43 protein-coding genes, 1 tRNA gene and 2 pseudogenes are annotated in these 43593 nt (G+C 61.0%); 28 read left to right on the top strand and 18 right to left on the bottom strand.

The window, feature by feature from the left end; genetic code table 11:
• Positions 1-1069, bottom strand: a 1069-nt coding sequence (locus VEJ16_14120; protein HYB10798.1) for a hypothetical protein, incomplete at its 3' end; no start/stop codon positions are given.
• Positions 1070-1718: 649 nt separating this feature from the next.
• On the opposite strand from VEJ16_14120, the gene VEJ16_14115 reads away from it, so the two are divergent.
• From VEJ16_14115 to VEJ16_14095, 5 genes are all read left to right on the top strand, one after another.
• Positions 1719-2192 carry a PaaI family thioesterase gene (locus tag VEJ16_14115; GenBank protein HYB10797.1) on the top strand — a complete coding sequence of 158 codons (474 nt, stop codon included), beginning with the start codon at positions 1719-1721 and terminating at the stop codon, positions 2190-2192.
• Positions 2193-2345: 153 nt separating this feature from the next.
• Entirely contained in the window at positions 2346-2810 is a 465-nt protein-coding gene (gene rplM, locus VEJ16_14110) for a 50S ribosomal protein L13 (protein HYB10796.1), read from the top strand.
• A gap of 2 nt (positions 2811-2812) precedes the next feature.
• Positions 2813-3253: a 30S ribosomal protein S9 gene (rpsI, locus tag VEJ16_14105; GenBank protein ID HYB10795.1), complete on the top strand. Its 441-nt coding sequence runs from the start codon at positions 2813-2815 to the stop codon at positions 3251-3253.
• Between the two features lie 110 nt (positions 3254-3363).
• Entirely contained in the window at positions 3364-4416 is a 1053-nt protein-coding gene (gene argC / locus VEJ16_14100; protein HYB10794.1) for an N-acetyl-gamma-glutamyl-phosphate reductase, read from the top strand.
• Between the two features lie 13 nt (positions 4417-4429).
• Complete coding sequence (locus VEJ16_14095; protein ID HYB10793.1) at positions 4430-4984, top strand: gamma carbonic anhydrase family protein; 555 nt, start codon at positions 4430-4432, stop codon at positions 4982-4984.
• On the opposite strand, the gene phaC is transcribed toward VEJ16_14095, so the two are convergent.
• On the bottom strand, positions 4957-6771 hold the full coding sequence (gene phaC / locus VEJ16_14090) for a class I poly(R)-hydroxyalkanoic acid synthase (protein ID HYB10792.1): 1815 nt from the start codon (positions 6769-6771) through the stop codon (positions 4957-4959). The two genes, VEJ16_14095 and phaC, sit on opposite strands and share 28 nt — an antisense overlap.
• 189 nt (positions 6772-6960) lie before the next feature.
• Between phaC and VEJ16_14085 the strand changes: the two genes are divergently transcribed.
• From VEJ16_14085 to VEJ16_14050, 8 genes are all read left to right on the top strand, one after another.
• Positions 6961-7734, top strand: coding sequence for an OmpA family protein (locus tag VEJ16_14085; protein ID HYB10791.1), 774 nt, complete (start codon positions 6961-6963; stop codon positions 7732-7734).
• Positions 7735-7853: 119 nt separating this feature from the next.
• Positions 7854-8495 carry a nitrile hydratase subunit alpha gene (gene nthA, locus VEJ16_14080; protein HYB10790.1) on the top strand — a complete coding sequence of 214 codons (642 nt, stop codon included), beginning with the start codon at positions 7854-7856 and terminating at the stop codon, positions 8493-8495.
• 11 nt (positions 8496-8506) lie between these two features.
• The gene (nthB, locus tag VEJ16_14075) at positions 8507-9166 is read left to right on the top strand and encodes a nitrile hydratase subunit beta (protein HYB10789.1); all 660 of its coding nucleotides are present in this window, start codon (positions 8507-8509) and stop codon (positions 9164-9166) included.
• The gene (locus VEJ16_14070; protein HYB10788.1) at positions 9153-9539 is read left to right on the top strand and encodes a nitrile hydratase accessory protein; all 387 of its coding nucleotides are present in this window, start codon (positions 9153-9155) and stop codon (positions 9537-9539) included. The genes nthB and VEJ16_14070 overlap by 14 nt, the downstream gene beginning before the upstream one ends.
• Before the next feature lie 280 nt (positions 9540-9819).
• Positions 9820-11133: a homoserine dehydrogenase gene (locus VEJ16_14065; protein HYB10787.1), complete on the top strand. Its 1314-nt coding sequence runs from the start codon at positions 9820-9822 to the stop codon at positions 11131-11133.
• 85 nt (positions 11134-11218) lie between these two features.
• Positions 11219-12184, top strand: a complete 966-nt coding sequence (gene glpX / locus VEJ16_14060; GenBank protein ID HYB10786.1) for a class II fructose-bisphosphatase — start codon at positions 11219-11221, stop codon at positions 12182-12184.
• Positions 12185-12297: 113 nt separating this feature from the next.
• A complete protein-coding gene (gene recJ / locus VEJ16_14055; protein ID HYB10785.1) occupies positions 12298-14073 on the top strand; it encodes a single-stranded-DNA-specific exonuclease RecJ in 1776 nt (591 codons plus the stop codon).
• 88 nt (positions 14074-14161) lie between these two features.
• A tRNA-Glu gene (locus VEJ16_14050) sits at positions 14162-14237 on the top strand.
• A 44-nt stretch (positions 14238-14281) separates the two neighbouring features.
• Here the strand turns inward: VEJ16_14050 and VEJ16_14045 are convergent.
• Both VEJ16_14045 and VEJ16_14040 read right to left on the bottom strand, forming a co-directional pair.
• A pseudogene (locus tag VEJ16_14045) lies at positions 14282-14474 on the bottom strand (SDR family NAD(P)-dependent oxidoreductase).
• Positions 14475-14485: 11 nt separating this feature from the next.
• Positions 14486-14605 (bottom strand): annotated as a pseudogene (locus VEJ16_14040) (SDR family oxidoreductase).
• A gap of 181 nt (positions 14606-14786) precedes the next feature.
• On the opposite strand from VEJ16_14040, the gene VEJ16_14035 reads away from it, so the two are divergent.
• From VEJ16_14035 to VEJ16_14020, 4 genes are all read left to right on the top strand, one after another.
• A complete protein-coding gene (locus tag VEJ16_14035) occupies positions 14787-15866 on the top strand; it encodes an Ldh family oxidoreductase (GenBank protein HYB10784.1) in 1080 nt (359 codons plus the stop codon).
• Positions 15867-16025: 159 nt separating this feature from the next.
• A complete protein-coding gene (locus VEJ16_14030) occupies positions 16026-17249 on the top strand; it encodes an MFS transporter (GenBank protein HYB10783.1) in 1224 nt (407 codons plus the stop codon).
• Positions 17250-17348: 99 nt separating this feature from the next.
• A complete protein-coding gene (locus VEJ16_14025) occupies positions 17349-18107 on the top strand; it encodes an SDR family oxidoreductase (GenBank protein ID HYB10782.1) in 759 nt (252 codons plus the stop codon).
• Positions 18108-18146: 39 nt separating this feature from the next.
• A complete protein-coding gene (locus VEJ16_14020) occupies positions 18147-19181 on the top strand; it encodes a radical SAM protein (GenBank protein HYB10781.1) in 1035 nt (344 codons plus the stop codon).
• A 40-nt stretch (positions 19182-19221) separates the two neighbouring features.
• Here VEJ16_14020 and VEJ16_14015 read toward each other — a convergent pair whose 3' ends face one another.
• Positions 19222-20082, bottom strand: a complete 861-nt coding sequence (locus tag VEJ16_14015; protein ID HYB10780.1) for a PhnD/SsuA/transferrin family substrate-binding protein — start codon at positions 20080-20082, stop codon at positions 19222-19224.
• Between the two features lie 98 nt (positions 20083-20180).
• Entirely contained in the window at positions 20181-21326 is a 1146-nt protein-coding gene (locus tag VEJ16_14010) for an acyl-CoA dehydrogenase family protein (GenBank protein ID HYB10779.1), read from the bottom strand.
• Positions 21327-21632: 306 nt separating this feature from the next.
• On the opposite strand from VEJ16_14010, the gene VEJ16_14005 reads away from it, so the two are divergent.
• The 4 genes from VEJ16_14005 (at position 21633) to VEJ16_13990 (ending at position 25093) form a co-directional block, all read left to right on the top strand.
• Positions 21633-22265: a DUF1326 domain-containing protein gene (locus VEJ16_14005; protein HYB10778.1), complete on the top strand. Its 633-nt coding sequence runs from the start codon at positions 21633-21635 to the stop codon at positions 22263-22265.
• A gap of 19 nt (positions 22266-22284) precedes the next feature.
• Positions 22285-23124 carry a DUF2182 domain-containing protein gene (locus tag VEJ16_14000; protein ID HYB10777.1) on the top strand — a complete coding sequence of 280 codons (840 nt, stop codon included), beginning with the start codon at positions 22285-22287 and terminating at the stop codon, positions 23122-23124.
• A gap of 291 nt (positions 23125-23415) precedes the next feature.
• Positions 23416-23625, top strand: coding sequence for a hypothetical protein (locus VEJ16_13995; GenBank protein ID HYB10776.1), 210 nt, complete (start codon positions 23416-23418; stop codon positions 23623-23625).
• Between the two features lie 43 nt (positions 23626-23668).
• Entirely contained in the window at positions 23669-25093 is a 1425-nt protein-coding gene (locus tag VEJ16_13990; GenBank protein ID HYB10775.1) for a patatin-like phospholipase family protein, read from the top strand.
• Positions 25094-25131: 38 nt separating this feature from the next.
• Here the strand turns inward: VEJ16_13990 and VEJ16_13985 are convergent, their stop codons facing one another.
• The 4 genes from VEJ16_13985 to VEJ16_13970 all read right to left on the bottom strand — a co-directional run bounded on the left by VEJ16_13985 (position 25132) and on the right by VEJ16_13970 (position 30409).
• Complete coding sequence (locus VEJ16_13985; GenBank protein HYB10774.1) at positions 25132-26634, bottom strand: GMC family oxidoreductase; 1503 nt, start codon at positions 26632-26634, stop codon at positions 25132-25134.
• Positions 26635-27093, bottom strand: a complete 459-nt coding sequence (locus VEJ16_13980; GenBank protein ID HYB10773.1) for a hypothetical protein — start codon at positions 27091-27093, stop codon at positions 26635-26637.
• A gap of 1 nt (position 27094) precedes the next feature.
• Positions 27095-28405 (bottom strand): hypothetical protein, encoded by a 1311-nt coding sequence (locus VEJ16_13975; protein ID HYB10772.1) that lies wholly within the window; start codon positions 28403-28405, stop codon positions 27095-27097.
• Positions 28406-28696: 291 nt separating this feature from the next.
• Positions 28697-30409, bottom strand: a complete 1713-nt coding sequence (locus VEJ16_13970; protein HYB10771.1) for a thiamine pyrophosphate-binding protein — start codon at positions 30407-30409, stop codon at positions 28697-28699.
• A 623-nt stretch (positions 30410-31032) separates the two neighbouring features.
• On the opposite strand from VEJ16_13970, the gene VEJ16_13965 reads away from it, so the two are divergent.
• Positions 31033-31392 (top strand): plastocyanin/azurin family copper-binding protein, encoded by a 360-nt coding sequence (locus VEJ16_13965; GenBank protein ID HYB10770.1) that lies wholly within the window; start codon positions 31033-31035, stop codon positions 31390-31392.
• A 3-nt stretch (positions 31393-31395) separates the two neighbouring features.
• Here the strand turns inward: VEJ16_13965 and VEJ16_13960 are convergent, their stop codons facing one another.
• Complete coding sequence (locus VEJ16_13960; protein ID HYB10769.1) at positions 31396-32349, bottom strand: cytochrome c peroxidase; 954 nt, start codon at positions 32347-32349, stop codon at positions 31396-31398.
• Between the two features lie 257 nt (positions 32350-32606).
• Positions 32607-34436, bottom strand: a complete 1830-nt coding sequence (locus tag VEJ16_13955) for an ATP-binding protein (protein ID HYB10768.1) — start codon at positions 34434-34436, stop codon at positions 32607-32609.
• Between the two features lie 571 nt (positions 34437-35007).
• Between VEJ16_13955 and VEJ16_13950 the strand changes: the two genes are divergently transcribed.
• Positions 35008-35358, top strand: a complete 351-nt coding sequence (locus VEJ16_13950) for a Rap1a/Tai family immunity protein (GenBank protein HYB10767.1) — start codon at positions 35008-35010, stop codon at positions 35356-35358.
• A 52-nt stretch (positions 35359-35410) separates the two neighbouring features.
• Here the strand turns inward: VEJ16_13950 and VEJ16_13945 are convergent, their stop codons facing one another.
• On the bottom strand, positions 35411-35650 hold the full coding sequence (locus VEJ16_13945; protein HYB10766.1) for a hypothetical protein: 240 nt from the start codon (positions 35648-35650) through the stop codon (positions 35411-35413).
• Positions 35651-35872: 222 nt separating this feature from the next.
• Between VEJ16_13945 and VEJ16_13940 the strand changes: the two genes are divergently transcribed.
• The 3 genes from VEJ16_13940 (at position 35873) to VEJ16_13930 (ending at position 38168) form a co-directional block, all read left to right on the top strand.
• The gene (locus VEJ16_13940) at positions 35873-36490 is read left to right on the top strand and encodes a glutathione S-transferase (protein ID HYB10765.1); all 618 of its coding nucleotides are present in this window, start codon (positions 35873-35875) and stop codon (positions 36488-36490) included.
• A gap of 679 nt (positions 36491-37169) precedes the next feature.
• The gene (locus tag VEJ16_13935) at positions 37170-37448 is read left to right on the top strand and encodes a hypothetical protein (GenBank protein HYB10764.1); all 279 of its coding nucleotides are present in this window, start codon (positions 37170-37172) and stop codon (positions 37446-37448) included.
• A 51-nt stretch (positions 37449-37499) separates the two neighbouring features.
• Entirely contained in the window at positions 37500-38168 is a 669-nt protein-coding gene (locus VEJ16_13930) for an SOS response-associated peptidase (GenBank protein HYB10763.1), read from the top strand.
• Between the two features lie 83 nt (positions 38169-38251).
• Here the strand turns inward: VEJ16_13930 and VEJ16_13925 are convergent, their stop codons facing one another.
• A complete protein-coding gene (locus tag VEJ16_13925) occupies positions 38252-39289 on the bottom strand; it encodes a hypothetical protein (protein ID HYB10762.1) in 1038 nt (345 codons plus the stop codon).
• Positions 39290-39620: 331 nt separating this feature from the next.
• On the opposite strand from VEJ16_13925, the gene VEJ16_13920 reads away from it, so the two are divergent.
• On the top strand, positions 39621-39779 hold the full coding sequence (locus VEJ16_13920) for a hypothetical protein (protein ID HYB10761.1): 159 nt from the start codon (positions 39621-39623) through the stop codon (positions 39777-39779).
• 35 nt (positions 39780-39814) lie between these two features.
• Here VEJ16_13920 and VEJ16_13915 read toward each other — a convergent pair whose 3' ends face one another.
• The 3 genes from VEJ16_13915 to VEJ16_13905 all read right to left on the bottom strand — a co-directional run bounded on the left by VEJ16_13915 (position 39815) and on the right by VEJ16_13905 (position 42293).
• Positions 39815-40861, bottom strand: a complete 1047-nt coding sequence (locus VEJ16_13915; protein ID HYB10760.1) for a peptidyl-alpha-hydroxyglycine alpha-amidating lyase family protein — start codon at positions 40859-40861, stop codon at positions 39815-39817.
• Positions 40862-41222: 361 nt separating this feature from the next.
• Entirely contained in the window at positions 41223-41822 is a 600-nt protein-coding gene (locus VEJ16_13910; protein ID HYB10759.1) for a DUF899 family protein, read from the bottom strand.
• A 33-nt stretch (positions 41823-41855) separates the two neighbouring features.
• On the bottom strand, positions 41856-42293 hold the full coding sequence (locus VEJ16_13905; protein HYB10758.1) for a metalloregulator ArsR/SmtB family transcription factor: 438 nt from the start codon (positions 42291-42293) through the stop codon (positions 41856-41858).
• A gap of 324 nt (positions 42294-42617) precedes the next feature.
• On the opposite strand from VEJ16_13905, the gene VEJ16_13900 reads away from it, so the two are divergent.
• Entirely contained in the window at positions 42618-43154 is a 537-nt protein-coding gene (locus tag VEJ16_13900) for a hypothetical protein (protein HYB10757.1), read from the top strand.
• A gap of 133 nt (positions 43155-43287) precedes the next feature.
• Here VEJ16_13900 and VEJ16_13895 read toward each other — a convergent pair.
• Positions 43288-43593: hypothetical protein (locus tag VEJ16_13895; GenBank protein ID HYB10756.1), on the bottom strand; the 306-nt coding region annotated here is incomplete at its 5' end.

The following is a 43593-nucleotide window of genomic DNA, read 5'->3' as shown; positions in this document are numbered from 1 at the left end:
CCGTCAATTGCTTTGAGCCAAGAAAATAGTTGCCCGCGCCCTCGATCGAGCCGGCGGTCATCCCCGTCGCTGTAAGGGGTGATATGTCAAATACGCCACCGCTGTTCGTAATGAAGCGAGCCTGACCTCCGGTGCTTGCATCGAAAAACTTTGTGAGACCGCCATTATTGGTGGTTATGATCGCCGAGCCCGCCGTGCTATTGCCCGAAAAATTCAGCGTGCCGGAATTATTGACGGTTGCCAGATCTGCCGAGCTACTGTCCTCGAAATTCACGACGCCCCCGGCGCTATTGGTGATTAAGGCGCTACCAGCGTCGCTGGAACCCAGGAAGTTGATTGTCCCGCCGCCTCCCGTGTTATTGATACTTGCGGTCCCAGCGTTGCTTGAACTCTCAAAAGTGATGACGCCGCTCGCGGCGAAGTTCGTGATGACGGAATTGCCGGCGTTGCTTGTGTCGGTAAAAACGACGGTACCGCCGCCCGAGGATGTGTTGTTGATCGTCGCGTTCGCAGCACTGCTCGCGCCCTGGAACGTGACAGTGCCGGCGCCCACGTCGTTGCTGATAACAGCACTGCCTGCATTGCTGTTGATGAAATCGATGTTGCCGGAGTTTTGATTTTCAAAAATTGCGCCGCCAGCGGTGCTGTTATCAAAGGTTATCGTCCCACCTCTATTGCCGTAGCCAATTGTATTGTTACCAGCAGTGCTGTTCTCGAATAACAACGTCCCCCCGGACAGTATGACGATATTTTGACGGTTACTGGATTCGTTGGTAATGCCGCCGGCACCTGTTATTTCGAGAGTAGCTCCGCCAAGAACACCGATGCTGTACTCCGGCGCCAACGAGGTGAAAGTGATTTGATCGACGCTTGTGTTGGAAAAAATTAATGGGGCTGCCCCGTTCGTCGAGGTGGCTCCAAAGAACGCCGTGCCGGTCGGCACCACGGTCGGCGTCCAGTTGTTGGGGTCATTGAAACTGCTTGGTGGGGCAGGGTTGGCCGACCACGTCGCATTCTCTTGCGCGTCGGCAATGCCGGTAACGCAACATGCGACCGTCAGCGCGAGCATCGCGAGCGGGATTCGCGAGCAAGGCGGACACATGCAATCCCCCGTCGAGGTCTCTGGCAGCGCTTGCCGGCGATTCGACTTTTGCAAGAGTCGCCTAAAACGACACTACTCTTCAGTGTGCCAAAGTGTGCTCGTAATGTCCATAAGGCGCACGTAAGATTCATTGGTATGAGCGGAGTCTAAGCAAGCCGAAGGCGCTGAGCTGGTGCAATACGCTGCAAATGTCGAGTTAAATCGCTTCCGACCTCCGCAGTGGGTCACAGGCACATTGTCGCCAGTCTGCGCAATCGGTGCTATTTATCCATCGCGGACCATCCATTGATTTATGGGACAGCCCCCTAGTGTGGTGGATTTGAAGTTCCAAGCATCTTGATGGCATCCGCGTTCAGGAACCTCAAATCCGAAGATCACACGAGATACAACATATTACTAGTGCGGCTTTGAATCCGAAATTCGCTCACGGTCCCGCCCCCTAATGTGGCGAATTTCGGATTCGCCACACGAGCATCCCCTATTGCCGCCACCGCATGGGAAGCCTATCATTACCTTTACGTAAACGTCAAAAAAGACCGCTTTTCAACGCCCCTGGTGGCTGCGTGTCGTGGCCGCCCATCGAGTGCGGCTTGGCGACTTCTTGGGGAGTGTCGAGATGGACAAGATGCCGGTTCACGAGATGACAGCGGATAAGATGACCGTTCGGGAATTCAATGCCCTCGTCGAACGGGATCTGCCGCTCGCGCGCTGGTTGGGCTTTTCGGCCGAAGCGATCGGCGAGGGGAAGGCGACGATCCGTTTGCCCTTTCGGAAGGATTTTGTACGGCCCGGCGGAACCATCGCCGGACCGGCGATGATGGCGCTTGCCGATTGCGCCATGTATGCCGCAGTCCTCGGCGCGCGTGGCGACGCAATCATGGCGGTCACGAGCAACCTTTCCATCCACTTCCTGCGCGCCCCCAAGCCGGTCGACATGGTGGCCGAGGCGGAATTGTTGCGAATGGGCCGCCGCCTCGCGGTCGTCGAAGTGACACTCTATTCCGCAGGCGATGAAAAACCCGTCGCGCACATCGCCGGCACCTACGCCCTGCCAAGCCAGGCAAGCGGCGAAGGTTTTGCGGTACCATGATACCGCGTCGGAAATCCGCGCAAATCCGGGCAGTTTACCGTTGACTTCGACGAAATTCGTGGCATATTCCGCCGCCTGTTGCGGCTCCCACGGGATTGATCCCGTGGGGCCTTTTCTTTCGGATCGGGCTCAGCGATGGCTTTAATGGATTCGATGAAGACCTATGCCGCCAAGCCGGCTGAGGTCGAGAAGAAGTGGGTGCTGTTCGATGCCGAAGGTGTGGTGCTCGGCCGGCTTGCGGCCGAGATTGCACGGCGTCTGCGCGGCAAGCACCGCACGATCTACACGCCGCACGTCGACACGGGCGAGCATGTAGTCGTGATCAATGCCGAAAAGGTGCACGTCACGGGCCACAAACTCGCGGATCACAAATTCTATTGGCATACGGGTTATCCCGGCGGGATCAAGGAGCGGCCGATCGGCAAGATCCTGGCCGGCAAGCATCCCGAGCGCGTGATCGAGAAAGCGGTCGAGCGCATGGTTCCGCGCGGGCCGCTCGGGCGGCGCCAGATGAGCCACTTGCGCGTCTATGCCGGCCCAAGCCATCCCCATGAGGCGCAGAATCCTGAGAAGGTCGATTTCTCGGCCGCCAATCCGAAAAACAAGAGGAGCGCTTAGCCATGTCCGAGCAGATGGACGTCCAGGCTCAGCCGGCTCAACCCCGCATCGACGCGCTCAAGCGCTCCTACGCGACGGGCAAGCGCAAGAACGCGATTGCCCGCGTCTGGATCAAGCCGGGCAACGGCAAGATCACCGTCAACGGCCGTGAAAGCCAGGTCTATTTCGCGCGCCCCGTGCTGCGCATGCTGCTCAACCAGCCCTTCTCCGTCACAAATCGGGTCGGCCAATACGACGTGATCTGCACGGTGATCGGCGGCGGGCTTTCGGGCCAAGCGGGTGCGGTCCGCCACGGCATCAGCCGCGCTCTCGTCTATTATGAGCCGGATTTGCGGCCGAGCCTCAAGCAAGCCGGCTTTCTCACCCGCGACGCCCGCGTGGTCGAGCGTAAGAAGTACGGCAAGGCCAAGGCGCGACGTAGCTTCCAGTTCTCGAAGCGGTAACCCTCGAGGAACCTGCTCACCTCATGCGAAGGGGCGTCCTCCAGGGACGCCCCTTTTCGTATGCGCAAAGAGACCTTAGTCTTTCACGCAAGCTCGAAAGGTAACGTGCGATGGCAAGCAAGACGAACCGGATCAAGATCGGGATTTTGGGCGCAAGCGGTTACACGGGTGCTGAACTGCTGCGTTTGCTCGCACGCCACCCCGAGGCGGAAATTACGCTCCTCACCGCCGACCGCCATGCGGGCAAACCGCTGGCCAGCGTCTTTCCCCATCTTGCTGCTGCGGGATTTCCGGACCTTATCAAGATCGAGGACGGCAACTGGGACAAGACGGACGTGGTCTTCTGCGCGCTCCCCCACGGGACCACGCAGGAGGTGATCGCGGCCCTTCCGCAGCGGCTGAAGGTTATCGATCTCTCGGCCGATTTTCGCCTCCACGACGTCGAGACTTATGCCGAATGGTACGGTCACGAGCATCGCGCCCCCGATCTCCAGAAGGTGGCGGTCTACGGCCTCACCGAGATCAAGCGCGACGCGATCAGGAAGGCGCGGCTCGTCGCCAACCCGGGCTGCTATCCGACGACGGCGGAATTGCCGCTCATCCCGCTTATCCAATCGGGCGAGATCGACGCGGACGACATCGTCATCGATGCGAAGTCGGGTGTTACCGGTGCTGGTCGCGCAGCGCGTGAGGAAATGCTGTTCGCCGAGGTGTCCGAAGGCATTCACGCCTACGGCATTGCCAAGCATCGCCACGCGCCCGAAATCGAACAGGGTCTCTCGGAGGCCGCGGGGCGGCCGATCACCGTCAATTTCACGCCGCACCTCATGCCCATGAACCGGGGCATCCTCGGGACGATCTATGTCCGGCTCGCGAATGGGGCCAAGGCGGACGATCTTCGGGCAACCCTCGAAAAACGCTATGCCGACGAGCCCTTCGTGCAAATCCTTCCCAAGGGTGTTGCACCGGCGACCCGGCATGTGCGCGGCTCGAACCATTGCCTCATCGCCGTCTTTGCCGATCGTCTGCCCGGCCGGGCGATCGTGGTTTCGGTGATCGACAATCTGGTGAAGGGCGCCTCGGGGCAGGCGGTGCAGAACATGAATGTGATGCAGGGCCTTGCCGAGGTAATCGGCCTCGAGCAGCAGCCTCTCTTCCCATAGGGTGGGGTTGGAGATGGCCGGCCTCATCCTCCCGTTCAATGGCAAGCTGCCGCGAATTGCCGCCGATGCGTTCGTGGCGCCGAACGCAACCGTCATCGGCGACGTCGAGATCGGTGCTGGCGCTTCGATCTGGTTCGGATGCGTTCTACGCGGCGATGTGAACGCGATCCGCGTGGGCGCCAAAACGAACCTTCAGGACGGCACGGTCGTCCATGTCAACAGCGACCGCCACGGCGAGGGCGGCATGCCCACGCATATCGGCGACGGGGTCGTCGTTGGGCACTGCGCGCTTATCCATGCCTGCACGATTCGGAATGGTGCATTTATCGGAATGCGCGCCACGGTAATGGACGGGGCGGTCGTCGAAGAAGGGGCCATGGTCGCCGGCGGTGCTGTCGTAACACCCGGCAAGGTCGTGAAATCGCGCCAGCTTTGGGCGGGATATCCCGCGAAGTTCATGCGCGAGCTGAGCGATGCGGAGCTCGCCGATATCCCCTATCTCGCCGAGCACTATCGGGCGCTCGGCGCGCAATATCGCGATCAGCTCCCCGCCTTCACGCGCACGTAAGAGCCCGGTGCATCCTCGACCGCCTTGAGCGCACCTTCGCCGGGTACGCGCGCCTTCACCATTGGGCCGCCATGCTTGGCGATCCACTTGCCCCACTCGGTCCACCAGGAACCCGGGTGTTGCTCGGCTCCCGCGAGCCACTCATCGGGAGACGACGCCTTCTTGCCGTTCGTCCAGTAACAGTATTTCTGCGCGTTCGGCGGGTTGACGACGCCAGCGATGTGGCCGGAGGCGGAGAGACAGAACTTGACCGGACCGCTGTAAAGCCTGGTCGCGGAGAAGGTCGACTTCCAGGGTGCAATATGGTCCTCCCGTGTCGAGAGGATGAAAGTGGGCAGAGCGATCTTGCCGAGGTCGATAGGAACGCCGCCAAGCTCGATCCCGCCGGGGACCGCGAGCAGGTTCTCCTGATACATCTTGCGAAGATAAAAGGTGTGCATCGCCGCCGGCATGCGCGTCGAATCCGCATTCCAGTAGAGGAGATCGAAGGGGAACGGATCCTTTCCCAAGAGGTAATTGTTCACGACGAACGACCAGATGAGGTCGTTGGCGCGCAGCATGTTGAAGGTCGTCGCCATGGCCGAGCCTTCGAGATAGCCCTTCTCGCGCATCATGGCTTCGAGGGAGGCGAGCTGCTCCTCGTCGATGAAGACGCCGAGTTCGCCCGCTTCTTCGAAATCGACCATCGTCGTGAAGAATGTCGCACTCTTGAATCGTGCATCGCCTTTGGCGGCCATATAGGCGAGGGTCGAGGCGAGGAGAGTCCCCCCGAGGCAATAGCCGATCACATTGACGTCCTCGGCTCCGGTCGCCTTTTGGACGGCGCCGAGGGCGGCGAGGATGCCCTCGAACATGTAGTCCTCGAAGGTCTTCGCCGCCAAATGCTCATCGGGATTGACCCACGAGACAACGAATACCGTATGGCCTTCCCCGACCGCCCATTTGATGAACGAGTTCTTCTCGCGGAGATCGAGAATGTAGAACTTGTTGATCCACGGCGGCACGATGAGGAGTGGGCGCTTATAGACCTCGGTTGTGGTCGGCGCGTATTGGAGAAGCTGTATGAGGTCGTTCTGGAAAACGACCTTCCCCGGCGTCACCGCGATGTTATCGCCGAGCTTGAAAACCTCCATGTCGGTCATCTTGATGTGGAGCTTGCCCTTGCCGCGCTCGAGATCGCCGAGCAGGTTCGAAAGCCCCTTCACGAGGTTCTCGCCGCTCGATTCCACTGTGGCGCGGATGACCTCGGGGTTGGTCAGCACGAAATTCGATGGCGCCATCGCGTCGACGAATTGGCGTGTGTAGAAATCGACCTTCTTGGCGGTCTTTTCATCGAGGCCGTCCACGTCGCGCACAGTGTCGGTGATCCAGCGCGAGGTGAGCAGATAGGATTGCTTGATGAAGTCGAAGAGCTGATTTTCCTCCCACGAGGGGTCCTTGAAACGGCGATCCTCGGGTGCGGGCTGAGCAACCGGATCCGCCTCGGCGCCGAGCCAGCGCCGCGTCGTCGTCTGCCACAGCGTCATATAGTCGCGCCAGAGATTGACTTGCGCGCCCATGAGCTTGGCTGGGTTCGATATCATGCGTGCGGTCATTTCGAGGAAGGCGTTGCCGACATTGAGGGGGTCCGCCATGCCAACGTGACGGCCGGCTGCTTGGCGGGTAAGGAAATCGGTCACCAATGTCTGGCTGCGCTCCGCGATCTTGGCCATCGCGCGCGAAAGCTCGACCGGGTCAGGCAGCTTGATATCGGGACCCTTGCGCTCCCCCTCGGTTTCCGTCGCCATTGGGCTTTCCTTCTTCGCACTTGCTAACGCAACCCTCGGGCCCGCTCGCTGTCAAAGGCCCGCCCCGCCTCGAATCTTGCGCTCTATATATCGTTCGACTACACGATATTAGCAACCGGCATTCAGCCGGCAGAGGTGCGGCGGGCGGCGTTGGCCCCGGCCGGACCAGCGGATCGATGTTGAGGTTTCGTGGGCGCACACAGGATTTCGGTCATCGCGGCTATAGCGACGCTTCTACTGGCGGCATGCACCGACCAGACCAACCTGGATCTTCGGGAAGGGCTCGTTCAGCACGTCAAGCAACCGCTGCCGGGGGTCGATCAACCGTTTCCCAACCTCTCGAGCGTTCCCGACACCCCACCGCCGATCCCGTCGAAGGCGGCTCGTAGCGAGCTGGCAAAGTCGCTCGAGGCCGACAACAAGAGCGCCACTTACAACCCCGACTTATCGCAGGCGCCGAAACTTCCGCCCGAGCCGCAGGAATTGCCGCCCAATTTTCTGACCGCACTCTCGCCCGTCAAGGTGCCCGATGCGCCGGGGCAGCAAATAGTCCCCGAGGCTCAATCGGCAGCCCTCGTGACCGAAATGCCGCCCTTCGCTGGCGCGGCCCACTCGAGTCGAATTGCTATTGTCTTGTTTTCGTCCGGCTCGGCCGAGATCGATCGGACGCAAGTCGCAAAGCTCGAGCCGATTGCGACTTTGCTGCGCCGCCAGGGTGGCGGCGTGCAGGTTGTGGGTTATGCCGCTTCCGAGGGTGGTGGGAGCGGTGCGCAGGGCAGGATCGCCGATTTCCACCTCTCACTCGAACGGGCGAACGGTGTGGGGCGCGCACTCGTTGGCCTCGGCGTCAAGCCCAGCGAGCTTGTCGTCAGTGCGGCCGGAGTGGGGGCGCCGACGATTTCTCTTGTGGGGGTTTCGGGAAGCGACGCCGAGGAGCGCGCCGACGTTTACTACTGGCACTGATATTGCCATCGGCCGGCAGAGAGGATCGCGCGACTTGACAAATCGGCAGAAAACGGGGGGTTGGGATTCATGACTTCGCGCGCCGATGCCGGTAAGATGCGCTCGAATACGAGGTAACGATGGGTAAGCACGAACATGGCACGGATAGCCTCGACCGGCGCCATCACCATGCCGGACAGGACGCCCCGTCCGATTTGACGCTGCGGGTCAAGGCGCTCGAGTCCCTCCTGGTCGAGAAGGGGCTCGTCGATCCCGCCGCACTCGACGTGCTGATCGATGCCTACGAGCACAAGATCGGTCCGCGCAACGGCGCACGCGTGGTCGCCAAGGCGTGGATCGACCCGGCCTACCGGAAGCGGCTCTTCAATGATGCGACGGCGGCGATCGCCGAGCTCGGCTATACGGGTCGCCAGGGCGAGCACATGGTCGCCCTCGAAAACACCGCGAAGGTCCACAACCTCGTCGTCTGCACGTTATGTTCCTGCTATCCCCTGCCGGTGCTCGGCCTGCCGCCGGTCTGGTACAAATCGTCGCCGTATCGCTCGCGCGCCGTGATCGACCCGCGCGGCGTACTGCACGAGTTGGGGCTCGAACTTCCGGACGACGTCGAGGTGCGCGTATGGGACTCGACCTCCGAAGTGCGTTACCTCGTCGTACCCGAACGGCCGGCAGGGACGGAACAGCTGAGCGAGGAGCAGCTCGCCGCCCTCGTCACCCGCGACGCCATGATCGGCGTCGCCAAAGTCGCCCCACCCGCCTAGGAGTCCCGCCGATGAACAGTGTCCACGACATGGGTGGGATGCATGGCCTCGGCCCGATTGAATACGAGAAGGACGAGCCGGTGTTTCACGCGCAGTGGGAAGCGCGCGCGTTTGCGCTGACGGTTGTTATGGGCGCTTGGGGCAAATGGAACATCGACGCGGGGCGCCATGCACGCGAGAGTATTCCAGGCCCCGAATATCTCCGCATGAGCTACTACGAGAAGTGGCTCACGGGCCTTGAAAGCCTCGCGGTGCGCCAGGGCCTTATCACCGAGACGGAGCTGGCAAGCGGGCGACCCGCGCCCGGATCGGAGAAAAGGACACCACCGGTGAACGCGGACACCGTGGCCCGGAACCTCAGGAAGGGAGTGCCGGTGACGCGCGATTTACCGGTGACGCCGCGCTTCAAGGCCGGTCAGCGCGTGCGGGCGAAGAATCTCCATCCGACTGGGCACACGCGCTTGCCCCGCTATGCGCGCGGGAAGCTCGGCGTGATTGAGCGAGATCACGGCGTTCACGTCTTCCCCGACAGCAACGCGCATTTTCGCGGCGAGAATCCGCAGCATCTCTATTCGGTGCGCTTCACCGCGACCGAGCTATGGGGCGATGAGGCGAAGGGAAGCGACTCCGTCGCCCTCGACCTCTGGGACGATCATCTTGAGCCCGCCTGAGCGGAATAGCGTCGCCGAACAGTTCGGGGCGCTTTCCGGTTTGCCACGGGACGATGACGGCCCGGTCTTCGCCGAGCTTTGGCAGGCCCAAGCCTTCGCGATCGTCGTCAAACTCTTCGATGCCGGTTGCTTCACCTGGAAGGAGTGGGCGGCAACCCTCGCCGCCGAAATCGCGGCCGCCGATGCGCGCGGAGAGGGCGAGGACGGCACGCTATATTACGATTATTGGCTTGCCGCCCTCGAACGCATCGTCGCGGAGAAGGGGATCGTCGATCCTGCGTCACTCCTTGCACGCAAGGCGGCCTGGGCTGAGGCCTATCGGATGACACCCCACGGCAAGCCGGTCGAGCTCGAGCCGCACGGACCGGAATAATCCACATTTTTCGAGGCGTTGCCGCCGGTCCGCCGGCGGCGCGCACGAGGCTGGGTCGACGCTGGATTTTCCTCGAAATTTCGCCGTTCGAACGATAAATAGGCGCGCAGGGAGCGATGGTGTTGCCCTATGATCGCGTGAGCATCGGGATTGAGCGAGCAATCGAAATTTCCAAGAGTCGAGGTGACGCTTTGAGAATTCGGATGGGCATCGGCCATCGCCGCGCGATGCTTCAAATCGCCATCGGTTGGACGATGTGCAGGCAGCGCTCGAAAGCCCTATGGCACTCGATCGCTCGGTTTCGATGAAATCGCTTCGCATCGCCATCGCCGGTCTCGGTACGGTCGGCGGCGGAACGCTCGCGCTCCTCACCAGGAACGCGGTCCTGCTGACCGAGCGCTGCGGGTCATCGCTCGACGTCGTCGCCGTCAGTGCCAGGGATCGCAAGCGCGAACGCGCCGCACCGCTTGCGAACATCGAATGGTACGACGACGCGGTCGAGATGGCGCGCGAATCCGACGCCGACGTCGTGGTCGAATTGATCGGCGGTTCGGACGGTGTCGCCAAATCGGTCATCGAGACGGCACTCGATCGGCGCAAGCATGTGGTGACCGCGAACAAGGCGCTGCTTGCCCATCATGGTGCCGTTTTGGCGGAGAAAGCCGAGCGTGCGGGGGTATCGCTCAACTACGAGGCGGCCGTCGCGGGCGGCATTCCGATCGTCAAGGCGTTGCGCGAAAGCCTCGCCGGCAACCGGATCGAGCGCGTCTACGGCATCCTCAACGGCACCTGCAACTATATTTTGACCGACATGCGCCGGAGCGGGCGGGAATTCGCGGCGGCACTTGCGGACGCGCAGCGGCTCGGCTATGCCGAAACGGACCCGAGCTTCGATGTGGATGGCGTCGACGCCGCGCACAAGCTCGCGATACTGGCAAGCCTCGCCTTCGGTACGAAAGTGAACTTCGCGGGCGTGCACATGGAAGGCATTCGCCATGTCTCTCCGCACGACATCGCTTATGCCGAGGAACTCGGTTACCGGATCAAGCTCATCGGCAGCGCGCGGCTCACGGATCACGGCCTCGAACAGCGCGTGCACCCCTGCATGGTCTCACTCCAGACCCCGCTCGCTCACGTCGAGGGCGTTTTGAACGCCGTGGTCGCCAAGGGCGATTTCGTCGAGACGACCGAATATGAGGGCCGTGGTGCGGGTGCGGGTCCGACGGCGTCGGCCGTGGTCGCGGACCTCGTGGATATCGCTCTTGGTCGGCGCGCGCCGACCTTCGGCGTGCCGGCCTCCCAACTCAAAGCCATAAAACCCGCACCCATGGCTCGCCATTACGGCGCCTATTACGTCCGCCTCATGGTGGTCGACCGTCCCGGCGTGATCGCCGACATCGCCGCGGCACTCCGCGACCAGCAGGTGTCGATGGAGGCGATGATCCAACGCGGCCGCGCACCCGACGCGACCGTGCCGGTGGTGCTGACCACCCACGAGACGGAAGAGGCGGCAATGCGCCGTGCCCTCGATCAGATCGGCGCCCTCGACAGCATGCGCGAGCCGCCTCGCATGATCCGGATCGAGCCCCTATGACGGCAAAATCCCGCTAAAATGAGACCGAGGAAACGCAGAGCGCGATAATCGCGAACAAGAGGACGACATGGCCGAATCGCAAAAAATGGATCGCAACCTCGCCCTCGAGGTGGTTCGGGTGACCGAATGGGCCGCACTCGCCGCCTCCCGCCTCATGGGCCGCGGCGACGAAAAATCGGCGGACCAGGCAGCCGTGGACGCGATGCGCTCGGCCCTCAACGGTTTGCGCATCGAGGGTACCGTGGTGATCGGCGAGGGCGAGCGCGATCAGGCGCCGATGCTTTACATCGGCGAGAAGGTCGGCACCGGCGACGGCCCTATGACCGACATCGCCCTCGACCCGCTCGAAGGCACGACGATCACGGCGCGCGGCGGGCCGAACGCCCTCGCGGTCATCGCACTCGCCGAGCATGGCAATTTCCTGAACGCGCCCGATGTCTACATGGACAAGATCGCGGTCGGCGGCGGCCTGCCCGAGGCTGTGGTCGACATCGACGCTTCTCCCAAGGAGAACCTGCGGAACCTCGCCAAGGCCAAGGCGAGCGAGGTCGAAGATCTCGTCGCCTGCATACTCGATCGTCCGCGCCACGCGGAACTCATCGCCAAGGTGCGCGAGGCGGGCGCTCGCATCATGCTGATCTCCGACGGCGACGTGAGCGGGGTGATCGCGACCTCGCTCGAGGAGAGTGGCGTCGACATCTATCTCGGCACCGGGGGCGCCCCAGAGGGCGTTCTCGCCGCGGCGGCCTTGCGCTGCATCGGCGGGCAGATGCAAGGCCGGCTGCTTTTTCGTAACGACGATGAGAAGAGCCGCGCCCATCGCCTCGGCATCAAGGACCTCACGCGCAAATACACGCTGACCGAGCTTGCCAAGGGCGATGTGATGTTCGCCGCGACAGGTGTGACCGATGGCTCTCTTCTGCGCGGCGTGCGCCGCTGGAAGGGCGGGGGGCGGACGCATTCGATCGTGATGCGTTCGAAGACCGGCACGGTGCGCTTCATCGAAGCGATCCACAACTTCGAGCGCAAGCCCGGCATCATCGGCGCTTGAACATGTGTCGCTTGAGATCGGGCCGCTTGCGGCGGGCAGGAATGCGCAGTAACGGACAGGGCTGCTTCTGTGGTGACGGCATTCTTCCGGTTGCCGTCGCCGGAGGATGACCGGTGGCGGCACCTGGTTCCCCGCCTTTCCTCGGGATCGAGCGCTCACTTCTCGGCCGACGCTGGCATCAGCGCGCTGCGGAAGATCGCGCCGCACTGGCGCTTGCCCAACGTCTCGGGTTGCCCGAGCCCGTGGCGCGCGTGCTCGCCGGGCGCGGCGTCGGCGTCGACGAGGCGGAGAGCTTCCTCAATCCCACGCTGCGCACGATGCTGCCGGACCCGTTTCATCTGCGCGACATGGACAAAGCCGCGCGCCGGATCGTGGATGCTGTGATCTCGTGCGACTCGATCGCCGTATTCGGCGACTATGACGTGGACGGTGCTACGTCCTCGGCCCTTCTCAAGCATTTTTTCGCCGCGGTGGGCGTGCCGATCCGGGTCTATATCCCCGACCGGCTCAAGGAAGGCTATGGTCCGAACGCGCCGGCGTTGCTGCGCCTCAAGGCGGAGGGGATCACGCTCGTCATCACGGTCGATTGCGGCACCGCCGCCTTCGATGCGCTTGAGACCGCCGCCGAAGCGGGGCTTGAGGTCGTCGTCGTCGATCACCACGTGGCGGAGCCGCGCCTGCCGCGCGCCGTCGCGATCGTGAATCCGAACCGGCTCGATGAGGAGAGCCCGCACCGACAGCTCGCGGCCGTGGGCGTTGCGTTCCTCCTTGCGGTTGCGGTCAACAAGGTGCTGCGGGAAGCGGGTTGGTACCGCACACGCTCGATGCCGGACCTGATGCAGTGGCTCGACATCGTAGCCCTTGGCACCGTGTGCGATGTGGTGCCGCTTACCGGCGTCAACCGCGCACTCGTGACCCAGGGCCTCAAAGTCATGGCGCGGCGCGCCAACCCCGGCCTTACGGCTTTGGCGGATGTAGCGCGGATCGACGAACGTCCGAATGCCTATCACCTCGGATTCCTCCTGGGGCCGCGCGTGAATGCGGGTGGCCGGGTGGGGGAAGCGGACTTGGGCGCAAGGCTTCTCACGACCCCGGACCAGAACGAGGCCCAAGCGCTCGCCAAGCGCCTCGACGGTTATAATTCGGAGCGCCAGGCGATCGAAGCCGAGGTGCTCGAGGCCGCGATCGCGGCGGTCGAGGCAACGCCGCAAGGTTCAATTGCATTCGCGGCCGCAAAGGGCTGGCATCCCGGCGTCATCGGCATCGTCGCGAGCCGGCTCAAGGAGCGTTACAACCGCCCGGCATTCGTCGTGGCGCTCGAAGGCGGGATCGGCAGGGGCTCGGGCCGCTCGGTGAGCGGGCTCGATATGGGGGCGGCCGTGATCGCGGCGAAACAGGCGGGTCTTCTCGTCAACGGCGGGGGGCACGCGATGGCGGCGGGACTCACGGTGGCCGCCGATAAACTCGACACCCTCCGTCTCTTCCTCGACGCGCGCATCGGCGAGGAGATCGCCGAAAAGGGAATCGCGCCGACCCTCGCCATCGATGGCGCCTTGACGCTTCAGGCGGCCAGCCGGAACCTCGTCGAGCTTCTGGAAAAGCTTCAGCCTTTCGGCTCCGGCAATGCAGAGCCGACCTTCGTGCTGCGCGACGCTCTCGTGGTGCGCGCCGAGCCAGTCGGCAACGGCCACGTGCGCGCGATTCTCGCCGACGCGGCCGGAGGCCGGCTCAAGGCGATTGCGTTCCGAAATCTTGAAACGCCCCTCGGCCAGGCCCTGATGCGACGGCCGGCGACGCCGCTCCATCTTGCGGGCCATCTCCGCGCCGATCGCTGGGCGGGACCGGAAGGTGTGCAGTTCATCGTCGATGACGGTGCCGAGGCGGGATAGGGAGAGGGTAGCAAAGGCATCGACCCCTTGGCATGACCGAGCAAATGCTTGCCATCGAGAGCGGGAAACGCTACCTCTCGCCGCCAGCGACCCCTTCGTCTAGAGGCCTAGGACATCGCCCTTTCACGGCGGTAACACGGGTTCGAATCCCGTAGGGGTCGCCAGCTAAATCAAGGACTTATTTGTGCGGCCCGGCTGGTGCCAAGCGTTCGGCGGCAACCGTGTCGGCGCGGTTGCCGGCCTTGCGGATTTCGCCGGCGACGGCATTCGCTTCGTTGGCACCGCTTCCGAAATGGACGAGCACCTGGGGCACCGGTTTTGGCGAGTGCGCAGGCAATCGCCCGCCCGTTTCCACGCGAGGCGCCGGTGACGAGAGCGGTCTTTCCTGAAAGAGCGGACATGATTGTTCCCCTCACGCGTTGGTACCGCCGTCAACGGTCAGGTTCGCACCCGTAATATACGATGCTTCCGGGCCCGCCACGAAGGCGACCAATGCCGCGACATCGTTCACGCTGCCGTAACGATGGAGTGCACGACCTCAGTCGGCTCTATCCTCCGTCTCACATGTCTTGAGAGGCCAGAATGAGCGGGAGCATTGCGAATCCGACGAGAAGGGCACAAACGCGACAGAGTTGCCTGGGTCACGCTCAAATCGGTGCTATCGTGTCGTCATGCGGCGTGGACAATAGCACGTCAGGGAGAGGGTTTAGGCCATGCTCAACACCAGGACCTGTAGGATCGATGTCGCCACACTCCGTCAATTTATGGAGAACATTCTCGGTGCCGTAGGCTGCGACGTCGCGACGGCACGGGTGCTGGCCGAGGTTCACCTCGAAGCGGACCTACGCGGCATCGGTGTGCAGGGGCTCAACCATCTCATCAACTCTCATGTCGCTAAACTGAAATCGGGCAAGGAAAAGCCGAACGTCAAGCCAAATTTGGTTCACGACAGAGATGCCATTGCGGTTATTGACGGCCAGTCGGGGCCAGGTCCGATCGCAGCTCTATTCGCGGCGGAGCTCGCCGCCCAAAAGGCGCATAAGACCGGCTGCGCCGCCGTCGGCGTGCGCAACAGCCATGATTTGTACATGGCCGGCTATTACGCCGAACGGATCGCACGCATGGGTGCTATCGGCTTTGTGTTCTCCGATGATGTGATTCCGGTCGTCCATCCAGTCGGCGGCGCGGAACCCGCGATTGGCAGCAACCCCATGGCGATCGCTGTGCCGTCGGAGGGCGAACCATTCCTAATCGACTTCGCGCCCTGTGCGACGCTGCCGACTTATGTGCGTTACACCAAGCGCTACGGCGGCCGATTGCCGGAGGGCGTTGCACATGATGCGCTCGGCCGACCGACAACCGATCCATACTCGGTCAGCGACGGCTCCGCACTTCAACGTGGCCTCGGCGCTATCGCTCCCCTTGGCAACAAGGGCTATGGGCTTTTACTTGCAATCGACTTTCTTTCCGGCGCGCTCATGGGCTGCGACATGGGTAGCGACCACGCCTCGAAGCCGAAGGTCACGAAGGGACATCTCTTTGTGGCCATCGACCCCGCCGCGTTTGGCGATCCACGGCACTTTCGCCAAGCTGTGAGCGCCCGTATTGGCGCAATCAAAGGGTCGCGTAAAGCCACAGACACTGACGAAATTCGCGTGCCTGGAGAACGCAGTTTCGCCTGCCGCGCACGTAACCTACGTGACGGACGCGTTAACATCGACGCGATTTGCTGGGAAGACGCGCTCAAGCTCGCGAAGGAGCTCGACCTTGAAGCTCCCGCTGCTACCACGTGAGGCGGGTGCATTCACGGATCGGGGCTAAGTAATGCCGCACTGCCAAAGTCACCAAAATCTTCGGATTTCATTCCTCGTCCACGTGGCGCCCGACCTGCGCGGTCGATGGGCTCCGCCCACATCGGCCGTGACCTAAGAGCCCTGCCGCACTAACATTCGATGCGGCTGCGCGACCGGGGCAGTTCACGCGGTTCAAAAACAAAGGACGATTTTCTGCAATCGACAACCGCACTGAGATTCGCAATGCTTTGGCTCGTCGGCGCATGCACGCGCGCCACGATGCTATCCTTGCCCCCGGTTATTCCATTTATTCACCGGGACCTTGACTTGAGCGAGACCGCGATTGGCGTTCTGACGTCGCTTCCGGTGTTGCTGCTCGCACTAGGCGCCGTACCCGGCTCGCTGCTCGTCGCGCGCACGGGACTTCGCCGCACGCTGTTTCTTGGCCTGGTCATGGTTACGCTTTTTGGCGCCGCTCGTGGCCTCGGTCCATCCGAGACGACGCTCTTCGCTTCGACTTTCTTGATGGGCATCGGCGTTGCAATTCTCCAGCCAGCAGTCCCAGCGCTCGTCAAAAGCTGGTTCCCTGCGCGCATCGGTATAGCGACCGCGATATTCACGAATGGGATAATTGTCGGCGAAATCTTCGGTGCAAGCTTCACGGTGCCACTCATGCGCGGAAGCTGGGAGCTTGGTCTTGCGATCTGGTCGCTGGTCGTACTCTCGACCGCCTTATTGTCGCAATTTCTCGTTGAACCGGTCGGCGCGGCCACGCCGTCGAATCGGCTCTGGTGGCCAAACTGGCGCGACAAGGCAATGTGGGACATCGGTATCTTGCTCGGCTGTAGTTCGGCTCTCTATTTCGGGGCAAATGCCTTTGTGCCGGATTTCCTGCACGCCGCAGGCGCTGACGACGACATCGGCCCTTGCTTGACGGTGCTGAACGTCTCGCAGCTGATTGCGTTCATTCCCATGTTTTTCGGTTCGGCCAGCGTTGTCGGCCGACGTCTGCCTCTGGTTGTCAGCGGCGTCGTGGGCCTCGTCGCCGTGGCAGGTATAGTCTCCGGTTTGCCCGTGCTCGTCTTTCCTGCGGCTGCCGCAATCGGATTTTGCACAGCATTCCTGCTGGCGCTCACCCTTGCGTTGCCGCCCCTTCTTGCGAAACCCGAGGATGTCCCTCGACTGTCCGCCGGAATATTCGCACTCGCCTATCTTTTGGCGGTTGTCCTGCCGATTGTCGGTGGCGCGATTTGGGACCTGACCGGTGTAAAAGAGAGCGCCTTCGCACCGTATGCAGTGGGAAGTATATTGGTCATCGTGTTTGCTTTGCTCCTAGACCTGCGGCCCCACCCGGACGCAGATCGCTGGGGCGATTTACCGTAAGCGGGCCTTTTGAACGAGCCGATGCTCGTCGAGGATGTTTTTCCCGATCGTAAGCGTGGAGGCTTCGATTTTGTCGATTTATAGGCAGGAGTTTGGCACATGGGAGTCGTAGTCGTGACCGGCGGAAGCCGGGGTATCGGTGCGGATATCTGCCGGCTCGCGGCGGAGCACGGCCACAGCGTATGCGTCAACTACGTTCGAGGTCAAAGAGAAGCGCATGCCGTCGTGGACGAAATCGGAAAGCGCGGTGGACACGCCATCGCCGTTCAGGCCGACGTGACGAACGAGGACCAAGTCGTGCGGATGTTCGACGAGGTTAAGTCCAATCTTGGTCAGATAACCGCACTCGTGAATAACGCGGGCGAGGGCGGCCAGCATGGGCCAATCGAATCTTGGCAGGCGGCGGCGACGCGACACCTCATCGAAGTGAACCTCTTTGGTCCCATGATTTGCAGTCGCGAAGCGGTCAAGCGTATGGCCCCGAAATTCGGCGGAAAGGGCGGCAGCATTATCAACATCTCTTCCGCATCGGCCAGAACCGGTTCCCCCGGGGTCTTCGTCCACTATGCCGCGACAAAGGGCGGCCTTGATGTGTTCACCACGGGTTTGGCCAAAGAGGTGGCGAAGGACGGAATACGCGTGAATGCCGTGCGCCCGGGATACGTGCGCACCGAAATGTACGAAGAGGATCTCAAGCAGAGTCCCGAATGGGTGCGAGCCACGATTGCCGCCATCCCGATGGGTCGCATGGCCGAGGTTCGCGATGTATCCTCCGTCGTTGTGTGGCTTTTATCGGATGAGGCCTCCTACGTCACGGGTAGCATCATCGATATTTCGGGCGGACGAGTGACCCAATGAATCAAATCGTATGAAACCGGCTTTGCGACGAGAAGACGCATGCAAATGAAGACGAGCATCGAGCTCGACATCGGAACGAGGACGTTCGCCTCCGGGCTGCTGCCGGAGCTGATTGCCGCGTTGCGTCGCAGCCGGCCCGGCGATCTCCTCGCCATCATCGGCCGCGAGGCGGGCGTTGGCGACGACCTTGAGGCTTGGTGCCGCTTTACTCGCAATACCTTGCTGGAAACAACCGCCGAGGCGGGCCGCACGCGTTGGGTCATTCGGTGCGGGGAAGCCCCCGCGAATGCCGACGCCGATCGACCCGTCGGTTCCCGGCTGTGGCTTTACACGAATTTCGATTGCAATCTGCAGTGCGATTATTGCTGTGTGCGCTCTTCACCAAAGGCGCCGCGGAGGGCACTCGGCGTCGAACGTGTGCGGCGGATCGCTCTTGAAGCAGCCGAGCTCGGCGTCAGCGAAATCTTTGTTACCGGCGGCGAGCCCTTTCTGCTCAAGGACATTGGTGAAATTCTGGCCGCGTGCGCCGAGGCGGCGCCGACGACAGTGCTCACCAACGGCATGCTCTTCGCGGGGCGGCGACTTGAGACCCTGCGTTCATTGTCGCGCGAGCGGGTGACGCTCCAGATCAGCTTGGACAGCCCCACACCCGAGCGGCATGACCGTCATCGTGGAAAGGGGTCATGGGCTCGCGCATTGAGGGGAATCGAGTGCGCACGCGCCGAAGGGTTTCGGGTGCGATTGGCGGCGACCGTGACGACCGATGACGAGGCAGAGACGTTCCGCCGCTTCCTCGACGCCAGGGAGATAGCCGAGGAGAACCGGGTCATACGCCGTGTCGCACTGCGGGGCTCCGCGACCGAGGGTGTGGCGCTCGCACGCGCGGATTTGGTGCCGGAGATAACGATCACGGCCGCCGGGGTCTACTGGCATCCGGTGGGAGCGGAAGATGCCGACTTGCTCGTGACCGCCGACATCTTCCCGCTTGCTGAATCGTTCGCCGCCGTGCGCCGTGCTTTCGACAAGGAAAGCGAGCATCGACGTCGCTTGGCGACGATTTTCAACTGTGCGTAACGTGCTGGTCGTTAAATGCGCGTTTGGCGGCGAAGCCGCTTCATAGCTTGGCCACGGGGGCTGCCGGACGCTTCAAGAATCCCTGACGCGCCGACGCCTCGCGTAAAGAATCGTATCCGCTCAAGTGCGGCTCCACCCAGCGGCGTAGTCCTTCGGCATCGAGCACCGCGCGGTGGCTCGGATTGTCGTAGTTCATCCCCGATAGAGCTTCGGCAAACCGTCGCTCCAAATCCGGGTCGAAGTCGGGACGGGCCGTGAACATGCAGTGATTGTAAGGTGGGGACGACCAGATCTCGATCAGCGCACCTTCCGGCACCAAGCGTTCGCTACGCACCGACTTCCAGAACGGACTGCCGATGGCGCCGGCATCGGCGCGACCGTCCAGGACCGCGCGGACGACGTCGGCTTCGCTCGTGCCGGTGTCCCCATGCTTGCCCACGTCGCTGTCGAAGCGCAGCACGCGGTAGTCTCGCCCCTCGGCCAAGCCTTCGCGCCCGAGAAAATGGACCGGAAGGATTGCGGCATGGCCGCTATCGCGGCTGCCGAGCGCCAACGTTCGATCCCTGAGGTCGGCAAGCCCCCTGACCGGACCCCCGTTGACGGCGACGATCTTGGTCATCCAGCCGAGATCCGTGTCGCGCATGGCGATTGGGCGGCAACGACGGTCGCTCCATGCCTCGGCCTGCAAATATGCGAGGTTCGTATTCCACGCAATGTCGATGCGCGGCGCGTTGTCGTCGCGGCCCGCAAGGAGGGCGCTCACCTGCGCTTCGTAGCTCTGGAACAACACGACCTCGACCGGCAAGTGCGCCTCCTCGTGAAAATAGCGCCGCATGCCTTCCCAGATCGTGACGACCTTCGGATCGTATGCGACCGCACCCACCCAAATTGTTTGGCCCATGATCGCCTTCCCGGTAAATTGCGCTGCGATCGAAACGAATTCTTCGATCGATGAAGCGTTCGGCCTCGCCCGGCCCGCTCATGCTGGGGCGTTCACGGTCAGAAGAGCGGCATCCCCAGGATCGCCCGCGCAATGAACTCGCGCAGGACGTCGCCCGTCGGCGCCATGACCGCACCCGCGTGCGCATCGCGGAACAGCCGCTCGATATTAGTGCGCTTTGAAAATGCGGCACCGCCGCATGCCCGCATCGCCGCCGATGTGACGTCGATCGCGATGTCGCCTGCTGCAGCTTTGGTTTCGAGCACGCGCAGGAGCGTCGTATCTCGCGGCCGCTCCAGATGATCGATCAGATCGTCGACCCGAGCGGACAGGCCATCGGTCTCAATCTGCATGGTGGCAAGTTGTGCGCGGAGTGTCGGCAGGCTCTCGCCGAGGCTTTGGCCTAAATGCTCGAATTTGGCGGCCTTGAGATGCTCTGCGGTCCCTGCGACCGTGGCGCGGCAGAGGCCCAAAGCCACGGCCGCCGTCCCCAGATTGAATTGAGGAAGAACCACCTCCATCATCGCTTGGAATCCAGCACCGTCGTCGGTGAGCTGCAACTCGGCCGGGACATCGCAGTTCTCGAGCGACATCGGGGCCGATGCGTTGGCCCGCAGTCCTAAGCCGTCCCAAGGCCCCGCCACCGAGATACCGGGCGCGTCCGCCGGAACGAGATAGAGGGTCGAATCGGTCGGACCCTTTCCTTCCGGCGCAAGCGAGGAGACGACGTAGCTCTGCGCATGGCCGGCACTCGTCACCCACGATTTCTTCGCCGTAATGCGCACGCCCGCCCCGTTTCGGCGCGCGCGCGAGACGGGCGCCCAGAAGTGACTTCGCGAGCCGGCCTCGCTGAACGCGAGTGTCGTCAGGTGACGACCGGCCGCGATATCCCTCAATATCGGCGCAACCGCAGCACCTGGCCGGGCGGCGGCGATCGTTGCAGCGGCCCGCACGTGCATGAGATAGACCATCGCCACCGATGCGTCCGCCTCCGCAAGGGTTGCGGTCACAGAGGCGAATGTCCGCGGGCCAAGGCCGGCACCGCCGAACTCGGTCGGCAGCATGAGTCCGAGAAGGCCGGCACGCCCAAGTGCGTCCACGGCCTCCGGCGAGAACCGGCCCTCTTTGTCGTTTTGCCTGGCGGCCGGAATCAAGACGCCACTGGCGATCTCTTTGGCATTCGAAAGTGCCGTCTCATGATTCATGACATCCCCGCGATCTACGTAAATGTCGTGGCAGTCGGTGTTTTGGGGTCGGCACCCGAGTCTTTGTCCGCGGTTTCGACGCGACCGCTTTGATTCTCGATGCTATGCGGCCTTGGTTTTCCGATCAATAGGACGGTGCCGCCGCGATCCCGCCCGCCTTTCCCGCCAAAAAACGGACTGCCTGGGATGTATCCAAGCACGCGTTTCGTGACGGAAATCTGACATTATGCGGCCCATCGGAGTCGTGCCACATTTCGGGTCGATGGTGCTATAATTCGCAGCTCGTCCAGCCAGGGAGGGTCACCCATGCCACAGGCTGATTGGCGCCTTGAAGGCGAGTGGATCAAGAACTGCAATTGTGCGTTCGGCTGCCCCTGCGACTTTAACGCCCGCCCGACCCATGGATCGTGCAAGGGCCTCGTCGGTATGCGAATCGTCAAAGGTCATTTCGCCAGCACCAAGCTCGACGGGCTGGTCTTCGCGGCAACCGTGGATTTTCCTGGGGCGCTGCATGAAGGCAACGGCACGATGCAGGCGATCGTCGATGAGCGAGCGACACCCGAACAGCGCGAGGCCCTCTTCAACATCCTGTCGGGCAAGCATTCGGCCGAGGGTACGATATTCCACATTTTCAGCCTGATCGTAAGCAAGATGCCCGATCCGATTTTTACGCGGATCGATTTCTCTTTCGACAAAAACGGGCGCGTCGCGCGACTTGTCGCGAAAGGGGTTCTGGAGACGGACGTCGAGCCGATCAAGAATCCAGTTACGGGTGCGCCCCATCGCATCCAGATTGCCATGCCCGAAGGCTTTGAACATCGGCAAGCCGAAATCGCTTCTGCGAATATCAAGTCGACGGGCGCCATCAAATTCGAAACGAAAGGCACGCACAGCTCGCTTGCTTACGTAGTCCAAACACCGGGCGGCGTCGCGGCGTGAGCCGCGAGCCGCTCCCCCCATGACCGACGGCTTGATCGAAGCAACGCTCAAGCGCGACCGGCGCATCGTGATTGCCGCGACGATTGTACTCGTTGCTCTCTCCTGGATGTATGTGCTGCTCGGCTCGGGAACGGGCATGAGCCCCATTGCGATGACGGCGACGACGTTTCCACCTTTCGTCGGCCGATCGATCGGAATGTTCGCGCACGAGACTTGGAGCATGACGTACTGGCTCATCATGCTGTTCATGTGGTGGATCATGATGATTGCCATGATGACACCGAGTGCGGCACCGATGGTCCTGTTGCATGCAGCCGTGGCGCGGCGAAGCAGCGTGGGTGCTGGCGGCCGAAGCCCGGTAATGACGACCGTTGCTTTTGTGGCGGGTTATCTGTCGATCTGGTTTCTCTTCTCGGTGCTGGCGACGGGGTTCGAATGGTCGCTGGAGTGCCTTGCTCTCGTCTCTCCCATGTTCATGTGGAGCGAGAGCGCAAGATTGACGGGGGTCATCCTTATCCTCGCAGGGGCTTACCAGTTAACGCCCTTCAAATCGGCGTGCCTCGAGGGTTGCCGATCGCCAATCGATTTTCTGTCGCGCCATTGGTCGACCGGCGTGGGCGGCACTTTTCGCATGGGGCTATGGCACGGGGCCTATTGTGTCGGTTGCTGCTGGGCTTTGATGCTGCTCCTTTTTGCAGGCGGCGTCATGAACCTGATATGGATCGCAGGGCTCTCGATCATCGTCATTATCGAAAAGAGTGCGCCCTTTGGGCGCGGGTTTGGGTGGGCGATCGGCGGCGTGCTCCTCATGGCGGGCATTGTTCTCGTCGCGTGGCCTGAATGGTCATTGCAGATTTAAGCGGGCCTGAGTCGCGCGACCGTAGCTCGTTCCGGTTATCTCCGGATGACGAAACACGAGAGGGCACAGGCCGGTTGCAGTTCGACGATTGAGCGGACCCGGCCATCCATCGACATCGATATGAATCCGATTGCGGCTGTTCGCCCGGAATCGGTTTGGCGGCAAATGCGGGTTCATATATGATCGACCGTGCCATGTTCGAGCGATTTGCGGATCGCCGAATGGTAAATGGACAAGCGGATGGCGCCACGCAAGCGAGCCAAGGGTCACGTTCCGCCCGAGGAGAGAACCATGTCCGTGGAATACCTCCTGGTGCTTTACAAGGACGATCGCGGCGTGCTTGCCGATGGCCAGAAGGTCGGTGTCACGAACCACACGTTGATGCTCCCGGCCAACGAGTACGAAATCGCGCTTGAGGGGAATGGCAATGTTCCGCCGAGTCAGGATGTGGTGCTGGCCGGCACCTCGATCGTGCGGCCGAAAGTCGTCACCTTCGACTGAGGTTGTTCGCGCGCATTGGGGTGTTGGGATATTCGCAGCGCTCTTGACGCTGAACGCCTGCGAAACCATCCCGGACTATCCGAACCAACCGCTCGGCGCGGGGAACTACAATCACGAAGCAGTCCTTCCGAAGCCGACGAGCCCTGAAGAGCCCGTCATTCTCCTCGCCTTCTCCGGGGGCGGTTCCCGGGCGGCGGCCCTGGCACTCGCGGTGCTCGACGAACTGCGGGTCTATTCCTTCGACGAAAACGGCCAGCGCTCGCGGCTCGTCGACCACATCAAAGTCATCTCCTCGGTGTCGGGCGGCAGTGTCACGTCCGCTTGGTTCGGCCTTGTCGGACCTGACGGAATGGATGCGCTCAAGGACGATTTTCTCCTAAAGGACAACATGGCCACTCTCGAATGGACGGCGGCCGACCCCATTACCTGGGTTCGCCTGACATTCAGCAACTACACGCGCATCGACGCTTTGCGCGACCTGCTGGACGAGAGGCTATTTCACGGAAAGCGCTTTGCGGATTTCGCCCGGCCCGGCGCCCCGCTCGTGATCCTGAATGCGACCGACATGGCCTCCGGCGAGGTCTTCGCCTTCACCACGCAGCATTTCAACGACATCTGCTCGGACCTTGGCGCACTCCCGATCTCGGTGGGCGTAGCGGCCTCGGCGGCGTTTCCGGTCGCACTTTCCCCAATGAGCCTCAAGGTCTATAGCGGCCCGAACTGCGTTGGCGCCATCCCGGACGATAGTTGGATCAAGTCAGACCTTACCCTCGTCGGACCGCGGTATCTCAATATCGAAGAATTCAAACAGGCGCGCTATTCCAATGCGCTGCGGCATGGACCCGACGCTTTTCGCCCCATCGATTACCTGCACCTCCTGGACGGCGGTTTGGTGGACAATCAGGGAGTCCACTCGCTCATGGACGTTGTGATTTCGCCGCACGGTCCGATCGGTCTCCTCGATGCCATCAATACGGGCCGCGTGAAGCGCGTCGTCATCATTGCGATCAACGCGCGCGCTGACGCCGACAACGGTGTCGGCAGGCAAGCCTCCGTACCGAGTATCATCGAAGAGGTGAGCACGGTCACCGGCGCGCCAATCGATGCGACAACCGCATACGCGAATGCAAGCCTGAAACTTCTCGCCGACACGCTGATCCAGGCGGGTCAGGACGCCAAGAATGCACCAGGTCATCCGAAATTCGCCGGCCTCACGGTCTATCCTATATCCATCGACTTCGATCAATTTCGCGACAATCAGACGGCGCTCCGCGATCGAGTGAAGGCAATCGGCACGAGCTGGAACTTGTCCGCATCCGAATTGAACGACACAATGGAAGCTGGACGCATTCTGCTCGACCAGCATCCGTGCTTTCAGCGCCTGCTCTACGATCTGAAGAGCAACGCCACGATCGTGGATCCGAACACGATGCAGCTTTGCCCGGAGGGAGCGCCGGCCAATCAGTGATGAAGGGGGAGGTTCGATGAGCCGAGTGCCCATGGGGCTTAGCTGCGCTCGCGCTCCCGCCACTTCCCACGAATGGACTCCGCGACCCTGTCCGCAAGCGCCATGATGGTGAGGTAGGGGTTGACACCGGAAGAGCCGGGAAAGAGGCTGCCGTCAGCCACGTAGAGCCAGTCGAGGCCGTGAACCTTTCCCCACACATCGGTGACCGACGTTGCGGCGTTGTCGCCCATCCGGCATCCGCCCATCGGGTGAGCGCTTGCGACGGAGATTTTCCCCAATTTCATGTAAGCGCGACTGATGAGCGAGTCGATCTGCCCTGCGCTTTCGCGCTCTATCACAAAGCGATTCGACGCGGGCGCGTGCACGCGTTCGGCACCGGCCGCGAAGAAAATTCGCGTGGCTGCCTTTTGCGAGCTTACGAAGGCGTCGAGCACTTCGTCCGCGATTTCGTAGTGGAATACCGGATCGCCCGCTTCATTGGCGGAAATATGGTTTTCTTCGGCTGCGGGGTCCGAGACCAGGACGAGGATCATCTGAAGGCGACGGAAATCGGACATCATCGCGCTATGCTGTGCGCCGAATCCGGTCAGGCTTTTGGCGGTCGTAAACGGGAAATACATGCAGGTCTCGAGGATGAAATTGTCCGTCGCCTCGAACTGATCGGAATAATAAGTCTTGGGAAAGCCGTAGTAGTTCGTGATCGGCCGATTATGCTGCGCTACGAGCGTGAGGGCCGGATGGCACGTGACGTATCGGCCAAGGGCCGGCAGCGCCACCGGCAGTTGTGAGCGCAAGAGCAACGCCGAGCTGTGCATGGCGCCTGCCGCGATGACGACGATCTTTGCGCCCACTTCGTAGCGGCCGGCGGGCCATGGCGATGGCTCGCCGTAAGGCGAGGGTGTTACCTCGGCGACAAGGATGCGATCGCGGATCCATTCCACCCGGCAATTAGTGACCACTTCCACGCCGAGCGCTTCGGCGTGCGGCAGTTGCACGCGGTTGGTACCCTGTTTGGCCTGGTTCGGGCAGCCCATGTTGCACATGCCCGATCCGCGGCAACCGCGGAGATTGACCGGGAATTTCTTGACCGCGAATCCGAGGCTGTCGCAGCCTTGCTTGAAGAGTCCGTTGTTCTCGTTGATGTCCTCGTCGGGAAGTTCGTGCACGTTGTTCTCGCGCTTGAACTTTTCCATACGCGGCGTGAGATCGTCGAGCGTGATGCCGGGCACATTCCATCGATCGATCGAGCGTTGCGGAATCTCAATCGACGTTCCCGTGTAGGCGACGGTCGACCCGCCATAGGCGCGCACGCAAGCGACCGTAAGCGTGCGCGCCTTGTTCTGGATGGCGCCGGAATCGAAGAAAATCTTTTCCGCCATCTCGACCTCTCGGCCGGTGAACTCGTCATCCCTGAACCTCGGCCCCCACTCGAGGACGGCGATCCGCACGCCTTCCGCGCATAGGGGGGCGAGCTCGGATGCGACGGTTCCGCCACCGGCACCGGATCCCACGATCACGATGTCGTATTCCCGCAATGGCATTTATTGAGCCCTCTGTCTGAACAAGGCTTCGAGCTTGCTGTTGCCGTCGGTCTTGGAAGGCAGATATTGAATGCGGCGTTCGACGCTCTCTTGGCCGTAATAGCCGAGGTAGATAAGTGTTTTCACGCCCCAAATGCCGGCCCGCACGACGGTGAGGGGCGCGTTCTCGAAGAATTCGAGGACTGCATCCTGCCACTTCGGCGGCAGACGCTCCAATCGATGGAGCGTGAACGGCACCGTAACCCACTGCAGAACGAAGAGCAGGAACTTGAAAAGCAGACGCGATGTCGATGTCTGCAATGCGAGAGCATGGTCGACGCTCGAAACGAGGCCGTTTTTCACCTCGTCCTCGGCGTCCTTCACCTCCGGCACGATTCGAGAAGCAAGGGACAGCAGAAAGCGGGCCTGTGCTGGACCGAGGACGACGTTCTGCCCGACTTGATTTTTATCGGTGCTCATCTCAAGCACTCCCATGCCAGCGCTGTTGGTGTTGGCGCTGGGTATCCGTGTATCCGCCTTTGAATAACGTGTCGTAGTAATCCAAATCGAGGTGATGCGCCTGTAGCCAAACGCCTGGCGCGAACATCGCGTCGCAGTGCGCGGGGAAACGGCCGTGGGTCTTATAAATATACGTGCAGATATCCTTTACGCACGCGATGACGTCGTCCTGATAATGGGGGACTTCCGACAGATAGCGCTCGCCGCGATTGCCCTTGAAAATGGACCTGAAATACGCCGCGTCGTTATAGGTTCCACCCGGGCCGTATTTTGAGTCGATCACGGCCTGCACGGCGTCCGCCATGGACTCATAGTAGGGCGGGCACATCCCGACGATATGCGGATCGAGGCCCACGGGGTGGGATCGGGCCGAGCGAACGAATGTCCCCCAACGGAGGAAATCGAAGAGACGATAAGGTGGCGTGACGATCTTGAACCCAAGCGCGGGGAAGAGCTCGATGGGCGCCACGGACGCGTGAATCCATCCCCCAAGGCCCATCGCCTGAAGCATCAAGATCAAGTTCTGCAGCAACAGCTCCGCTTCGATCTGGGTCCGCATCGTGCCAAGGACTCCCAGGGGGAGCTTGATGTCCTTGTTTAGGAAGCCACGTCGAATCCATTTCCACACGCCGGCCGGGAGGTAGAAGTTACGGTCGTCGAGTATCAGGGGCCGAAAGCCGTCCGGCTCGGTCAGCAGATACATGAGCGCGTTGATGTATTGGCGCGTCATGTCCACGACCGGAAACAGGATTGTCGATCCCGGCAGATTGGAAAGGAAACGGTTCGAATCGAGATAATAGGGAAACTCGCGCGGGAACTCAGGGCGCTTGTCGAATATCTTGACCTTGCACGCGCGCGCGCGATTGATCAGCAATTCCGGCGTTAGCGGGGCTGTGGGGTCGAACGTGTCGAGGCGCTTCAGAAAATACGTGCCCGTGTCGTTGAACAGGAAAAAGTGCGTGGCCTGCGCGTTGTCGGTGCTGCCGGCAGCGCGGCCGGGCATGTTGAGGTTGGGTGTTCCGAGAATCTTCTCGCCCGTGGGCGATTCGAACGGCCGGTCCGGCATCGTGAGGCCGGTCAATCCGATCGCGGCGATCAGAACCGCTTCCTCCAGCTCACTCAGCGGCTGAGGGTCGGCGTTGGACGTGTAAGTGTTTTCGCCCGCACCGACCGTCTTGAGCCCGAGGCCGATGCGGCGGGATCTGCGCTTGAGGAGAGCCTCGAGGAGAGGGTATCTCGCCATCTCGTCGAACCCGTGAGGCGCGTCGGACATGATTGGTCCCCCTCTCGTGTAATCGCTGCAACGGAGTCCCGTCGTCGCAATCAGAGGTCAGCGGCCATCATCCGCGGAATCGAGCGGCCCATCCGTCGAAATGAGCGGGAAAGCCGTGATCGAATCCGCGGCAATGTCTCCTTGCCATGACCCTCTTCTACAGTTCCGACCCGGATCGAATGGACATTTCGCCTGCTGCGCCGTGGAGCGCCTAAATCCTCGTCCGGCTGTTTTCGCAACGCGTGCGGCGCACCTCGATCGTAAAAATCTGCCGACGTGCTGCGGCCGACGTCAGCCGCCCCGCAATTTGCCCGCAATGGCCTCCTCGATCGCCGCCAACAATCCTGCGGGGTTCGGGCTGTAATGTGGAAGTGCCAGCCGCGTGATCGAAGCGTCGATCACGGTGGGCTTGCCGGATGCGAGCGCCTCGCGGAACGCCGCTTCGAACTCTGCCACGGATTTCACGAGGTAGCCCTGAGCCCCGCACGCTCTTGCATAGGCAACGTAGTCGGGGTTTGCGAACTCGACGAGCCCGGACTCGCCGTAGGTCTCGAGTTGATAGAGCTTGATGAGCTTGAATTCCCCATCGTTGAAGATGATCCAGATCGCGGGGATGTTGTATTGGACCGCGGTCATCAGCTCAAAGCCGGAAAGAAGATAGCCGCCGTCCCCGCATCCGACGACGACGGGCCGCTCGGGGTGCGCGAGTTTCGCCCCCAAGGCCCCGTTCACCGCCCAGGCCATCGGGCCGAAGCTTCCGGCTTTGCGGTAATGCTGTCCGGGCGAGAGCTGAAGGTAGTAACCGAGCCATGCCAAGTGCGCGCCCGCATCGGCTAGGACAATGCTGTCATCAGGCAGCAGGCGCGAGAGACACTGGGCCATTTGGCCGGGATGAATGTGATTCGGTTCCAGGTTAACGATTGATGCCGAAATATGTCGGTCTTTTTCGAATTGCACCGGTGCGACAGGATCGACCGAGATCGAAAGGGTGCTGGTGATCTGCTCGACCGCGGGCTTGGCATCGGAGGCCACGGGGCATTCCGCCCGATAAACCTTGCCGATCTCATGAGGATCGATGTTGACGTGAACGAGTGTCTTGCCCTTGAGCAGGTCCGGGAGAAAATTGAAGGTGTCATGCTGCGCGAAGGAATTTCCGACGGCGATGACGAGATCCGCTTCGACGAGTGTCTTGCCGGCCGTTGCGTGGCCGCTATCGGCGAGAATGCCGACCGCCAACGGGTGATCCTCGGGCAATATGCCCTTGGCGTCGTGCGTGGTCGCGAACGGAATCTGGTACCGCTCGACCAGGGTCCGCAACGCGGGACCAGCCCCGCTTCTGACCGCACCGTAGCCGATCAGAGTAACGATCCGCTTCCCCTTTCGAAGGGCATCGGCGATAGCACCCGCGGCGGCATCGATCTCAGCGGAGTCGGGAAGAACCGGTCGCACGTTGAGCCGAATATCGCGATAGTTGTCGACCGAAACCCCCCGATGGGTCAGGTTTTCGGGGACATGGATGTGCACCGGTCCCGGTCGCCCCTCGAAAGCCAGATTGACCGCTTCTTCCAGGACGTCGCATGTCTGGGCGGGGTCCTCCAAAAGGTAGGAACGCTTCGTGGTTGCACCGAACATGGCCTGGGAATTTGGTGTGCGGCTGAGACCCGAGGTTTCATTCAAAGCACCCATGCCGCGCCATTCGAGCGAGGCGTAGCCGGAAATGGCCAGAACCGGATAGGAATCGGACATCGCGACGGCGAGCCCGGAGAACAGGTTGAACGCCCCTGGCCCCGCGGTCGCGAAGCAGACACCGAGCCGATTTGAAAAGATGGCGTAGCCGCACGCCATGAACGAGGCTGCCTGCTCGTGCCGCACGATCACCGGCTTGATCTTTGTGGCGTGTTTCAACGCCAGCATCAGCGAGGCGGCATTTTCGCCCGCACCGCCGAATGCAGCATCGACCCCAATTCCCTCTAACGCTTTGACGATCGCTTCATAGACCCGCATCGGTCGGCCCTTTCGGCCGAAGCCCCTCAACTCGGCGCTCGTGTGGTGGATTTGAAGTTCCTGTCATTTTGGTGGCATCCGCGATTAGGAACTTCAAATCCGAATACCACACTAAATACAACATATTAATAGCGTGGCTTTGTATTCGGAATTCGCTCCCGGTCCCGCACCCGCATGTGGCGAATTTCGGATTCGCCACACTCGTCGCGCCGTTTGCCGGCAGCGAGTTCCAATCTGTCTCGTTCCAAGTCGCTCAATGGACTGCGGCACCGATTGAACGACGCGAAAGGGGCAGTATGAAGAGATATCGAACCCCGAAATCTCAGCATATTATGGGTGAGCCGTTCAAGCGACGAATTGGGGAAATGACGATGTGTGAGAAAAGACCCATCCGATTTTGGGCTCGGTCCGGGGATGTCAAAACTGTATTCTGCAGGGCCCCAGAGACGCCTCTCTGCCTACGTGGGCGCCCAAATCGAGCTTGTTATACGCGAGGTGAAAGATTTGGGCAAAGTCGTGGGAATTGAATGACTTCAGGGCTGCCGCCCTGCATGCTATGATGCCGATTGCAAACGACGGTACGGGACGGCACGAGACGCCGAAGTTTTGTCATGGAGCATTGCGTGCGGGAAGGCGTTCGGGGTGTAACGAAGGCACGTCGGTGGGACGCACTTTTACTTTCGATTGTGTTCTACGTGGTCATGGCGGCCCCGATCGTACTTTCCGCCGACACGGTTACGGTAAGCCAGCGAGACCGCACGTTTTTTCCGGATAGCCTTCAGCTTGCGCCTGGTTCGGTCGTTCACATCGTGAACGACGATAAGGTTACCCACCACATCTACGTCGATTCCCCCGAGATGAAGTTCGACTCCGGCGAACAGCCCGTCGGAACGACGGTCGATCTGCGCTTCGATAAGCCCGGCACCTTCGACGTGCAATGCGCCATTCATCCGACCATGCATCTCCAAGTGACGGTCAAATGACGTTCAGCGCGGCAGGGTAGATACCGAGAAGGTCGTCGGCTCCTCCGTCAATGTTCCAAGGAACGCGACAAGATCGGCCTTCTCTTGGTCGGTCAGCCCGAGCGGCTTGATCAGTTCCGATCGGCTCGGCCGATCGACGCCGCCGCGATCGTAAAGATCGATAACCGCCTCGAGAGTCTGAATTGAACCGTCGTGCATGTAGGTTGCGCGACGCGCCACGTCTCGCAGTGTCGGGACCTTGAAAGCATGGCGCAATTTCACTGAGTTCGGGAACAGCCGTGCGCGCCCGATATCGTCCCCGTGGGCTGTCCCGATATCGTAGAAAGCGCCATCGGTGAAATTCCATCCGCTGTGGCACTCTGCACAGCCTGCCTTCCCGTTAAAGATGTCGAATCCGCGCTTCGCCGAATTGTCGATGGCGCGCTCGTCGCCATCGATCCACCGATCGAATGGCGACTGCCCGGAGACGATAGTGCGCTCGAACGTCGCAAGCGCTAATTCGATGTTGTGCCGCGTTATGGCGCCGTCGGGAAAGGCCTTGTCGAAGGCTTGGCGATAGTTCGGGATCGCCGAGAGTGCTGCGATCAAATCCTCTTCCTTGCGATTCATCATGGCGGGTGAAGTAATCGGGGCGAAGGCAACCGACTCCAAATTCGGGAACTTGCCGTCCCAACCCAAAATTCGGATCCAGGCAACGTTAAGAAGGGTCGGCGCGCGCCTCGGAAGCGGTTGTTGATTTTCGCCGATTGCTCGCGGCAACCCGTCTCCCCATGAGAGTCCGGGGTTGTGGCAACTAGCACAGGTGCGTGCACCCGAGCCCGAAAGGATCGGATCGAAGAAGAGCATGCGGCCGAGGTCCGCTTTCGCAAGCGAGTATTGGTCGTCGATGGGGAAGGGGATGTCCTCGGGGCGACGGAATTTGCCTTTCCACGTCTCGCGCTGCGAAACCGAATCCACGGGCGCGGATAGGGTGGCGCTGAGCAGGCATACGCAAAGAACGGATGCGCACAGCCGCCAAAATCCTGCTCGGTCGATCAATGGCGCCGATTTTCGCGATCGGAACAGATCAACGTCGTCGCGAGGCTGGTTGAGCGAATGCGCAGAGAAGCTACCGCCACATCCTTTGCCTCGCGTGCGTGCAAACCGTCGAAAGCTCTCGGCCGCCGTTGCGAAATGTCGAAAAAGTCGAGCCATGCGCGAGTTGGACATCTTATTCATGCGACCTCACGCGCGACACTTCCCGCCGGCAAAGTGATGGTGACTGTCGTACCCACGCTGGGGGCGGTCTTGATCGCTAAAGTTCCGCCGTGAAGCTCCACAAGGTTCTGGGTTAGTGGCAAACCGAGGCCGGTGCCCTCGTAGCGACGAGTAATGGCGCCGTCGATCTGCCGAAACGGCTCCAGCGCGATCGCGACGTCTTCCGGCCTCATGCCAATTCCCGTATCGGACACACGAAGCGTAATCTCTCCGGTGCGAAGCGCTCGCGCCGATATGACTACGCGGCCGCCCGACGGCGTGAACTTCACAGCATTCGACAAGAGATTGAGGATGATTTGTTTCAGCCGCCGTTGATCCGCTTGCACGAGCGGCAGATCGGGCGGAATGTCACGGACGAAATCGAGGTTCGCCCCACGCGCCCGATCCGCAATGATGCGGTAGCAGGCCGCGACGACCTCCGCGATATTCACATTTTCTTTGTAGATCTCGAGGCAGCCCACCTCGATCTTGGAGAGATCGAGCACATCATTGATCAGACTCAAGAGATGATTGCCGGCGATATGAATGTCATTCGCATAGTCGCGGTATCTGGCGTCCACCGGCCCCATGACCGATTCGCGAATGACCTCCGCAAAGCCGATAATGGCGTTCAGGGGCGTGCGCAGCTCGTGGCTCATGTTGGCGAGAAACTCACTCTTGCTTCGGCTGGCGGCCTCGGCCTGATCCTTCGCAGCCTGAAGGAAAGTTTCACGCTCCTTGAGCACGGTGATGTCGCTCGCGATGACGACAAATCCGCCATCCGCGACGCTGCTGCGACTTACTCGGAGCCAGCGGCCGTCATGAAGTCGGACCTCGCCGACCGGCTGCATAAGGGTCACTTGGAGGACAGACGGTAACTGTGCGCCATGAACGAGGCCGTCGATGAGCTCGGGAAAAAATTTGGCAACCTGCGAATTCGATATGAGGATTCGGTTTTTGTCGTCGACAAGGATGACGCCCTCGGCGGAACTTTCGATGGCGTTTTCGAGCCGGATTTGCGCCGTGCGGCGCGCCGCGATCTCGCGCTCCATCATGCGGCGGATGTTGTCGCGCATCACCGCCATCGAGCCGAGTAGCCAGCCGAGCTCGTCTTCGCCGGCCGATACGATTTCGACATCGAGCTCGCCGTCCGCAATGCGGCTCGCTGCGTGTGATGCGGCGGCTATGGGATGCACCATGCGACGCGTGAGCAGAATGGCGACGATCGTGCTGAGCAAAAGCGCTCCCATCGTGGCGCCGACGCTTAGTCGGCGGTAGGTCGCGATGGATGAGAGCGCTCTCTCGCGGTCCTTAAAGCCGTCTTCGGCCGTCAATTCCACCAGGTTGTCCAGGTCGGCGATGAGGGCGGCGGCACGGTTGTCGAGAATCGTACGATTTGCGTCGTCGCCCGCATGCGACAGAAGGCGACGCCGGAGGGCGTCCCACTCGGAAATGCCGCTCGCAATGCCGCGCGCCAAGGTGGCCGCTCCGCCCGACATCGACCGCGCCTCTGCGACCGCCAGGTCCTCGTGCAACGATCGCGCGAGCCCGTCCATGCGGGCTGCGAGCGATTCCCGCTTCGTGGCGTCCTGCGCGTCTCGCCATTGAGAGAGCGCGAGCTGAAGCGCGGTGAAATTCGACATGGCCAATCGCGCGTAGCTGATCGCCATCAGCGGTTTGTCGTAGGTTTCGACGACAAGCCTTCCGGACTCGACAACGTTGCTGACCGCATAAAGGCCGAGGAAGCCCGTAATCGTGGCGAGCGCACAGAAAGCCAAGAAGATCTTGCCACGGATCGTAACCGCCATGGCGCAAAGCTTCCGAGCCGCTGCTGCTGGCATATCCCTCAGGCAGGTCGCGAGACCACCGGGCATACAGTCAATCTCCAATCGACCGCGCTTTGCCTTGTGTTACGCTGTTTTCGCTTAATTTCCGATTAATATTTCCCCACTTGTATTCTGTCATGGATTGTAAAATTAACTCCATTTTTCAGAGATTTGTTCGATATATTAAGTAATTCTGTGAAAATCCTCCTTAAGATCTGTTAACGAATATTTCCCGGCCCTGCCTGAGTTCGGATAGATTTCGGGTGACAATGGGGAAACGGCGAGAGGTCAAGCGAGCGAAGCCTCGACACGTGTCGGCTCATCCAAAGGGAAGCTCGGAAAGCGGTTCAACGCATGGAATCGCGACGTGAGCGATTCGCTTCGTCATGGGTCGACGAGCACGACGTGCTCTCGCCGGCTACAGAATCGTCTCCTCCATCTGCTTGCTCCAGCGGACGGAAGTCCGTCTTTCGGCTATCCTTGCGAGACGCGGCGCACCACGGTTTAGGCGATCAAGTCGAGGGGGATTGAGATGGGGATACGTGAGCTGGCTATGAGTATCCTTCTGGTCTTTGGCGTGATGCTAGCGGGCAATTCCGCTCACGCGCAAAGGTCAAACTACCAGTTCGAGACCGGGAACACTCTGCTCGAAAAATGCGAAAGCCGACAGGGGACCACGGGATATTATATCTGTCTTGGTTACCTTGTCGGTGTAGCCGATACGTTCGACGCCCTTAGGCCGACAACACGCTTCGATTATTGCCTGCGGGAAGGCGCTACGAATGCCCAATTACAACGGGTGGTCGTCAAGTATTTGAAAGAGCACCCCGAGGAACTCGATCTTTCGGCGGGGTGGCTCGTTGTACTTGCGCTCACGGACGCTTTTCACTGCTCACCCGAATGAGGGTCGCGCAAAGAGCTGAACGACCGCGGCTCTGGCCGAATCCCGGACAGCCTTACCGCGATTTGCGCCCGTGGAGATCCGCAGCCTCCCGAGCCAGCTTGTCTTTCAACGGCTCGGCCTTCATGAGCATCTTGCGCGCCCTTCGCTCCTCCCACTCGTCGCTGACGGCGCCGACGAGGAAAGCGGCCAGCACGTTGAGTGCCGCCCACGCGGGGCGATCGGCGCCGGCGGGTATGAACACGAGGCCGAACGCGAACATGAGAAGCCAGACGATGGCGATCAATCTGCTCATTAGCGTGTCTCAATTCTTGACGCGAGATCGTGACGCTTTTCCTAGTGTGGTGGATTTCGGATTCGCCACACTAGGCTGGCAGCCGTGTTTTCGGCTGTGCAATTACGTCGCAGGTAATTGAGTGAAAGGGCGGCCGATGATATGCAGGCGCTTCAGCGAGCGGCAAGTCGGCCCATCAAACAATTCCGACGACGGAACCGATCCTCTGAGGAGAGATTATCGATGAAACTTTTGTATCAAACTCACTCGCCCTTCGCGCGGAAGGTGCTGGTGATGGCGCACGAGGCAGGACTCGCCAACAAGATCGATGTAATCCATCACGAAACCAGTCCGGTCCGGCGGAACGAGGCCGTGTACGCCGTGAACCCGCTCGGACAAGTACCGATACTGGTCTGCGACGACGGGCTGGCGCTTTTCGATTCGACGGTGATCTGCTCATATCTCGACAGCCTGCATGCCGGCCCCCGGCTGATACCGGAGGAGGGGCGCAACCATTGGCTTGCCTTGCGGCTTGAGGCGCTCGCTAATGGCATGATCGAGGCCGGCAGCCTATATCGTTGGGAGATCGATCGACGGCCCGAGACGCTACGCTGGAGGGCGATGGCCGAGGCACAGGCGGGCAAGCTGCGGACTGCTTACGATTTCATTGAGCAAAAGGTTGCTTTGGACGGCCCGCTCGACATCGGCCAGATCGCACTTGCAACCGCGCTCGGTTGGCTCGAGTTCCGCCGGCTTCCCTGGCTCGCGGATAGCCATCCACGGCTGACGAACTGGTATCGTGCATTTGCGCGGCGGCCGTCGATGGTGGCAACTCCCATGCAAGGCGAAACCTTCGACTAGTGTGGTGGATTTGATGTTCCTGTTGTTTTGGTGGCATCCGCGTTTAGGAACTTCAAATCCGAATACCGCACGAAAGACAACCTCTTGTGAGTGCGCTGAGTTTGATCGTTCGTCCTCTTTAACGTCATGGCGCGGCCGGCCGAAGGCCGAGACCCGGGCATTCACGCCTTTCAACGCCCGAGCCTTGTTGAGTGGAGAGGCTCGATCGTGCAATTACCCATCCGGTAATAATTTGCAAGACTTCACCGAGGCAGACAAAATTCGGTCTGGAGACCTTGCCTGAAGGCCGTGAAAAAAGCCCCGCTGACCATGGGGGAAGGCGGGGCTAGTTTACCGTCGTCTCATCACTTGAGGGGACGTTTGACAGGCGACGGCAAATGACTTGCCTGCAACCCGAGTGCCAATGCGGCTACCCAAAAAGTACAGCCCCGCCGATTCGGGGCCAGGAGGGAAGCGGGTGGCACTGGACTGTGTCTCCTCGGGAAGATCGGCTTGGATGCGCTGCACCGCCGTCCACGAGGCCAAGCCGATGAGGAACGGGATCATGATGGCCCCGCCACGTAGAGCCAAGCCAAGGTGTAGATGATGATCAGGCAGAGCGTGGTGATGCCGAGGCTCGCCAGCGCAGTGTCAATCGTGGTCCGGCGCGAGACGTAATCGAGCCGCCATCGTTTCCGGCATGAATGACGTCCCGAACTCGCAAGGATACACGCAGGCAGCGTGGTGGAATCGCATACCCGCGAAAGCGTCGGTGCTGATGGTATCGATTTCAGTCGCCAGCAACTTACTGCTCGGATATGGTGAGCACCGAACCCGCACTTTTCTCCTGTGGATCATGTCGGTGGTTGTATCCATCGCGTTCTTCCTCATTGCCGACATTGACAATCCGCGCCTTGGTCTCATTCGTGTGCTGTCAAAACGTCTGATGGTGTTTGCGGATTCAATCAAGCCCCATTAGCGCCGGCCGTTTTGTCGGCCCGACGAAGCGTTATCGCGAGGTAATGCCTGCATGTGCGGTCGCTATAGCATCACAAGCGCACCCGAAGCGATGCGGCGGTTGTTCAAGTTCTCGAACGCTTTGCCAAACCTACGCCCACGCTACAACGTCGCTCCGACGCAAGACGTTCCGGTGGTTCGTGCTACTGAGGTCGGCCGCGAGCTTGTTGCATTGCGCTGGGGCCTCGTGCCGCATTGGTCGCCGGACCTGTCAATCGGCGCGAAGCTGATCAACGCACGGTCAGAGACGGTCGCCGAGAAACCTTCGTTCCGCGATTCCTTCAGGAAGCGCCGATGTCTCGTGGTCGCTGACGGGTATTACGAATGGCAGAAGGCCGAGGGCAAAAAGCTGCCCTGGCGCTACACACTCAACGATGGCGGATTGTTCGCCTTCGCGGGCCTGTGGGCTCGATGGGACAAAGCGCGGGACAAAGTGCCGGTCGAAACCTGCGCCATTCTCACAACAGAAGCGAATCAGCTCGCGCGGAAAATTCATGATCGGATGCCGGTGATCCTCGCACCTGACGATTACGCGGCGTGGCTCGGGGAAGATGCGCAGCGCGAACCGACGGACTTGCTCCGACCGTACCCGTCGGAGGCCATGCGGGCCTATCGCGTCGGCGCCGTGGTCAGCAATTCGAGGAACGACGTGCCCGAGTGCATAGAGCCCATTGCGGCCTGACAAAATTGGGCTCGTGCGAATCTTTGTGCTTTAGGCTGCCACGCCATGCGCAATCGGCCGCCATGCGCAAGACGATCTGAGGACTAAATGATTTTCGTGCCGTAGATAGCGGCGTGCGCTCCATAGTAAAGAACGACGATGCCGAGGAGTGCCGCGCAATAATAGGCTGGCGCCAGGATCGGCCGCCGCTCCACCTTCGGCTCGTCGTCAACCGCTATGGCCACCAGGATCGTGACGATCAAGAGATGGCCGATCGCATCCAATTTTCCGAATTCGAAGACCGCGCTGACGAACATTGCCGTCAGCGCGATCGCTGCGAGACGACGGACAAGCGGGGTCCATAACAGTGCGAAGGCCAGGCCGAATTCAACGACCCCCGCGGCAATCATATAGAAGACGTCATTGAAGCCCATCGCCAATGTCGGATGCGTCTGCAACAGCGGAAACGTCCATTGCGGATAGGCCCATTTCTCCACGGACGCCCAGATCAAGGTTATGGCGGCCCCCCATCGCGCATAGTCGATCGGCCGCCGGCCGAACAAGCTGCGCTGCAAACCGCTCAGGCCGAGATAAATCGCGGCTCCCAAAAAGATCGGGTAGTCCATCATGTGAAACGCGCCGTAGCTATAGACGCCGAAGGCGAACAGAAAAGCGATGCCGATTGCGGAAAAGATCATGGTGGCGCGCCAGAACATTCCCACGGCAATAGCGAATTGAAGCCAGGAAATCGCGACCACATCGGTTTTGAGCTCTGGCGTCAGAATGATATTTCCCAAAACCCACAGCCCTACGAAAAACACCGCGGTGCAAGCACGGAAAATTGCCTCCGTGCGCGGCTGCAAGACCCGTCCCAGGCGATCGATCGTTCTTAGCAAAAACGCGCCAACGACCGTTCTCTCGACATGGGATAACAGCCAGATCGTGACCAATGAGCATGCAATCAGCAGGAAAAACATGGGACAGCACATCTCCGCCAACTCTTTCGGCTGGGCGGCGACGTCATAAGCGGCAAACCATTTGACATGGGCCGCGGCGCGCAACGGATATACGGCGACTAAAAAACCTGCAGACAATGCGGTGGTTTTGGCGAGGCGCCGCAACCCGGGCGACTGCTCGTGCATGTTCCCCTGATTGTCTTATCCCCCAAGCGGCCGCCAATCTATACCGAAAACCCGCAAAGATGGTTAACGGAACGGAAATTTTCCGCAATTTTATTGCGAATATTTTTTGCTGTGGCAGACCGGCATCGGGTCGACCAGCCTGCCCGTGGCCGCGCACTCCATTCGGAATGTCCAACGTGAGGCGAATGCCGCGGGATTCGGGGCGTTCGCCACGGTTGGATCGTTCGCTCGCTAAGGGTGGCCATCTTGGCACGGCCCGGCGGCCGTCTAACCGATTCTTCATACTCTAACGGCATAACGGACGAGCCTTGTGCACAATCTGGGGGCAAAAGTGCTCGCTACGTTCGGTGCCGTCGGCATCATTTTGGGAACGCTCGCCGCGGCCGGCGCGCGCTTGGTTCCCGCGCGCAAGGCTCGCCTCGAGCGATCGGCCGGGCTCTTGATCGTCGCGGGCGTGGTATTTCTGGGCTTGGCATTTCCGATGGTGTAACCGGTCACTCCAAAGAAAATTACCGGTCCACCAGTTTAACCGTGCAAGACCAATTTCTGCACGCGCCAGTTCAAGAGCTCCGCGACATAGAGCACGTTTTTCGCTGGGCATGCCATTTCGTGAATCCAGCCGAATTGCTTGAGCTGCTTGCCTGACTCGCCAAGCACGCCGAGGAGTTTGCCGTCGAGCGTGAGCTTGTAGATGCGGCCCGGATATGCGTCCGAGCTGTAGAGCACTTGGTCCGGTCCGGGTGAAATGCAAATCGCCCAGGGAGAGCCGGGTGCGAAGGTCCCGCCGGCGATCGCGGCCTCGTCCGGGACGTTCCCGATCGCGGGCCGCGCGCCTGGCGGCACGGGCACGTCGATGGTGAACTGGCGCTGAAAATTGCCCTCGCCGTCGAAGACCTGAATACGCCGGTTGCCTCGATCGGCGACATAGACGAGGCCCTTGGCGTCGACCGCGATGCTGTGTGGCGTGTTGAATTGGCTTGGGCCGTTGCCGCGCTCGCCCCATGACTTAAGCCAATTTCCATCCTTGTCGACTTTGGCGACGCGGGAATTGATATAGCCGTCGCTGATGTAGGTGTTGCCGGCGGCGTCCCAGGCCACATCGGTCACTTGGCGGAAACGACCGGGCTCGGCCGGCAGCGGGGGGTTCGGATGCTTCAAGGGTCCGGTTTCCTCGGCCGACGCCTCCTGCTTGCGCCCGAACACCATTGCGACGCGACCGTCGGGCGTGAACTTGATCACCATGTCGGAACCCTTGTCCGTGACCCAGATGTTGTCGTGAGGATCGACCTTCACCGTGTGCGCGAACGACCACGCATAGAGGTTGTGACCGATCTCGCGGACGAACCGGCCGTCCGATGCGAATTCGAGGAGCTGGGTCGCCGCCGCACCGTACGCGGGACCCGTGGAATTCCCGCGCGAGAGTACGAAAACATGGCCCTTGGAATTAAGCGCCACGCCCGATACCTCGCCGAAATAAAGATTGCTAGGGAGCCGCAGCAGGTTGTGGACTGAGTCGTAGGCGATGGTCGGCAAGGCGTCGTCGGCCAAGCCGAAACCTGGCGACAGCGCCATTGCCGCGATCCCCCCACCGGCGGCAAGCATGAAGCGGCGTCGATTGAGGCTCGCGCAACAGGCGCAGGATCCCGAATGAAGCAGGCCCATTTCTTTCCCCCCTTGATCCGCGGGTGAGTTGTTTTCGAGCGGCGAAAGCCACTGCGACCCAAGTGCGACAGTGCCAATGGCCACGCCTTAGAACGCAAGGCGGCCGCCGTCACGCGCCCACCTCAATCTCAAGGGTGCCCCCTCAAGACAAATACAACCAGGGGTCAATTGCAAGCCCCTTGTGACGGCGCTACCTGCGCCGAGGGGGCACGGAGGCGACGGGTCGCTTCTTTACGAGCGAGCGACTATTCGAACTTAGCGAACCTGGGAGTCATGCGTGCTTGGAAGGGCCTCGGTTCTCGGAGTCGTAGTGGTACTTCGGTTGCCAGCCCGCAGCACCCTCGGGAATAAGATCGAAGATGTGCCAGACCGAGCAAAAATCGTCGCCAGGCCCGAACGAGGTATCCGACACGCGCACGATCTTGTCTCCGTCGCGCTTGAAAACCGAAACGCCCGGCCGTGCGCCGTCATCGGTACGGTAGCCCATGTCTTCGCCGAAGCTGCTTCCCTGGTACGACACCATGGGAAAGCGCCAGCCGCGGCTCACGGCGAATTTCCTCTGCTGATCCGGCGCATCCGGCGAGGCGACGACGAACGCGGCTCGGCTTTGCAAATGATCGTAAACCCCGTTGAAGCCGTCGGCCCAAAGTGTGCAGAAACGGCACCCCGCACCCATGTTGTGAATGACGATCAGGGTGTCTTGCCGGCCAAAGAGATCGGATAGCGAAACCGGTCCATCGGCGGCGGCCAACCGGTAGTTCTTCGTCACCTCCGGCTCGATCGCCGATTGGGCGTCACGCATTTTCTTGCGAATCTCGGCAATCTCCTCGCGATAACGCCCGACTTTTGCCATGCTATCTTTGTAATTCATCGTCCAGCTCCCATTGCGTTAAACAGTCGGCTGCTAGACCCTGGATTTAAGGCGGCGGGTGTTCCGCCTACGGCCTTTCCGCAATCTCGCTACCTTCTCCCGCTCGAGATCGTCGAGCGTGAGTGCGAGAAGATCGAATTGGTCTTTCCAGTATTTGCTGTAGCGATTGAGCCACACGGCCGCGTCATAGATCGGTCCGGTAACGAGACTGCATCGGCTGATCCGTCCCGTGCGCTCCTGCCGGACGAGCCCCGCGCGGACCAGCACCTGGATGTGGCGCGAAACCGCCTGCAGGGTGATTTCGAAATGGGCCGCGATCTCCGATACCAGCAAGTCGTGGCCATCGAGCTCGATCAGGATCCGGCGGCGAACCGGATCGGAAAGGGCGCCAAATGCCATGTCGAGCGCCTGTTCCTGGCGGTCGGCCTCCTGACCCAGCGTTACGGCGCGGAGCGTGAGAGCCTGTGCCATGTTCGGTCCATTGCCATGCAAGTCAATTTCTCAACAATATGGTTTATATTAAACCAATTTGTTGAGTGATTGTCAAGCCTGCGCGAACCTGTAGTCCGATTGACAGCGTGCCGTCAGTTTAGGGCACCGCGCACCTCACCTCAGGCGGCCCGAGCGCAAAAATTGGCCCGACAAATGCAGGAACTGGCCTGACAACCGCGAAATCTGGCGGAAATTGCGCAATATCCGTGCCACTTGCCGCATTGCTCGACGCGTTGCGGCCCGTTGGCGGGCGCGAGGGTCGCGTGTTAAGATAAGTCTTCCATGGTTTGTCGGGCGCCTACCATGCGAAAGACAGCGTGCATCGTCGTCGCTCTGGTCGTCATTCCTCTCGGCTCTTTGTCCGCGATGGAGGAAAGGTCGTATGGGCGAATTGGCCAATGGGAAGTCATCGCGTATTACAATGAAGTCGGTGTTTTCAGCCATTGCGCCTTGGGAATGGCTTCCCGCTCCAAACAAGAAAATCTGACGCTTACTCTGGGCGCCCAGGGTTATTTCGTCTTTCTGGACAATCCCGAGTGGGCGCTGCCGCTCGACGATCGGTATAGAGTACAGGCATCCATCGATCAGCAGATTTGGCAAAGTAGCGCGACCGTCTATTCCCCGACGGGTGTCTCGATGGCCTTTCCGTGGAACGTCGGATTCGGCGCTGCGTTTGCCAGCGGTTCCGACATGTCGGTCCGATTTTCGAACGGACGGAGCTGGACCGTTGCATTGAGAGGATCGAATGCCGCGATGCCGAGCTTCCTGAAGTGCCTGAACGAGAACAAGATCGACCGCAACCCCATGCGCGACGGGCCTGGAAACGGCGCGCAGAACTAGGCGAATTCCACACGCTGACATTCGTCGTGCACCGCTCGCGCGAGAAGCCGCGCACGGTTCGGATAAACCGCCGCCACCGCACATCGGACAAACGATAGACCCACCGGAATGTGCGTGCCGCCGGATAGAAATGCTATTGGCTCATCTGGGTCAAGGCGGCTTCAATCGGCGCGCTCGAAACGCGCATGAACCCCGTGTAAGGCTGATCGAGTTCCAGGATCAGAAAGATCGCACCCGCAACAGACAGCGCGCCAATCAATAACGCCGTAACGACGGTTCCGTTGAATCGTGTGAGAAGGCCGAAGCCGACGAAGAGAAGGACAAGCCATGACACGAGTACGATCAGAAACGGTAAGGCGATCGCGCTGCTTCGCTGCGAATACATCAGAAGGCGCGTGTGGTATATGCCCGTTGTGATCTGCAACGCTTCGCTCTTGAT

This window comes from Alphaproteobacteria bacterium, from assembly GCA_035625915.1.
Lineage (GTDB): Bacteria > Pseudomonadota > Alphaproteobacteria > JACZXZ01 > JACZXZ01 > DATDHA01.
This window is presented reverse-complemented; position numbering and strand designations above follow the sequence as displayed.

Coding starts and splice junctions, on each gene's coding strand:
- VEJ16_14115 (HYB10797.1), top strand. CDS start 1,719: ATGGACAAGATGCCGGTTCACGAGATGACAGCGGATAAGATGACCGTT.
- rplM (HYB10796.1), top strand. CDS start 2,346: ATGAAGACCTATGCCGCCAAGCCGGCTGAGGTCGAGAAGAAGTGGGTG.
- rpsI (HYB10795.1), top strand. CDS start 2,813: ATGTCCGAGCAGATGGACGTCCAGGCTCAGCCGGCTCAACCCCGCATC.
- argC (HYB10794.1), top strand. CDS start 3,364: ATGGCAAGCAAGACGAACCGGATCAAGATCGGGATTTTGGGCGCAAGC.
- VEJ16_14095 (HYB10793.1), top strand. CDS start 4,430: ATGGCCGGCCTCATCCTCCCGTTCAATGGCAAGCTGCCGCGAATTGCC.
- phaC (HYB10792.1), bottom strand. CDS start 6,771: ATGGCGACGGAAACCGAGGGGGAGCGCAAGGGTCCCGATATCAAGCTG.
- nthA (HYB10790.1), top strand. CDS start 7,854: ATGGGTAAGCACGAACATGGCACGGATAGCCTCGACCGGCGCCATCAC.
- nthB (HYB10789.1), top strand. CDS start 8,507: ATGAACAGTGTCCACGACATGGGTGGGATGCATGGCCTCGGCCCGATT.
- VEJ16_14065 (HYB10787.1), top strand. CDS start 9,820: ATGGCACTCGATCGCTCGGTTTCGATGAAATCGCTTCGCATCGCCATC.
- glpX (HYB10786.1), top strand. CDS start 11,219: ATGGATCGCAACCTCGCCCTCGAGGTGGTTCGGGTGACCGAATGGGCC.
- VEJ16_14035 (HYB10784.1), top strand. CDS start 14,787: ATGCTCAACACCAGGACCTGTAGGATCGATGTCGCCACACTCCGTCAA.
- VEJ16_14030 (HYB10783.1), top strand. CDS start 16,026: ATGCGGCTGCGCGACCGGGGCAGTTCACGCGGTTCAAAAACAAAGGAC.
- VEJ16_14025 (HYB10782.1), top strand. CDS start 17,349: ATGGGAGTCGTAGTCGTGACCGGCGGAAGCCGGGGTATCGGTGCGGAT.
- VEJ16_14020 (HYB10781.1), top strand. CDS start 18,147: ATGCAAATGAAGACGAGCATCGAGCTCGACATCGGAACGAGGACGTTC.
- VEJ16_14015 (HYB10780.1), bottom strand. CDS start 20,082: ATGGGCCAAACAATTTGGGTGGGTGCGGTCGCATACGATCCGAAGGTC.
- VEJ16_14010 (HYB10779.1), bottom strand. CDS start 21,326: ATGAATCATGAGACGGCACTTTCGAATGCCAAAGAGATCGCCAGTGGC.
- VEJ16_14005 (HYB10778.1), top strand. CDS start 21,633: ATGCCACAGGCTGATTGGCGCCTTGAAGGCGAGTGGATCAAGAACTGC.
- VEJ16_14000 (HYB10777.1), top strand. CDS start 22,285: ATGACCGACGGCTTGATCGAAGCAACGCTCAAGCGCGACCGGCGCATC.
- VEJ16_13995 (HYB10776.1), top strand. CDS start 23,416: ATGTCCGTGGAATACCTCCTGGTGCTTTACAAGGACGATCGCGGCGTG.
- VEJ16_13985 (HYB10774.1), bottom strand. CDS start 26,634: ATGCCATTGCGGGAATACGACATCGTGATCGTGGGATCCGGTGCCGGT.
- VEJ16_13980 (HYB10773.1), bottom strand. CDS start 27,093: ATGAGCACCGATAAAAATCAAGTCGGGCAGAACGTCGTCCTCGGTCCA.
- VEJ16_13975 (HYB10772.1), bottom strand. CDS start 28,405: ATGTCCGACGCGCCTCACGGGTTCGACGAGATGGCGAGATACCCTCTC.
- VEJ16_13970 (HYB10771.1), bottom strand. CDS start 30,409: ATGCGGGTCTATGAAGCGATCGTCAAAGCGTTAGAGGGAATTGGGGTC.
- VEJ16_13955 (HYB10768.1), bottom strand. CDS start 34,436: ATGGCGGTTACGATCCGTGGCAAGATCTTCTTGGCTTTCTGTGCGCTC.
- VEJ16_13950 (HYB10767.1), top strand. CDS start 35,008: ATGAGTATCCTTCTGGTCTTTGGCGTGATGCTAGCGGGCAATTCCGCT.
- VEJ16_13945 (HYB10766.1), bottom strand. CDS start 35,650: ATGAGCAGATTGATCGCCATCGTCTGGCTTCTCATGTTCGCGTTCGGC.
- VEJ16_13940 (HYB10765.1), top strand. CDS start 35,873: ATGAAACTTTTGTATCAAACTCACTCGCCCTTCGCGCGGAAGGTGCTG.
- VEJ16_13935 (HYB10764.1), top strand. CDS start 37,170: ATGAATGACGTCCCGAACTCGCAAGGATACACGCAGGCAGCGTGGTGG.
- VEJ16_13930 (HYB10763.1), top strand. CDS start 37,500: ATGTGCGGTCGCTATAGCATCACAAGCGCACCCGAAGCGATGCGGCGG.
- VEJ16_13925 (HYB10762.1), bottom strand. CDS start 39,289: ATGCACGAGCAGTCGCCCGGGTTGCGGCGCCTCGCCAAAACCACCGCA.
- VEJ16_13915 (HYB10760.1), bottom strand. CDS start 40,861: ATGGCGCTGTCGCCAGGTTTCGGCTTGGCCGACGACGCCTTGCCGACC.
- VEJ16_13910 (HYB10759.1), bottom strand. CDS start 41,822: ATGAATTACAAAGATAGCATGGCAAAAGTCGGGCGTTATCGCGAGGAG.
- VEJ16_13905 (HYB10758.1), bottom strand. CDS start 42,293: ATGGCACAGGCTCTCACGCTCCGCGCCGTAACGCTGGGTCAGGAGGCC.
- VEJ16_13900 (HYB10757.1), top strand. CDS start 42,618: ATGCGAAAGACAGCGTGCATCGTCGTCGCTCTGGTCGTCATTCCTCTC.